Here is a 57,671-nt window from a genome sequence, read left to right on the forward strand (position 1 = left end):
AATTTCCAAAGGAACCAAGGAAAATTTGAGAAAAAGATTTGTGATCTACTTGAAGTGAAGAATTTAAAAAGACTTGTATTTAAATGGCAAGCAACATTTAGCGTTAAAATTATGGATGTTCAAGATGGAAAATGTGTGTTATTCTGGTAAGTCTATCGCCCTTTCTGATATTGTTTATGATTTTACGCGTTTTGAAGTCGACCATATCATTCCACTTCTTATTCCTTTGATGATAGCCAACAAAATAAAGTACTCGTTTACCATGCAGAAAATCAATTAAAAGGCCAATTAACCCCTTTCCAATATTTCCAAAGTGGCAAAGCGACACGCTCTTTTGTTGAGTTTAAAGCTGATTGTTTGAGTTTATTTAAATCTCGTCGAATTAGCAATAAAAAATTAGGCTACTTATTAGAACAACGAGATGTCCAACACGATGAGGAAGTCCAAAAAGACTTTATTAATCGGAATTTAGTTGATACCCAGTACGCTATGAGGAGTTTTTTCTAGCTCGCTTCGTACTTTTTATCAAATAACGCTATTCCAACAGGTGTCTTATCGATTCGTGGAAGTTTCACTGCTGCATTAAGAAAACGAACAAACATGCGTAAAGATCGTGATGCAGGTCATTTTCATCATGCTATCGATGCCTTGATCGTTGCCGTGTTGGTCGAATGCCGTTATTTAAGCAACTGAAAACAAACAACTTTTACTATTGAAGGTGTGGCCGTTGATACAGAAACTGGTGAACTAATCAATGCCTCTCAAGTTTTCGACAACAACTCACTTAAATTTGTTAGCTCATTAAGAAATTACCAGGACAAAATTAAGTATTCACATAAAGTTGATCGTAAACCCAATCGGACAATGTCTAATCAAACCATCTACTCTACTCGCGAAAAAAGATGATGAAACATACGTTGTCGGGAAAGTAAAAAATATTTATCAGTTGGATAAGAAAGGCTATGAAGCTCTCAAAAAAAGAATCGAAAAAGATTCTGATCTTTTTTAATGGCCCAACATGATGAGAAAACTTGGAAATTAATCAGAAAAAGTCATGGAAGAACATAGTCATGCGGACAATCCTTTCCAAGATTTTTTACAAAGAACACGGCTTTATTTTAAAAGACGGAAAAGTACCAGTTAAAAGCTTGAAGTATCTAGATAGAAAACTAGGTATCCATGTCAATATTTCAAATAAATATTAAAGATGCTAAAAATGATGTTGTTTTATTAAGTAGAAAAAGTATTCGTGTGGATATTTACATGAATGAAGATGGAAACTACAAATACCTTGGAGTACCTTATAATTGGTTTAGAAAGTAGATGGTATCTATACTCTTGATATGAATCTATATAATGGAGAAAATGGTCGTAATGCTCCCTATAAAAGAATAGATGATAGCTATGGATTTCAATTTAGTTTATATAAAAATGACAGGATTTCTTACGATAAATTAGAAACTGTGAAGACGAAACAACTAAAGAAAAGACTAAAAAAATCGTTCATTATGAAAAGTTATTTAAAGGTGATGCTATGCCACGCGGAAATAAAATAGAAATAGAAGATATTATTTTTAAAGTAATAAACAACAGTTTATTGCAGTTGGTACCTTGCACTATTTAAAAAAAATATAATACCGATATTCTTGGTAACAAATATCCAATTGATATAGAAATATTTAGTCCTTATTTAAAAGAATAACATTAAGAAAAAAATTCTAATAAAGGGTTTACAAAATATATAAACCTTGTTATAATAAGGGTGTCTTCGACGGAAGACTTCCTTATACCAAAGGGTCGCGAGGACCTACCAAAATAAGGCTTTATGCCGAAATCGCCCCATTTATGGGGCTTTTTTTGTACATAACTCTGGAAAAAGGAGTGATAATAATGAGCTGGCGTGTTGTCTATATTGAAAAATCTGATTACTTAAGATTGTATCTTGATAATTTAAAAGTTATTCGAGAAGATACGGAAATTTTGATACCGCTTACTGATATTCATACAATCATTGTCGATAACCAGCAAACCGTTGTAACTGCCCGCTTGCTAAATAAATTAGCAGATTACCATATTCTCTTAATTTTCTGTGATGAAAAACACTTACCCAATATTTATGCTCTTTCTCCTCATAGTCATCATCAGTCTTCTAGAGTTCTGGAAAGGCAAGTTAAATGGTCTACTGAAATGAAAGGCTTGATGTGGCAAAAAATTATTCAAATAAAAATAGCGAATCAAGCTTCCGTATTAGCTCATTTAAGAAAAGATTCTACTTCAATTGAAGCAATGCATCGTTATTCTGATGATGTTAACTTTTCTGATCAAACGAATCGTGAAGGTCATGCTGCTAAACTTTATTTTAAAACGTTGTTTGGAAGTTCCTTTACTAGGGATCGAGACAGCTTTGACGGAATTAACTCTGGTTTAAATTATGGTTATATTGTCCTTCGTTCAACCGTTGCTAGAACAATTGTGGCTTCGGGTTTACAACCTTCTTTTGGTATTGGGCATTACAACCAATACAATGCTTTTAATTTAGCTGATGACCTTATTGAACCCTTTCGTCCTGTCATTGATTTATGGATCAGCATTATGTGCCAAGAAGATACTTATTTAGACTTAAAAACTAAACAAAAAATTGTTCACTTAATTAGCAATAACAAACTATTGATTGGCAATCAAAAACAAACTATTCTGAACGCGATTGAAATACTTGTTCAATCTTTTATTAAAGGAATGAATGAGAATAATACCGAACTATTGGTTTACCCTGCCAATGGCATCTCCTTATAGAATTATGCGTTTAGTTTTATTTTTTGATTTGCCAATGAATACAAAAAGTGAGCGACGAACTTATTCAAGATTCAGAAAGTATTTAATTAATAACGGTTTTACAATGGTTCAATTTTCAGTCTACGCAAAAATTTTCCCAAATCGATCAAGTTTAGATAATTATATGATGGGGTTAAGAAATAACCTCCCAAAACATGGTTCTATTCGGGCTATGGCTGTGACTGAAAAACAATACAGCAATATGTTTTTGCTTGTTGGTGATAAAACCCTTACTGAAAAAGCTATTACCGAAGATCCGATGGTGATTTTATGAAGGAATGGCACATTAAAGACTCTGTACGAGTAACTTCATTCTTAGTTGATAAAGTGACTATTTTAAAAGGTGAGCAAAAAGAATGGTGTCAATTAGTTGAATATTTTAGCGATTACTTCAGCTATAAAGGTATACAAATAAACCTTTTTGAAAACCAAACATTGATTCCAAGAAGAGACTTTCTATTCCAAATTCTTTCTCCAAATGATCCAACAAAATTTATTAGTTTAGAGAAAGCTTTAATTCGACAAGAAAAAGAATTTTTGACTAATCTTGAGTTTTCTCCATTTTATAAACAATTAGTTGAAAGCTGGGAAGAATTGATTGAAGAAGTTGATTTTTTAAATACTCAACAAAAAACAAACACAACTCACTACACTTTGTTGCCTTTCGATAAAAAATGGATTCAAACTAGCTTATCTTTTTCAAAAAAAAATTCTGCTCAACTATCTCATTATGAAAAATTAATTCTTCAAATTAATGTATTAGAAGAATCAATAAGTGATAAAAAATTAATTATCTATATACAATTTCCTGAAGTGGTGCTTTCAGATAAGGAATTAGAACATTTTATTTATTACCTTCAACAGTCTCCTAATGGGATTCTCTATTTTATTCAAACAGAAAATCCTTCTCTTTTTCCTACCAATATTGTTTACAAAGAAAAATAAGAAATAAAACTATTTGTTATGCTGTTAAAGATCAATTAATCTCAAAAATTCCTTCTAGTTGGTCTGAAGAAACATTTCAACATGCTTGTAATTGGTATATGATACTTGTGGATAAGTACGCGCAAGAAACCGTTCTTTTATCTTTAAAAACTGTGGATAACTTATCTATTTTTATCTATGTTTACTCACTTTTTATTCTTACCAATACTCCTGTAATAGTTGATCTAACTGCAGTTACAGCCAATATAAAAAAATATTTTGAAAATTTAATACAAGATAAGGTATAATTAAATTGGTATTTTGGTACTCTCGCATCTTTTGGTATTTTGGTACAGATAAGGACTCTTTGATAACTAGTGTTTCCACCATTGATTTTGGTACTCTCGCATCTTTTGGTATAAGGAAACCAGTAACTAATGCCACGACCACCATAATCCATTTTGGTACTCTCGCATCTTTTGGTATAAGGAAACTTATTTGTTTTACTATTCTACACTTACATCATTTTGGTACTCTCGCATCTTTTGGTATAAGGAAACAGTAGATGAAGTCAAAATGCTTCAAAAGGAATTTTGGTACTCTCGCATCTTTTGGTATAAGGAAACCTCACCTGTTTCGGATTGTAGCAACTTATTATTTTGGTACTCTCGCATCTTTTGGTATAAGGAAACAAGATTGATTTACAAAAAACAACTAGTCACATTTTGGTACTCTCGCATCTTTTGGTATAAGGAAACCGTTTTCAATATCAAATGGTAGTCGGTAACATTTTGGTACTCTCGCATCTTTTGGTATAAGGAAACTTGCTAGTGCAGGTAAACGTATACTAAGTGATTTTGGTACTCTCGCATCTTTTGGTATAAGGAAACTCATCGTGAGTCATCAATTCTTGTACTGCTATTTTGGTACTCTCGCATCTTTTGGTATAAGGAAACTCCTCTTGAAGTAATTCAATATGGTGACCCATTTTGGTACTCTCGCATCTTTTGGTATAAGGAAACTAGCTAAAGCGCCACTAAACGGTATGATTGATTTTGGTACTCTCGCATCTTTTGGTATAAGGAAACCATATTTATCTCTTAGCTTTTTAGCTGATAATTTTGGTACTCTCGCATCTTTTGGTATAAGGAAACACGTGTCTGCTTAATGCGTCACTTGTATCTATTTTGGTACTCTCGCATCTTTTGGTATAAGGAAACTTATGGTGGCGTTTCTAAACGGAATAACTTATTTTGGTACTCTCGCATCTTTTGGTATAAGGAAACGGTTCACCTTCTTCATTCCTGTCAAGTACCATTTTGGTACTCTCGCATCTTTTGGTATAAGGAAACCGAACATGGAGCTAGGCAGTTTCAAAAATTATTTTGGTACTCTCGCATCTTTTGGTATAAGGAAACTTTCTACTTATGCTATCTCAAAAGCAACTGATTTTGGTACTCTCGCATCTTTTGGTATAAGGAAACCAAACCCAAAGTACTTATACTACAATAATGATTTTGGTACTCTCGCATCTTTTGGTATAAGGAAACCTCTATATGTTTTAATATCATATTCCATGTATTTTGGTACTCTCGCATCTTTTGGTATAAGGAAACCGGTATGCCATTCCGTCAAAATATTTAATCTATTTTGGTACTCTCGCATCTTTTGGTATAAGGAAACCATTGGTTCCATAGGTAGGTTTTCTGGACCATTTTGGTACTCTCGCATCTTTTGGTATAAGGAAACAAGCTCATTCAATTATTTTGAGAAAAGACGATTTTGGTACTCTCGCATCTTTTGGTATAAGGAAACTAATTCTGGTATAAAAATAGATACTATGTCATTTTGGTACTCTCGCATCTTTTGGTATAAGGAAACGGTCAAAAGATAAAACAGTAACAGCATCCTATTTTGGTACTCTCGCATCTTTTGGTATAAGGAAACTAGCAAAAAGAAAACCTAAAGTCACTCCTTTATTTTGGTACTCTCGCATCTTTTGGTATAAGGAAACAATTATAGTCTCACTTGGTATACAAGAGGAATTTTGGTACTCTCGCATCTTTTGGTATAAGGAAACCAGTGTACGGTCAACTGTTAACCATGAACCATTTTGGTACTCTCGCATCTTTTGGTATAAGGAAACGATGGTTGATTGTCTGTCATTCCAGCCCCTATTTTGGTACTCTCGCATCTTTTGGTATAAGGAAACTTTCGAGAAGAAACTAACAAATATTGAACGATTTTGGTACTCTCGCATCTTTTGGTATAAGGAAACTTTGCTGCAGGTTTAATGTATGCAGGAGTATTTTGGTACTCTCGCATCTTTTGGTATAAGGAAACAAAAAAGGATAGCGTTATCCACAAATAAAGATTTTGGTACTCTCGCATCTTTTGGTATAAGGAAACATCTAATGCGTCATAAGTTCCTTCAACTGTATTTTGGTACTCTCGCATCTTTTGGTATAAGGAAACAAGTATTTAACTTGTTTTCTTCAGGCTACTATTTTGGTACTCTCGCATCTTTTGGTATAAGGAAACCGTGTGGTTGTGATAGAAAATATTTACTTATAATTTTGGTACTCTCGCATCTTTTGGTATAAGGAAACTGGTTGTCAAAATGCCTAGAGGCAGATACGATTTTGGTACTCTCGCATCTTTTGGTATAAGGAAACGATTCAACAGCTCGATTTGAAGTTCAATAGATTTTGGTACTCTCGCATCTTTTGGTATAAGGAAACCCATGCCTACCCCGTTAGCCTCGGCGATGGATTTTGGTACTCTCGCATCTTTTGGTATAAGGAAACTAAGGTTGCACAAGATACAGGACAGTCAGTATTTTGGTACTCTCGCATCTTTTGGTATAAGGAAACTGTCATTGTACTGTTTAAAATGCCAAACAATTTTGGTACTCTCGCATCTTTTGGTATAAGGAAACTAATATAATATAGCTTTTCTTGTTCAGTTATTTTGGTACTCTCGCATCTTTTGGTATAAGGAAACCACCTTACATTCTTGATTGAGTTTAATTAGTATTTTGGTACTCTCGCATCTTTTGGTATAAGGAAACTTCTGAAGTTATATAATCAATTACTACATCATTTTGGTACTCTCGCATCTTTTGGTATAAGGAAACATCAATCATTTCTGATAATTTAAAAACATCATTTTGGTACTCTCGCATCTTTTGGTATAAGGAAACTTTAACATCAAACTTTTTTTTGTTTGTTCTATTTTGGTACTCTCGCATCTTTTGGTATAAGGAAACAATCTTTTCAATCTGTTTAGCTTTCAATGGATTTTGGTACTCTCGCATCTTTTGGTATAAGGAAACTCGGATTGACCATTGATTTATTTTTAAAGTATTTTGGTACTCTCGCATCTTTTGGTATAAGGAAACAATGATAGCATGTTTACTAGAGTTAACCTTATTTTGGTACTCTCGCATCTTTTGGTATAAGGAAACAGTTATCTTCATTGGTGATTTGTTAACTCTATTTTGGTACTCTCGCATCTTTTGGTATAAGGAAACCGATTTTAATATAGACCCGACACTCTCATATATTTTGGTACTCTCGCATCTTTTGGTATAAGGAAACAGTAGTCCGACTACTTTTGTTAACGGATCTAAATTTTGGTACTCTCGCATCTTTTGGTATAAGGAAACCTAAAGCAGTAGCAACGAGACCTATTACTCGATTTTGGTACTCTCGCATCTTTTGGTATAAGGAAACATAATCATAACGGATAAGGAGTGTTGATATATTTTGGTACTCTCGCATCTTTTGGTATAAGGAAACCTTTTCTGTTATCGTCATTGATTTCATATCCATTTTGGTACTCTCGCATCTTTTGGTATAAGGAAACCAAAAATACTATCCAATCATTTTACTGTATTATTTTGGTACTCTCGCATCTTTTGGTATAAGGAAACATTTTTACAACAGGTTTAGCGTTTAAATGTATTTTGGTACTCTCGCATCTTTTGGTATAAGGAAACCTTAGGTATAGGCAAAACAGCATAAGTGTGATTTTGGTACTCTCGCATCTTTTGGTATAAGGAAACCTCTTTCTTTGTAAGTTTTATCAAGCCCGTATTTTGGTACTCTCGCATCTTTTGGTATAAGGAAACAGTATGAGAATACTCTTTTCTGCTGTTGATATTTTGGTACTCTCGCATCTTTTGGTATAAGGAAACATCTTTGCAACTTAACATCTTCAGCCAATGATTTTGGTACTCTCGCATCTTTTGGTATAAGGAAACAGCTGATGTTCTAGGCTTATCTATACAGGCATTTTGGTACTCTCGCATCTTTTGGTATAAGGAAACATATTCGAGAAGGCATTGTTTTACTATAAGATTTTGGTACTCTCGCATCTTTTGGTATAAGGAAACATATTCGAGAAGGCATTGTTTTACTATAAGATTTTGGTACTCTCGCATCTTTTGGTATAAGGAAACAGAAGAAGTTATATTCATGGCAATGGGTGGATTTTGGTACTCTCGCATCTTTTGGTATAAGGAAACTCATTCATGTCTTCATTTTTGTTGTATTGCATTTTGGTACTCTCGCATCTTTTGGTATAAGGAAACCTTAATGGAGGCTTTTGGTTATCCTAATACATTTTGGTACTCTCGCATCTTTTGGTATAAGGAAACGTTTCTAGGTGGTCTAAATCATCTAGTGTAATTTTGGTACTCTCGCATCTTTTGGTATAAGGAAACCAATTAAATTGAGTTGCCTTTGTATATGTTATTTTGGTACTCTCGCATCTTTTGGTATAAGGAAACTTGATAGTCTCAACTCCGAAGATCTTAGGTATTTTGGTACTCTCGCATCTTTTGGTATAAGGAAACTCATTGTCTCCTTGTCTAATACTGTAAAAGATTTTGGTACTCTCGCATCTTTTGGTATAAGGAAACACCTTTTAAATCAGTTTGAGACTTAGCATTATTTTGGTACTCTCGCATCTTTTGGTATAAGGAAACTATACTTATTTTTTTTCTTCTTCGTAGTTCGATTTTGGTACTCTCGCATCTTTTGGTATAAGGAAACACGATGATAAACATTTTTTTGTTTCCACCAATTTTGGTACTCTCGCATCTTTTGGTATAAGGAAACTAAAGGTAAATAAGGCGAAAGGTGATACGTATTTTGGTACTCTCGCATCTTTTGGTATAAGGAAACTCTGTTTAATAGCATTAACAAAAGTGGCGTATTTTGGTACTCTCGCATCTTTTGGTATAAGGAAACATCTTAAAACAATGCCTAAACCCACCCTTAATTTTGGTACTCTCGCATCTTTTGGTATAAGGAAACAATAAAGGAATGAAGATGGAACTTAGCGTAATTTTGGTACTCTCGCATCTTTTGGTATAAGGAAACACATCTTCAAATTGTGCTTTTGATAACGTGGATTTTGGTACTCTCGCATCTTTTGGTATAAGGAAACCGTTGTAACTCTTTGATTGTTTCGATTCCTATTTTGGTACTCTCGCATCTTTTGGTATAAGGAAACTTTTTGTTGCTTCCTAACTCTACTACTTCAATTTTGGTACTCTCGCATCTTTTGGTATAAGGAAACCACTTGTTGGTATGGCGGTCAAGTCTGCAGATTTTGGTACTCTCGCATCTTTTGGTATAAGGAAACTAAGTAATTGATTTAAATCCAATTCAATCCATTTTGGTACTCTCGCATCTTTTGGTATAAGGAAACTGGATTGAAAGATGCTTTCGGTTTCTTAATATTTTGGTACTCTCGCATCTTTTGGTATAAGGAAACTCATTCATCTGTTTAGTAACGTATTTGATTATTTTGGTACTCTCGCATCTTTTGGTATAAGGAAACACCACCCCGATGGGGAAAGCTTACCTTAGGATTTTGGTACTCTCGCATCTTTTGGTATAAGGAAACAGTTATGTTTGAATTAAAAAACGAAGCATTATTTTGGTACTCTCGCATCTTTTGGTATAAGGAAACTCGATTGCTATCATATTCCAGCTTTGTGCTATTTTGGTACTCTCGCATCTTTTGGTATAAGGAAACCATCTTCAAATTGTGCTTTTGATAACGTTGATTTTGGTACTCTCGCATCTTTTGGTATAAGGAAACCTCTAGGTAGCCCTGTAGGAAGGGCTCCTGATTTTGGTACTCTCGCATCTTTTGGTATAAGGAAACTTTTATACTTTGATCGTGCATATAATAGCAATTTTGGTACTCTCGCATCTTTTGGTATAAGGAAACTTGTTGCAGATGAAAACGTTGAACAAGGTTATTTTGGTACTCTCGCATCTTTTGGTATAAGGAAACTCTCCCATAACAACGATTGATCCCCAGTGTATTTTGGTACTCTCGCATCTTTTGGTATAAGGAAACTGGGACGAGATTAACTTTGAATTGGATTGGATTTTGGTACTCTCGCATCTTTTGGTATAAGGAAACGTCTTAATTGCATTTTTCTTTCTGGATTATATTTTGGTACTCTCGCATCTTTTGGTATAAGGAAACAGTGACCACCTAAAGCTATTTTATTGATTAATTTTGGTACTCTCGCATCTTTTGGTATAAGGAAACGTTTTTTCGGCTTGATCTAAAACGGATATAATTTTGGTACTCTCGCATCTTTTGGTATAAGGAAACATCATCTGTTCCGATTTTCTGCTATCTGACATTTTGGTACTCTCGCATCTTTTGGTATAAGGAAACTAAACTTATTAAGTTGAGGCGGTACGTCCAATTTTGGTACTCTCGCATCTTTTGGTATAAGGAAACTTCTTTTCTGAACAATCATGCGAACGTCTGGATTTTGGTACTCTCGCATCTTTTGGTATAAGGAAACTAACGGGTTTTCTATTACCACACCTTGATATTTTGGTACTCTCGCATCTTTTGGTATAAGGAAACTTCTTTTAAACCGTCAAACACAATCACTTATTTTGGTACTCTCGCATCTTTTGGTATAAGGAAACTTAGTGGTAGCGAACAAGTCTACAAAGATAATTTTGGTACTCTCGCATCTTTTGGTATAAGGAAACTCGGAATATCTCCAGACGGTACGTTAGGTAATTTTGGTACTCTCGCATCTTTTGGTATAAGGAAACATCAACTCTTGCTGGTAGTAGATGGTGGGGATTTTGGTACTCTCGCATCTTTTAGTATAAGGAAACTTCATCTTTTATAAATTCGTTAAGTCTAAATTTCAATAAAATTCTATTTTTCAGTCTACACTTTCCATCTCTTCTTTAACCCTATTCTCACGGTCTATCTCTAAAAAAATAGGCATATGATCACTATGCAAAATCCAATCTTTATAAATACCAATAGTCAGGTTGTCTACCCATTCTCTCTTACAAAAAAAATAATCAATATGATAAGGTCGATGACTATGACGATACATATAATATGTCGCATATTTTTCTGATCCAGCGACAGTATCTGTTAAGGAATGGTAAGTACTTACCAAACCAATAGATGCCAGTTCATCTACAACCCCTGAATGAGTTCGTCGTTTATATTTTTCATCCCAGATGGCGTTACTATTAAAGTCCCCACCTATTAATGTGTTTCTTATCTGTTTTTTATAGATTTGTAAGTAAACATAGATATCTTCTATATAATTATTGCACCCCCATATTCCTAATAAATCAAATGTATCCTGAATAATTCATAGCTTTTCTAAAAATACTAATCGATGTTGATTTTACAGCGTTTAAACTAATTTGCTTTATCACCCATTAGGTGATGAAAAAAGAACCCCTTTCTGCTATGGTTATATCATCACAACCAACCAATAGAAAGGGGTTCTCTCAATGATTACTTTACAAGAAAAAGCAATGAAATTCAATAACCATTTATATGTCTCTCATACAGGTGGTCGTTTATCGAGTGATTCAGGATTAATTTTAGTTGATGAATTAATGGATACTTTTCATTTTGAAGAATTGTCAAAAAAACTCATTTCATATAATGAAAATCGTCGCTATTGGAAACACACTAACCATAAAATTTTAAAACAACTAATTCTTCAACTAATTGCTGGCTATAAAGCTGATTCGTCTGCGACTATCTTACAATATGATCCAGTATTACAAACTCTATTACAAGAAGAGTGTTTGGCTTCTCAACCGACTATCTCTCGGTTTCTTGATCGCATTACAGACCAAACGATTAATGATTTACAAACCTTTAATCAAACATTAATTGACCAAGCGAGATTTGTTCGCAATGATATGAATATGATTATTGATTTGGATTCTACACACTCTGATACCTTCGGTATTCAGGAACAAACAGATTATAATGCCCACTATCGAACAAACGGTTATCATCCATTAGTCGCATTCGGTGGATTAACGGGCGATTTTTTAAAAGCTAAACTTCGTTCAGGAAATCAATACACGTCTAAAGGAGTTAAAGAGTTTCTTGAACCGTTATTAGATCATTACAATCAAGCAGTCCCTACGACAGATATTTTAGTGCGTGGAGATAGTGGATTTGCAACACCTGATATTTATGAGTTATGCGAAGAATATGGGTCAAACTTTGTCATTCGCCTAAAACATAATAATAATTTATACCGATTAGCAGAAGAGTTTGTGTATTACGACGATAATTATCCTTGGAATGAAAAAGAAGAATACTATTATTCCGTTTCCTATCAAGCAGCGTCTTGGTCTAAACCGCGTAGAGTATGCATTCAATCCATTCGAGAAATAGGTGAATTACTTTTCAAGCATACGTTTATTGTCACAAATTTTTCAGAAAATATTTCATCAAAACAAGTTTTTAAGACGTATAAAAAGCGTGGTGCTATGGAAAACTACATTAAAGAAGCAAAAAATGGTTTCTATTTTGATAAGACAGATAGCCCTAAATTTATTGAAAATCATGCACGTATGATGATAAGTGTCCTTGCATACAACCTAATCAATTTTTTGCGTACAACTTGTTTTGATAAAAATTATAAAGGACTTCAAATTAATACGATTCGTCTTCGCTTATTCAAAGTAGCTGGCAAACTAGTGAGTACTGCGAGAGAAATGTATCTAAAAATTTCTAGTTCGCATGTTTATCAAGCGGAGTTTTATGCCGTCTTTAATCGAATCCAAAGGATTCGGCATTATATTTAAAAACTCCTTAATTTTTTTAAAAAAAACCAATCAAAACCAAGGACCAACTATGCCCAAAATTCGTACTTTCTTAATGAGAAACCAATAAATAAATGAATTAAGTACCAAAAAGTAAAACTATTAAACGTTAATTTGAAAAAAATTTGAAAAAAGTGTGTTAATTGATTAAAAACAACAAAAAATTAAAGGTATGAATTATTCAGGTGTATTGTTTATCTTGCAACAGATAAAATACTCTAACCCAAAAGATGGCCAATTATTGTCTTCAAGTTTTATCTCCTTCTTTGCAAAAATACCTAATCCTCTATTCTTATTATGTCCAATCCATAAATGATTTTCTGCAAACTTAATGTAAGAATCATGATTGCTTCTTGCTGGATCTTCACATTCTTGAATAATATAAATATCAGCATCAAAAGAGTCTAAATATTGGAATTTCTTTCTAAATGCCCCATTGCAATTCCAAGTAATAATTTTCAAAATCTCTACTCCTTTTTGTATTAGTATATCATGATTTTTTCTTAAATTTAAAAAATACCACACTGCTCTTTTTATACAATGTGGTATTTATCTATTCTATTTCTCTTACTATATCAAGTTTAAATCGCTCTTTTGTAACATCTTTTATATCTTTACTATTTTTCATAACTAAATAATAATTAGATGATTGTTGATATGAAATAGTTGATAATATAAATTTCTCACGTACAATCCGATCTTGGCTCAATTCATTTCTACTATCTGCGATTATTACTTGTTCGTTAGATAATTTATTGCCTATTTCATCCTCAAAATAGACACTTAGCCGTTTTTCTTTGAGAGTTTCTGAAACAGGATCGAGTTGTAAAAACTCCAACCAAATAACGCTATTCGTCAGCGTTCTTGTTTGACTTAATAAATTAACCGTGACTTGCGGTATATCATTCCGTCCGCGTACCATTTTAATTTTTAATAAAGGAACCATTGTCTCTTGAGGCAAATGTCCTCCATGAACGTATTGATATCCTCCACCTGCCAACGAAAATCGATTGATCCCTCTTGGTATAAGAACGTGTCTATTAGTGCTAATTTGGTTTGCTAAAGAGAAGCTTAATCCTGTTTGTGTTGGATTTTCTTGTTCTGATAAGATAAAACGTTTATTGTAACTAGTTCCTTTAAGTTCAGTTATTAACTGCACTTTTTCAGTTGATTGAATGGTACTTCTACTATATAAAAAACCATGATCAGCTGTCACAAATAACTGTGCAGCACTTACTTCCGTTGTTAGACGTATGAATAGTCTTTTTAGTTGTTGTAAGGTCTCTTCAACAGCCGCAAAAACATCATTCTCAGTGATTCTTTGATCGCCTATTGCATCAATTCGATTATGGTAAAGATAAATCACTTTTTTTCCCGAAAATTCAGAGCGCAATTCATCTCGACTTAACTGATTGACTGCATCATAACTGATAGCCAGAGCTTTATCTGAACTATTTTTTTGAAGGACTTCATTTCTCTTTACTATGCTTTCGGTGGATAACCCATTTACTCTAACTTCACCCGTCGATTCGATAGCAAGTTGCTGATGTGGCAATAATGCAGCCATTCCTAGAGCCGTACTAGAGGGTAAAGCTGTCTGCATTGATGATAAGTCACCAGTAAACCGTTTATCTTCTAACAAACGCTGAAACAGTTCTTGACCAGCTTCAAAACGCAGTCCATCTGATATAATCACAATAACTTTTTTATCTTGTTCGACAAAAGAAGCTACCTCATCAGAATAAAAATGAGTTTGCTGAGTGATATCCTTTCTGCTTAACCTAGCTTCTTGCATCACTAACTGGTCCCACTTTGCTGCAAATTCTTTTAAAAACAACTGGTGATAATGCCTTTCAACAGTTAATGTTAAGTCTTCAAATGAATCATTTAAATGAATTAATTGATCAGAGTAAAAATAAAATTTACGATAAGCTTGATCTATTTTATAAAAGTTTGTTTGATACATTTGCCAAAATAAATGCTTATCATGAATCTTAGCAAGCAGACTAGTCATCTCATCTACAGCTTTAACTAGTTTCAGACTCCAGCGCAATGCATGATAAGCTGTACGGTAGTCCTTGTACCAAAACTTCCCCCTTCTTTGTGCAATCAACTGATCATAATAATCATAGTCTATCCCACCATTAGCTAACTGAGAAGCTAGTTGTTGAATAAGGTAATTATCAAACCATTGGAACGTTTGAACCTCAGTCACGTTAGCCAATGACTCTTGATTGAATAATTGATTAATCCCTAATTCTTTTTCTAATTGGTCAGCTACTTGAATATAACTTAGTTGCTGGTCTCTTAAATTCATCCATTGATTGATAAAAATAATCGCTTGATTTACTTTTGGCAATACAAATGGTTCAAATGCTTTAGGAAACTCTTCTGGCCATTCACTAGCTAAATGAGTGATAAACAATTGTTCCATTAAGGTCTCGATAGATAATTTTCCGGTCTTACTTGCTGACAAGTTGAAGCCAAATAGACGATTGATTAACCGCCAAAAACGATCCTTATTACCAAATTTTTCAATTGCACTCCAACGCATAGTCTGACCTTTAACAGACTCAGCAAATAATTCAATCAAACTGTTAGTCCAATCAGGCTGTTTCGCTTTGGTTAGTACAGCTAAGATACAGAATTCCATTGTTTCTTGATTTTGAGTTATCATTTGCTGAAAGAACTTTTTAAATTTAGTTGTTCGTTCTTTAGATTTGAAAAAGGTCTGGTACTGTTTAGCTAAATCGGTTAAGGCCTCGTTAGTTGAATCTATTCCGATAGCCGCATATAATTGACTATCTTGATCCAATTTTAATTCATAGCTATACAATAGAACTCCCAACATAGGATTTTCTTGGTCATTAGGACGTTTAATTGTATAATACAAGACAATATTTTTATCCGCCATCACTTTTTCAATGTGATAGTGAATTTGAAAATAATTGTGATCCGTTACTTTAAGTAATTCAAATAACGCAGTTTCCTTACTCCATTCAGTTAACTGTTCGTCATACTGTTCGTCTTCATCATACAAATACAGAATCTTTCTTTTCTCACCTGTTTGAAGAGGCGAGTGAAAGAACGTTTGAATTTTCTTAATAATATCTTGTGCCATTAGACTGCCTCTTCCCATCTTTATATTTTTTCAAGTAGATTCATTTTCACTAGTTTCCCAGCTTGATCTTTAACTACTTCAACATCTTGGAACTTTTCATAATTTACTTTTACTCCATCATCCAAATCTAATTCTATGCGTTGTTTAGCCATATGGTCTAGTACTTCTGCATACTGAACAATTTCTGTTTTATCTTTTAGATAGTTTTCAATTGCTTTTAATGAAGCAGCTTTTGACTGACTAGAAGCATTCTCATCATCTACTACATGTTGTTCTAAAGTGATTAAATTATCCAATGTCCTACTTTGTTGCAAGACATAATCTGTTCGGATACGTGCAATTGTATCGCGGTCATAGCGATGTAAATAGACTAGTCCTTTAAAAGCTCCACGTTTCCCACTGCTAAACATCCAGTAAATCGGTCTTTTTTTATACATTTTTAAGTGATCTTTATAAAAATCCTTTATGAAATAACGACGAATACAATCTACGGAAGATTCATTTACTTTTTTACCTAGTGCTTCGGCTATAAATAAAAGGTTTTCTTCTAACGGTTCTTTTCCATAAAGGATGCTAACTAATTCTTCTATCTTATTGATAATATCATCATCAAATAAAACTTCTTCTGTTACAGGAATAATATTATCTACATCAGGTTGATATGTTTTATAACTCGCTGCGTCCCACTCTCCACCAGCATAAGCTAATCCTTCTTCATCCAATGAATAACGACCAAAAATAATACCCACTAGATACGATAAGAAACTTTTTATATCTCTTGTTTTATCAGCTTTTCGAATTGTTACATCTTTATCTTCTACTTCTGGACTTAACTCATCTTCCAACCCATAAATATCAATAAAGATGCGATTTAACTTTTCTTCATTAGCTTTTAACTGATTAAGCTGCCCTATTGTAAATTCTTCCCAAGATTTAAATGAAGATTCCATCAAAGTACTTTTACAATATAAAAACGGATGTTTTTTGAAGTCCCAAGAAGTTTCAAAAGAATCCCAATCATCTTTTGAAATATTAATATTCTTAAACACTTTTTTATCAATCAAATTTTTACTCTCTTCTTTTATAAGAATAGGTAGTTTTTTTATGTGATCTACCTCAAAATTCATAGTTGGACTAATAAAACTCAAAATTTTTGAAGCTACAATACTATTACTAAATGCTAATATATATTTCAATTCATCTTTTGATATAAAAATACAACATCCGGCAATATCAAACATACAACCTGGAGACATATACCTAGTAGAAATTTTCCCACTACTTATTTTAGACCATGTTATTGCTTCTTTAAAATAAAGTTTAGGATCTCGTAATCTGTAATTATTATTTTTTCCTGAATATTTTATATCAAAACCATCATTTTCCATATTTATAATATGCTCTACATTTCCATACCATCTTCTGAATGCTCCTCCTTTATTATAAGGAAACCATTTTTTTCCATATAATAAAATATCCTCACTTTTCTCATGATTAAAGCCTATTTCATAAATAGACACTTCAAACCAATATCGGAGAAATTCATTAGTATTACCAGGAATCATACCTTGTCTCGTATTAGATAATTTTTCTAATGGGGTATATTTAAAGATATTAACTAATTTATCACTTGCCCAATACGCAATCGGAATACCGGGGATACTAGCAAATATGTCAGTAGACTGCTCAGTATATCTATGTTCTTTTACAGGAAACCATATAGGCTTATTGTCTTCTATGTCTTCATACTCTATATAATTAAATACTCCTCTGTAATCATTAATTTTGTTTCTAAATATTGTTGCTACGGTTCCGAAGGCAATTCCCATTACCATATTATCCATATGAGTCATGTTTACAATACTATAATTACTAATTACTGATTTTCTGAACTTTTCATAAGAAGATAAAAACATCCATGATTGCATAGTAACGTTAGCAATAAACCCATTGTCTAAAGAAAAAGCTTCCATACGTTTCATCATTACCGCAAACAAATCACTTTTTTCATCTGGATAGTATTTCTTCACATATTTTGAAAGTTTTGGATCCATTCCTTTAGACCCCATATAAGGTGGATTAGCTACGACTATTTCGTATTGATTAGCTAGTATCTTGTACTGATTTAATAAATCTTCTACTAGTGGCAATGTATACTCTACTAGTTCACTGGTAAAAATATCTATCTCACCGTAGTGTTTAAAGTAGTCCATTTGTTTTTTAATTTGACTGATATCAATCTCAGGAACTTGAATAATTGACCCATACAATTTTGCATCTTTAAATGTTTCTATTAAAGTTTCTGTTGCTTGAAGGAGTTGCTCATTATCTTTAGCAAATAAATAAACGTCTTCTTGAGTAATTTCATTACTTTCTTCGATGCTGTGAATATGAACAGCAAACTTTCTACTGAATAAGCGTTTATCATACGAGCGAGCTTTCATAATAACCGCGAAAGTCGCTAGTTGCGCTGCACGTCTATCAATATCTAATCCAAATAGGTTGTTTTCAAGAATCAACTTAGGAATTTCTCTTTCAGAATAACCACGCGATAAATAGATTTTATAAAAAAGCTCAAAGGCATAGACTAAAATATGTCCTGATCCACAAGCAGGATCTAAAAATTCGATCTCTTCAATAGTAAGATTAGGATTTTTTAAGTCTTCGAGTTGTTTTAGAACTTCTGCTGTTTGTTCAGCATCTTCTAGGTAATAAGATAAGGATTCTTGCAAGTTCTCATCTGGATGAGATTCTAACCATAGTCTTCCTAGTGAGTTATCCACCATATATTCGACAATCCAACGCGGTGTAAATAGTTGCGTTGCTGCTGGAATATCGTTTTTACCAATTTTTTTATTTTTCTTTAAATTAGCAAAAACGAGATCTTTTTGCTCAGAGATATAAAATTGATACAACCAGCCAACAATTTCAACATCTTTCCAGTCTTCTTCATCAATCATATTGACGATGTCACGAATCATGCTATTTTCTGCTAATAGATTATCTGGCAGCAATAAAGCTAAGTCATCTGAGATATAGTCAAACACATTAGGGATAATCTCGCCTAATTTATTGCATTGTTTGACTAATAAATATTGATACAAAGCCTCAGACTTATTTTCATCTTGTAATTTAAAAATTAATTCTCTATCTAGATTTAATTCATCACTTAATTCTAAGATAGCAGTTAGAGCATCTGGTTCTAGTTTACCAGCCGTTTGCGAAGAAAGAATCGACATCCGGATTGGTAGATAACCATTCACTTCCATAAACCGTAAAGCAACAATTCGGTTGAACCAAGTATACGCTGCTTCGTCCATCACTTGGTCGTATCCATCAAAAACTAAGCGATTTTTCAAATGATTGTATTGCTTTAACTGCTCTTTACCCATAACTGTTCCATTCACAACCAAACCATCTGTTAATTCTATGATAGGTGTAATCTTATCAGCCATAATGCCGTAGCTGTAGGCTTTTTGTTGCACACCCTTTTTTAATTTATTGCGTGCTTGAAAGGCGAATTTACGTAAAGCTGCTTTATCCATTTATATTGCCCCTTACGATAATTTGATAAAATCAACATATTTGTCTGCTAATGATTTCATCAAATTACCTTTCAATATAGTCAAGTACTGGTCAATATCTTCTTCGTTTCTAATTTCAATCACCTGACGAGGCAATATTTCTGTTTGGCGCATAATTAATGCTCGTTCTGCTTTGACCAAAGTCTTAGTTTCTGATTTTTTTCCAGCTGAGGAAACCTTATGCGTACTTTCAGCTTCTTCGACTATTAAACCAAGATTATTTTTTCTGTTTTGTTCCTCTACTTGTTTTTTTCTCGCTGCCTCTTGTTCATCATAGATGATACGTTTAGCAGACTCGATTGCTCTCAAGGTTACTACTTTAATTTCGTTGCTTTCGCCTTTATATGCTTGAAGCTTGCCAACAGTATTGGAATTATCAACCTTTTTTTCAAGATCATTCATTTTAAAATTAAAGGTCGTTTGAATGCGTTCAATACTAGCGTAATCAAGTAAACCAGCTATTTCTTTTGCAATATCTCGTCGATCTTGCTCGATACTATCAGAAATAGGTTGTGAGACAGTCTCTAATTGTTGAACAATCTCTCTGTTAAATTGATCAATTAATTCAGGCAATTCTTTCATTCTTCGATAGGGTCTAGATAATCTTAAAATATCTGCTACTGTGTTCATTAAATGATCCATTTCGTCATTATTCAAATAATTTTTATCTTGATCATACAAAGCTAATTTTTCTTTAGCATCCAGATAAATTTCTTTTTGATTCGACTTAAAAAAGGCTTTGATATCTTGTAATTCTTCATATTGCTCGATTAAACGCTCCTCGTTTTCTGCTAAATAAGTAAAAAACGCTGTCGAATCTTCAATCGAAACAAGAATATCCAGCTGTTTAATCGTAACATCAACTAATGTCTTATCCGGAAAGTTAGCATGGCGGTATTCTAGCTTCAATCGCTCCATTTCTTTTTGTTCCTTGCTAAAACGATTTGCGATAAAAACAAACATCTCTTCTTCTTTTTCACCAATACTATTCAGACCAAATAACGTCGACATAATTGTTTTAGCACTTTGAATCTTACGTTGGGAGATAACTTCTCGTACAGACAATACTAACTTCTCTTGCGTCTCTTTTTTTAATATATTTTTCAAAAAGTCTTGTTCTTGAGCATCAAATTTACGGCTATTTAAAGTTAAGTGAATTTTTTCTTCCTTCATTAATTGAATCAGACAAACTAAAATATCCAATTCTTTCCAACCATAAGGAACTGCTTGATAGCGCTGAATCACTTCTCTTAATGTAATCAGTAATTGACGTTGGTGCTGTTGATTCAAGTAACTAGCTATTTCAGTGGTGGCTAATACATTTTCATAGTCGTATTCATCATCGAGGTACTGTCTTTCTTTGTTTAGAATGATTTTTTCTAACTCTTCTCTCGTATGAGTAACAGCAATATAATTTATCTTAGAATAAAGTGACTCTACTAGAGAGCGTAACCCTTCTTCTATTCTTTTTACTGGTGTCCCGGTCGCTTCAATGAGATAACCATTAATATAAATTTTTGCATTTTCAATTGCTGATTGAAGTTTTAACTTGATTTGAGTTTGTAATTGTCCTCGTTCATTTGCCTTACGTAAATGAATTTCTTGGATAATAGGTGTTTTCGTTTTTGCCGACTGTCCTCTTAAGTAATGATTAATCTTAAGATAATAGCGCAATTCTCCAAAGTCCTCTTCTCGAGGCAATTGAACAATAATCTTAGTCTCTCTTTGAGATAAAGCCACCACTTCTGGTTCTTCCATATACTCCGAATAAGCGGTAACGATTTTAATCCCCATATCTAATTGTCCATTTCGAACAGCACGTTCGTCAATCCATTGTGAGAAATCAAATAGATACTGAAGAGTTCTCCTATCTTCAAAGGGCTGATAGGTATATTTTTTCATAGTGATTAATTCATCAAAAATAGATTTCCCAGCTTCTAAAATCAACTCAGAAGTAGGCAATTGAATCCGATTAATCTCTCGGTTAACATCCTGTTCCTCATTTGTTAAAAATAGATATTTATCGCCCATTCGCTGGATTAAATACTCTTTTTGTAGGCGTAAGAGAGATTCACTAATTTTCTTACTCAATGAAATCGTATCTTCATTTATACTACTCAACATTAAGGTTGTTAAATTTTTGATTGTCCCAGGCATCTCATCAATGTAACGAATTAAAAAAAGTAATTTCAATACATCTACATCAAAAGAGTCCACACTCTCATTTTGATAAGCCTTAATGATTGTTGAACGAACAGACGCTTCAAGTGCTTGATCAATGCTATCGTAAAATGTCTGGAAAGGAACTAAAGTACCAATCTCTTTATTTTTAATACCAATTGTCGCTTGTTGAATAGATTCCAATAAATTTCGTTCTCCATCTGATAAGTGCTTTCCAGCTGAACCGTGCTCACGAATACTTGTAAAAACTTTTTGCAATAAATTGAATTGATAAGGAATAAAAGGATAAACATCAGAAAAATCTACTCGATCTTTATAAAAACGCATAGTAGCCGTATTTTCAAATTCTAATTTATTTTTTAACGCGGCTTCTTGCTCATCATAAGTCAACACGAGTGTTTCTTTTGCAACAGAAGTTTTTTCAAGTAAACGAATTTTGATAACTTCATCTGCATTGGCACTACTTAGACTAACTCGAGTATTAAATCGACCTTGTATTTTCGAAAAATCTCTAACAGACATATCTTCTGTTAAACTATCAATATCTTGTTGAGAGGTTACTAATACCCAGACTTTCCCCTTCAATAACTTTCCTAAATCTTCGACTACCGTTTGTAGATTCAACATTAACTGAGTATTATCGGATATAAACTGACCAACTTCATCAACTGCAAAAATTAAATGATAGTTTTCTGCTTGTTGATCAACAAAATTTTTCAACCGGTTAGCAAAACTATCTACAGAGATACTATAATTATTTTCTCCATTTTCAATCCAACTTCGGGCACTTGCTTCTGACATTTCTGTTGCCTTTTCTAATGCGTGGATTGCTTCATCCATATTAAAGAAAATCTCATCTCTGCCATCTTCCCAACTTAGTGCTGTTTCTTCTTCAAAATAACGTTTAAAATCTTGGTATTGTCCACTTCTATCAAGTGTCTCCTCTAATTGTGCTAACCAAGGAATACTTGCTGAATAACCACGCATCTCGTTAAACACTTTATTAAAAACTTCTACAATAGCAAGTTTATTTTGTTTACTATCTGCTTCCGATTTTGAGTCGATGTTAAATAAAATGACTTCACTAGGCACATTAGATACGTCATGCATTAGTGCTAATAAGTCTGGATCCGTAATCTTGTCTTCAAAGAAATCTACGGGTCGCTTGCCATCAATCATTACAGTTGAATCTAGCAGATAAGACAATATTTTAAGAAAATGCGATTTACCCGAACCAAAGAAACCAGAAATCCACGTTCCTACTTTATCGGTTGATTGTTCCAATGAACGGTTATAAGCTTTGAAAAAAGTCACAAAGTTTTTGGTTAATTCCTCCGTGACGACATATTCTTCTAACTCTTGTCTGATATTATCTTGTTCTTTCTTACCTATCTTAATAACACCTTGAATTTCACGATTGATGTCTTTTTTAAATAACTGCTCTATTTTCATTTCCCTTCACTCCTAAGTAAGATTTTAATTGTGTTTATAAAAAATCTTATTTAGGGTGATGAATTAGAACATAAAAATAATAAATTACTTTTTTGGACAAGACAAATAGAGTCATAGAAATTTTCTATAACTTTTTTATTCATATATTTAATTTTTCCAAAATAATAACATTCGTTTTTAAAATTATTTAAACTGTTAAAGTAATTTTCAAGCTGTGCTGTGCTGTGCTGTGCTGTGCTGTGCTGTGCTGTGCTGTGCTGTGCTGGTGCTGTGCTGTGCTGTGCTGTGCTGTGCTGTGCTGTGCTGTGCTGTGCTGTGCTGTGCTGTGCTGTGCTGTGCTGTGCTGTGCTGTGCTGTGCTGTGCTGTGCTGTGCTGTGCTGTGCTGTGCTGTGCTGTGCTGTGCTGTGCTGTGCTGTGCTGTGCTGTGCTGTGCTTTCATAATATACCCTCCTTTCTCTCTTTAATTTTCTGTTATTTTAAAAGCCCGATAATAGTTATCATCTGTAAACTTATTGAATAGCTGTAACTTACCATTTTCATAAGTACCAGGATAAAATAAAACTAATGGTATATCTTCTACAACTGTTTGTAAATTATTCAATATAACGTGGGAGCGAATAATCGGATAAGCTTTGCCTACCCCTACGATAAACACAATAGCTTCTTTTTCTAAGTGCTCTTCTATATACCTGACAATCCAGTCATTATTAGTCGCAATCTTTAAGGCTTTCCTCATTTTATCGAATAAATCATTACTTCCTTTTTTTCCTTCCATAGTAAAGTTTTTATCTAAATAACCCCGTTGTTCAAAAAATAAAAGAATAATCTCATATAAATCAAAGATTTGAACTTTAAAATTCGAATTTTCTCTTTCTAAAAATTTCTTTAAGTTAGGTACATAATTTCTAACGATTAATTCGTCCTTTGGATCATAATCAAAAATATAAAAACCAACTTCGTTACCTAAACCTTTATTTGCAAGAAATTTAGAATCATTTATTTTATCTTTTAATTCATCCATTCTTATTGCGATATCTCTCATTCTAAGGATTCTCCTAACATGACTTCAACTACTTGCTTTTCTTTATACTCAATTAAATAGTTCTCCACTTGTAACTCTATTACTAGCGGCTGCAAATACGCATACCCTTCCAGTTCCACTAGCATACCTGCATCTTTCAAAACTTGATGGTAACTATCTCTTAATATCTTTTTAGTACTCGGTGTCCAATTTGCTACCGTAGAAGATTGTTCACTTTTTAATTCAAAAAAATAGTCAGTCTCCTGTTTAGATAAGGTTCTTTCCATAATCAAGAACTTATCAAATATAACTTCTTTCATCCATTCAAAAAATAATGTATCTTTTTTTAAAATAGCATACAAAAGCAGAGCTCTCGAAGTCAAAGAATCCGCGTTAATAAACCGCTCTATTAAGTACTCATCTAGATTATCTATGCGCTTCATGATTTCACGATAAAACCTCCCAGCTCTATCTAAACTTGTCAATTGAAAAATATTATCTTGTAGCACCTTATTTTTAATTTCAGTTTCAGACAATCCTGAGACCATTAGAGTAACTATTAATTTTGTTTCATTATACATAAACGGTCTTGTATTTAAAGTCGTTGAATAGTTTTGAGACAACTGATCACTTCCATCTTTTGAAAAATTAAATTAACTTTAGTATAGCATTTTAGCGGTTTCAATCATAGGTTAATGCGAGTAGACTTCTAGATATCCAAGTTATTTAGTAACAGAAAAAAAGTCATTTGAGTTCGTTCCCCAAATGACTTTTTTTTTTTAGTTATTTAATTTGAACAAGTAGATAAACATCTCCTGCATATTGGCCATCGTATTCATTTAGAGATTCTACAATTATTTTCACTTTAAATTGATCGTTTTCTTCAATGATTGTTGCCTCATCAACAGTTACTATTCCTTTTTTGAGATTTTCTTCAGACAATAAGGCATTAAAGATTGGTTCCATTAGGATAGTCATTTGTTCTTTACCATCTGCATCTCGAATCACAACCGTATGGCTGCCATTTTTTTGTTGTTGAACTACTGTGTGCATAACCCCATCCACCTCAAAAGAGATATCTTTACTATTAGAGGTATCACTATAAGAAGTATAAAAGTGAAGACGCATAAGTTGCTGATAATCTTCAAGAGAAATATTTAAGTCATCTTCATAATCTAAGTTAATATAACGACCCATATCTTCAATCGTTTGATTTTCATATTCTCTATTAAAACCAAAAGTTGCTTCAAAATCATTATTATTGGTTAAATCATCTGGCAACCATTCTATCTTTCTAGCATAATTCATTTCTGCCAAATAGTCAGAAGTTCCAGTGATTCGAATTTTATCTTCTTTAGAAATAGCAGCATTTGGAATAATTTTATCTTTTTCAAGCATCTTATTTTCTACAAGAATATCTTCTAATAAATTTGTTTGACTTATTCTACTCACTGTAAAAGCATCAATAGGAGGTAAAATAGAAAGAATAGAAAAAGCAATTAAAACGGCAATAGCATAGCCATTTTTATTAACCGGTAAAAAGCTAAAAATTACTCCTGAAATTGTAGCAAATACTCCAAAAAGAATGACGTAGTAACGACCTTGTGTCATTCCCATCTCTCCTATTTTTAACACAGAAGCAATCGTTTGAAATAAAACGATTGGTATGAGTAATTTAGGAAAAAATTTCCTAAATAAAACAGCAAACTTATTTTCAATCGTGCTAGACAAAATATAAACCACAATCACTACTACCGCATAAGATACAAGTAAAGGTTCTAATAAGTTGTCTGTCCAAAAACTACTGCTTATATTTATTACAATATAAGCTAACAGAATAGCTGTATAAACTGCCGTTAAAGGAATAAATACATAAGAAATTAAGACTTCTAACATCCTTGGAACGCTTGTTGCTTCATTTAGTTTTTCTTGAATTCCTATTTTCTCTTTCTTAGACACACTTTTGTCTTTTGTATCCTCGTATATAGGAGTAAACGATAAATAGTATAAAGGAGCAAATAAAGAGAATACAATATTTAATACATGCAGCGTTAATTTATCATCAATCGAAAACAGTAAACGATCAATTGCGAATAAAATAGAACTAACTCCAATAGCAATAACTATTGTGAATAATGACGTAATGAAAAAAGCTTTAAAAGCTGCTATAAAACTTTCATTAAAGGTTAATCGTTTTTTTATCGTTGGAATTAAGATATAAAGTAAGACTAATGCAAAAACAAAGACGCTCGTTTTAATTCCTGCTTCTAATTCATATAAATCAGCTGTTGGAAGAATAAAATAATATCCGATTGTTAGCAAACAAGCTGCTGCCGCGAGCATAAAGCGTTGACTTTGTTTATAAAAAAATCTTTCATGCAGTTGCTGTGCAACTCCACTGAGTATTGCACCTACAAATAAAGTAAACAAATAATTTGTATACAAATCTTTTTCTTGATTAATCATGTTACCGTTTAACAACGTCACTGCTAAAAGAAATAAAACGGTTAAAGGATAGCGACTACCCGCACGAATAATACCTTGAAATATTGTTTTAAAATTTTCTACTACTTTCATCTTCTCCACCCTCTTTCTTATTTATCACGATGTTACCTAGATTATAGTCTAATTAAAGTACAATGTATATTAGTACCTTTTCCCCAAAAAAAAAAGCATCATCCGAAGATGATACTTTTTTAAAGATGCGCGGCAGCGTCCTACTCTCACAAAGGGAAACCCTTCACTACCATCGGCGCTAAGAAGCTTAACTGCTGTGTTCGGCATGGGAACAGGTGTGACCTTCTTGCCATCGCCACCACACATCTTTTAGTTATAAGAGAACGTTGTTCTCTCAAAACTGGATAGTGTTTAACTATAAGACAATAAAACCGTTTCTTCATCGTTTAAAAATGGTTAAGTCCTCGACCGATTAGTATTGGTCCGCTCCATACATCGCTGTACTTCCACTTCCAACCTATCTACCTGATCATCTCTCAGGGGTCTTACTCACTTACGTGATGGGAAATCTCATCTTGAGGGGGGCTTCACGCTTAGATGCTTTCAGCGTTTATCCCGTCCACACATAGCTACCCAGCGATGCTCTTGGCAGAACAACTGGTACACCAGCGGTGTGTCCATCCCGGTCCTCTCGTACTAAGGACAGCTCCTCTCAAATTTCCTGCGCCCGCGACGGATAGGGACCGAACTGTCTCACGACGTTCTGAACCCAGCTCGCGTACCGCTTTAATGGGCGAACAGCCCAACCCTTGGGACCGACTACAGCCCCAGGATGCGATGAGCCGACATCGAGGTGCCAAACCTCCCCGTCGATGTGGACTCTTGGGGGAGATAAGCCTGTTATCCCCAGGGTAGCTTTTATCCGTTGAGCGATGGCCCTTCCATACGGAACCACCGGATCACTAAGCCCGACTTTCGTCCCTGCTCGACTTGTAGGTCTCGCAGTCAAGCTCCCTTCTGCCTTTACACTCTACGAATGATTTCCAACCATTCTGAGGGAACCTTTGGGCGCCTCCGTTACACTTTAGGAGGCGACCGCCCCAGTCAAACTGCCCGTCAGACACTGTCTCCCAGCCAGATCATGGCTGAGGGTTAGAGTGGTCATACAGCAAGGGTAGTATCCCACCATTGCCTCCACCAAGACTAGCGTCCTGGCTTCATAGGCTCCTACCTATCCTGTACAAGCTGTACAAACACTCAATATCAAACTGCAGTAAAGCTCCATGGGGTCTTTCCGTCCTGTCGCGGGTAACCTGCATCTTCACAGGTACTATAATTTCACCGAGTCTCTCGTTGAGACAGTGCCCAAATCATTACGCCTTTCGTGCGGGTCGGAACTTACCCGACAAGGAATTTCGCTACCTTAGGACCGTTATAGTTACGGCCGCCGTTTACTGGGGCTTCAATTCTGAGCTTCGCTCGAGAGCTAACCCATCCTCTTAACCTTCCAGCACCGGGCAGGCGTCAGCCCCTATACGTCATCTTTCGATTTAGCAGAGACCTGTGTTTTTGATAAACAGTTGCTTGGGCCTATTCACTGCGGCTGACCAATTGGTCAGCACCCCTTCTCCCGAAGTTACGGGGTCATTTTGCCGAGTTCCTTAACGAGAGTTCGCTCGCACACCTTAGGATTCTCTCCCCGACTACCTGTGTCGGTTTGCGGTACGGGCAGATTGTTTCTAACTAGAAGCTTTTCTTGACAGTGTGACATCGGGAACTTCGATACTTAATTTCTCTCCCCATCACAACTTGTCCTTAATAGAGGCAAGCATTTGACTCACCTCAAGACTTGTTGCTTGGACGCACATATCCAACAGTGCGTATTCCTTAGCCTACTGTGTCCCTCCATTGTTCAAACAAAACAAACTGGTACAGGAATCTCAACCTGTTGTCCATCGTCTACGCCTATCGGCCTCGACTTAGGTCCCGACTAACCCTGGGAGGACGAGCCTTCCCCAGGAAACCTTAGTCATTCGGTGGACGGGATTCTCACCCGTCTTTCGCTACTCATACCGGCATTCTCACTTCTAAGCGCTCCACCAGTCCTCACGGTCTAGCTTCGACGCCCTTAGAACGCTCTCCTACCATAGAACCTAAGTTCTATCCACAGCTTCGGTGTTATATTTAGCCCCGGTAAATTTTCGGCGCAGGGTCACTCGACTAGTGAGCTATTACGCACTCTTTAAATGATGGCTGCTTCTGAGCCAACATCCTAGTTGTCTAAGCAACCCCACATCCTTTTCCACTTAACATAAACTTTGGGACCTTAGCTGGTGGTCTGGGCTGTTTCCCTCTCGACTACGGATCTTATCACTCGTAGTCTGACTCCCGGATATAAATCAATGGCATTCGGAGTTTATCTGAATTCGGTAACCCGAGAAGGGCCCCTAGTCCAAACAGTTGCTCTACCTCCATGATTCTAATTCCGAGGCTAGCCCTAAAGCTATTTCGGAGAGAACCAGCTATCTCCAAGTTCGATTGGAATTTCTCCGCTACCCACACCTCATCCCCGCATTTTTCAACATACGTGGGTTCGGTCCTCCAGTGCGTATTACCGCACCTTCAACCTGGACATGGGTAGATCACTTGGTTTCGGGTCTACGACCACATACTCATTCGCCCTATTCAGACTCGCTTTCGCTACGGCTCCGTCTCATCAACTTAACCTCGCATGGGATCGTAACTCGCCGGTTCATTCTACAAAAGGCACGCTATCACCCATTAACGGGCTCTAACTACTTGTAAGCACACGGTTTCAGGTGCTGTTTCACTCCCCTTCCGGGGTTCTTTTCACCTTTCCCTCACGGTACTGGTTCACTATCGGTCACTAGGGAGTATTTAGCCTTGGGAGATGGTCCTCCCGGATTCCGACGGAATTTCTCGTGTTCCGCCGTACTCAGGATACTGATCAGAGTGAACAAAGTTTCAGTTACGGGGCTTTTACCCTCTTCGGCGGACCTTTCCAGGTCGCTTCTCCTACTTCGTTCATTTATGACTCTATGTGTTCAGTCCTACAACCCCAGAAAGCAAGCTTTCTGGTTTGGGCTATTCCCGTTTCGCTCGCCGCTACTCAGGGAATCGATTTTTCTTTCTCTTCCTGCAGGTACTTAGATGTTTCAGTTCTCTGCGTCTACCTCTATTGACCTATGTATTCAGTCAATAGTAACACCCGATAAAGAGTGTTGGGTTTCCCCATTCGGAAATCTCTGGATCAAAGCTTACTTACAGCTCCCCAAAGCATATCGGCGTTAGTCCCGTCCTTCTTCGGCTCCTAGTGCCAAGGCATCCACCGTGCGCCCTTATTAACTTAACCTATGGTCATGTTAACTATTCCATTCACCCTAAGGTGAAGAAATACATTAAAAAATAAAACGCGATGTTTTCTTGGTTTCTTGCTTTTCTTACATGTTAAACACTATCCAGTTTTCAAAGAACAACTACTTACTTTCTGAGAAGATTAGACCTCTCAAAACTAAACAAAGTAAAACAACTGTGACGGTTCCGTTATATCCTTAGAAAGGAGGTGATCCAGCCGCACCTTCCGATACGGCTACCTTGTTACGACTTCACCCCAATTATCTATCCCACCTTAGGCGGCTGGCTCCCAAAAGGGTTACCTCACCGACTTCGGGTGTTACAAACTCTCGTGGTGTGACGGGCGGTGTGTACAAGACCCGGGAACGTATTCACCGCGGCGTTCTGATCCGCGATTACTAGCGATTCCGGCTTCATGCAGGCGAGTTGCAGCCTGCAATCCGAACTGAGAATGGCTTTAAGAGATTAGCTTGACCTCGCGATCTTGCGACTCGTTGTACCATCCATTGTAGCACGTGTGTAGCCCAGGTCATAAGGGGCATGATGATTTGACGTCATCCCCACCTTCCTCCGGTTTATCACCGGCAGTCTCACTAGAGTGCCCAACTGAATGCTGGCAACTAATAATAGGGGTTGCGCTCGTTGCGGGACTTAACCCAACATCTCACGACACGAGCTGACGACAACCATGCACCACCTGTCACTTTGTCCCCGAAGGGAAAGCTCTATCTCTAGAGTGGTCAAAGGATGTCAAGACCTGGTAAGGTTCTTCGCGTTGCTTCGAATTAAACCACATGCTCCACCGCTTGTGCGGGTCCCCGTCAATTCCTTTGAGTTTCAGCCTTGCGGCCGTACTCCCCAGGCGGAGTGCTTAATGCGTTAGCTGCAGCACTGAGGGGCGGAAACCCCCCAACACTTAGCACTCATCGTTTACGGCGTGGACTACCAGGGTATCTAATCCTGTTTGCTCCCCACGCTTTCGAGCCTCAGCGTCAGTTACAGACCAGAGAGTCGCCTTCGCCACTGGTGTTCCTCCATATATCTACGCATTTCACCGCTACACATGGAATTCCACTCTCCTCTTCTGCACTCAAGTTCTCCAGTTTCCAATGACCTTCCCCAGTTGAGCTGGGGTCTTTCACATCAGACTTAAAGAACCGCCTGCGCTCGCTTTACGCCCAATAAATCCGGACAACGCTTGCCATCTACGTATTACCGCGGCTGCTGGCACGTAGTTAGCCATGGCTTTCTGGTTAGATACCGTCAGGGGATGAGCAGTTACTCTCATCCTTGTTCTTCTCTAACAACAGAGTTTTACGATCCGAAAACCTTCTTCACTCACGCGGCATTGCTCCGTCAGACTTTCGTCCATTGCGGAAGATTCCCTACTGCTGCCTCCCGTAGGAGTCTGGGCCGTGTCTCAGTCCCAGTGTGGCCGATCACCCTCTCAGGTCGGCTACGTATCATTGCCTTGGTGAGCCATTACCTCACCAACTAGCTAATACGCCGCGGGTCCATCCATAAGCGGTAGCCGAAGCCACCTTTCATCTGTCTGCCATGCGGCAATCAGAATTATGCGGTATTAGCATCCGTTTCCGAATGTTATCCCCCACTTATGGGCAGGTTACCCACGTGTTACTCACCCGTCCGCCACTCCTCTACTATCGAGTGCAAGCACTCAATAGTAGAAGCGTTCGACTTGCATGTATTAGGCATGCCGCCAGCGTTCGTCCTGAGCCAGGATCAAACTCTCATAAAAGTTGAAGCAACCCGTTAGAATTGTTTCGCTTTTTAACGATGCTTGAAGCTCATTGAAATGACTTGCTAGCGAATAATTATTCACTTTGTTTCTTTTGGTTCGACCCTTGGCCGAACCGCCGTTCACAGTTTGTTGTTCTACTTTGTTCAGTTTTCAAAGGTCTAATTTGTTTGCGTTGTCGTTTTGACAACCTCTAAATATTACCAGATGATGACTAACTTGTCAACAACTTTTCAATATTTAATTTTTTTATTTTTTTTTCGTTGCTACGTTGTATCGCTGCGACATCTACTAATATAACAGCTTGTTGAACTTACGTCAACTGTTTTCTGAAAAGAATTTATTTTTATTCGTTAACGTGTTTGTTTCTCACTAAGAATACTATCCTCTTTAAGTAAGTATACTCTTATTTATTAAAACCCTATTCACTAAAGGATTTAGGCTATTAATTTATTTTTTCCAGATCTAATTAAGCTGTATAAAAATAATTATTTCAGTATATTTATTCTTTATAAACTGTATAAATTTAATTTTTTTAAAAAAAGAATCCCCTATTTAAAAGGAGATTCTTATTGCTATTGCTTTATTCTTTAGTTTCTTTCAGTCTTTCTTCCAAAATCCCGTCTTTCATTACGTATACTTTATCACAGCGATCAATTAATCGCTCATCGTGTGTAACCATAATCGTTGCTTTATTTTGAGACTTTGTTTCACGTGCCAAAATATCGACTACTTCAAAAGCTTTTTCTGAATCTAAACTTGCTGTTGGTTCATCAGCTAAAATAACTGATGGATTATGATAAAGCGCTCTGGCAATAGCTGCTCTTTGACGTTCTCCACCAGATAAATCACTTGGATACTTTTTCTTTAATCCAACTATTCCTAATTCATCTAATAAAGCGTCGCTTTTTTCTGCATCCATTTTACTCTTATTAACTTTATTAACTAGTTTTAACTGATCTTCAACAGTCAAAAAGGGAACTAAGTTAGAAGCTTGAAGAATAAAACCAATTTCTTTAAAACGTAAAGCAGCTCGCTTTTTCTCTGTGACTTCGCTAAACTTATTTTCTCTAATTAGGACTTTCCCTTCAGAAGGCGTTTGAAGACCTCCTATTATAGTAAGAAGTGTACTTTTTCCTGAACCGCTTGGCCCAATAATAGCTACAAATTCACCCGCCTCAACACTGAAATTAGTCTTTTTTAAGGCATCGACCTTGGTATGTCCTTCACCAAACGTTCTTGTTACATCGATTAGCTCAATTAATTTCATCCTTTATTCCCTCCTTTATCCTATTGCATCTAATGGATCAATTTTAACAACGGTTCGAACAGAGAATAAAGCACCTAAGACAGCAACAATAATCAATAACGCTGTAATAGCTGCTAAGAAAATAATGTTCGTTGTGTAAGGCACTGCAGCTGGTAAGGCTAGGCCTGTTATAATAGTTAGTATTAATCCTATCCCCACACCTACTACAGCTAGGATAAAGGTTTGAGCGACAACTGATTTCGAAATATAAAGATTAGAAATCCCTTGCGCCTTCATAACACCAAATAAACTTGATTTTTGTAACGTCAAAACATATATGAAAATACCAATAACAACTGCAGCTATGACTATTAGGAAACCAATCATTAACCCAAAAGTTAAAACTTGGGCTGTATAGCCTGGTATCTTATTAATATACTCTTTAATGGGGTAGACAGTTAAATCATCTGTTTGTATATCTACTCCATCAACTGAATTATTTTCTCCTCGTACAATAACTGCGCTAATTCTCCCAGCATCACTAGTATCTGATTTCTCAAAGCGCACTTTTTGATAGCTAGGTATAGTTGTATACAAAACAGGTGCTACACTGAATCTAGCATCTTCTGTAAAACCGACAACGGTCACCTCTTTGTCATTGCCCGCTAATTCAAGTGTATCTCCTAGATTAATATTGTCTTCTTCTTTCAAACTAATATCTGCAACCACCTCATTATCTTTAGTGAAAGCCTTGCCTTCGATTACTTCAGGCATAATGAATTCTTCTGAATCAATTCCAAAAAAAGTTACGTTAACTTTATCTTCTTCCTTTGAAGCTCCCACTTTTCTAACAACACTAGATGCTTGCCCTAAAAAAGCTGTTTTAACGCCTTTTACTTTCTTAGCTTGCTCTATAGTCATCATTGACATATTGATATTAGTATTAGATTCATCAGTTAGAACGATACCATCTGCTCCCCACTTATCAATACTCGTTCGATTATCTTGTGCCAACCCATAAGCTAACCCAATCAAAAAGAATACTAAATAGGAAACTAAAACCATCACACCTATAATCAATGCGAAACGCGTTTTAGAATGCTTCATTTCTCTCCATGCTAAAAACATCCAATCACCCTTTAATCCTTATTTTTAATCTTATTCGAATACTATAAACGTATAGTTAACTCGATTCATACCCTCTTTTATACCATAAATAGATAGAAAAACAAACTAATTATGTCTACTAGTACTGGATATGAAAGAGCTAGATACGTGAATAAGTATAGAATAACTTTTGCTTTCAATAAATAGTTTTTATAAAATCTACTGAAAGATACTTGTATTTTGCCTGCCTACTCAATCACAGAAAATAGCATCTAATAAATGAGCATCTCCAAGCTCTCTATTTATGTAACTGTAGTGAATTATGCTATACTGACTATACAAATTCAAAAGGAGTGGATAAATACATGCAACATGAAATAAGTAACTTTAACTACTACAATCCTACCGAAATCATTTTTGGGAAAAATCGTATTCCTGAATTAAAAGACTTAATTTCTACTGACAAAAAAATTCTAATCACTTATGGTGGCGGTAGCGTGATTAAGTTCGGTACTCTTGATCGCATTAAATCAGCTTTATCAAAACATCAAGTTGGAGAATTTGGTGGAATTGAAGCTAATCCTACTTTTGAAACAGCGATGAAAGCTGTTGAACTCATTAAAAAAGAAAAATATGACTTTATATTAGCTGTCGGAGGCGGTTCTGTCATCGACGCTACTAAGTTTATTGCTGCAGCTGTTTTATTTGATGGCAATCCAATGGATATTTTTTCTGGTGGCATAGGCAAAGGAACACCTATCACTTCTGCTTTACCGTTTGCGACGGTATTAACTTTACCAGCAACGGGTTCTGAAATGAATGCCGGTTCAGTTATTACATTTAAAGAAAAACAAGCCAAGGTAAGTTTTGGCAGTCCTCATGTTTTCCCTACATTTTCAATCTTAGAACCTGAAATCACTTATAGCTTACCTACTCGCCAATTAGCTAACGGAATTATGGATGCTTATATTCATATTATGGAACAATACATGACGTATCCTGTTGGAGCAATGGTGCAAGATCGTTTCTCTGAAGGCTTATTGCAGACCCTAATTGAAATTGGACCTGACGTTATCGATGAAGAGAATCACGATTATAACTTACGAGCTAACTTTATGTGGACTGCAACGAATGCTTTAAATAAAGTTCTCTCTCCTGGAGTTCCTCAAGACTGGGCTGCTCATCAAATGGGGCATGAGATCACCGCTTTATACCATACCGATCATGCTAGAACGTTAAGCATTGTTCTTCCCGCTTTATTGAAAGTCCGTAAAGAAGAAAAAAGGGCAAAACTTTTACAATATGCTGAACGCGTCTGGCATATCACAACTGGGACTGAAGATGAAAAAATCGATGCTGCTATTGAAAAAACAACAGCCTTCTTCAAAAGTCTTGGTGCCCCAACATCTTTTAAAGATATTGGCTTAGGCGAAGAAGTTATCGAACCTTTAGTTGCCCAATTAGAAAAACACCAACAAACGGCTCTAGGTGAACACCGTACTCATGATTTAGCTATTAGTAGAGAAATATACCGTATGGCACTTAATTAAAAAATGAAAAAGAGAAGGAACAAGCAGGTTATGTCTGCTTGTTCCTTCTCTTTTTCATTCTCTCTTTATTTGATTAATTCATAAATAGCTTCTGCATAAATGCTCATTGCATTTGTTAAATCATCAACCACCATGAATTCATTAGCTTGGTGCATGGTATCAATACTATCAGGGAACATCGCGCCATAAGCAACACCACGTTCAAACAAACGACCATAAGTGCCTCCACCAATGGTTTGTTCTTTTGCTTCTAGTCCTGTTTGTCTTGCATAGACGTCTAACAATGTTTTAACCAATGGATCTTCAGGTGAAACATAATGTGGTGTTTGGGCTTTTCCACGTCCTAAAGTAACGCCATAGTGACCCAACTTTTTATCTAATTCAATCTCAATTCCTTCGATACTAACCCCTTTAGGGAAACGGAAGTTCAAGGCAATCATGCCTCCACTTTCAGGTGTGAAAGTAAAAATCCCAGGATTCATTGTTACATCACCCATCACATCATCCACATAGTTCAAGCCTAATTTCTCTGCTCTTGAATCTTCATGTAAGAATTCTGCCGTCATTTCAAGATACGATTTAGCGTCGCCACCAAATGAGTAGTCATTTAAAAACGTCGCTAGATACGTTGCCGCATTGACTCCGCCACGAGGCTCCATTGCATGGGCTGCTTTTCCGTTAAGTTCAATCGTCACTTTATCGCCTTCAACAGATACCGTCCCTGTGACAGATTTATTCTCAACGAAATCATAAAAGTCTTTTTCGATTTTTTCTGCTTCTTGACTATTAAATACTGCTGTTGCATCTTGAGGAACCATATTTTCACGCAAACCTGCATCAAAACTGATTAACTCATTTTTGCCACCTTTGTTGTTACCTTTAGTATTCACATGCATGGTTAAGATACCTTTTTCTCCATTAATGATTGGAAATTGAGCATCTGGCGAGAAACCAAATTCAGGTTTTTCTTCTACTTCAAAATAACGGTCCATACACATCCAACCGCTCTCTTCATCTGTTCCAATAATGAAACGAACACGTTTAGAAACAGGCAAACCTAAATCTTTAATAATTTTTAAAGCATAATACGCTGCTACTCCTGGTCCTTTATCATCACTTGAACCACGTGCATAGATACGGCCATCTTTTATAACAGGTTCGAAAGGATTCGTATCCCAGCCTGAGCCAACCGGCACAACGTCAACGTGTGCTAATACTCCAAGAGTTTCGTCACCTGAACCATACTCGATATGTCCAGCTAGGTTGTCGATATTTTTAGTAATAAAGCCATCGCGTTCTCCTAGTGAAAGAAAAGCTTCTAAAGCTTCTTTAGGACCAGGTCCAACGGGTGCTTCACTTGTTGCTTTGCTGTCATTGCGAACACTATCAATTTTTAACAATGAAACTAAATCTGTCAAAAACTCATCTTTACGAGCGGATACTTCTTTTTTCCAGTCTATAACCATGTACTCAACACTCCCATCTTTTTATTAACACCTTTATCATATCATTTTTCATCGTACTTACCAATGTTCCACCAGTTTTTTATTATTTCGTTCATCTTTCAAAAGTGATTTTCTGACGCGTTGCCTTTATACTTAATGAAACGATTTATAAGGAGGATAAAGATGAAGAAATTAGATAAAGCGACTGTTCAGTCTATTGTACCTAAACGTAAAAATACGAGCTACAAAGGAGACTATGGAAAAGTATTACTAATTGGCGGCAACGAATCAATGGGCGGAGCCATTATTCTAACCGCTTTAGCTGCTGTTTATAGTGGCGCTGGATTGGTCACGGTTGCTACAGCTAAGAGGAACCATATTTCTTTACACGCACAACTTCCAGAAGCTATGGTGATCGACTGGGACGACTACCGACAACTCGAAAATCAACTAAAAGAAGCTACCGTCATTGCTATCGGACCTGGAATGGGAACTTCGGATCATTCTCTTCATTTGCTTTGTTTTATTTTAGCTGAAATCACTAAAGAACAACGGGTTCTCATCGACGGTTCTGCTATTACTCTAATGGCTAAACATGACCTAGCTGTTCCGAATGATCAGACGATTTTCACTCCTCATCTAGGAGAATGGGAGCGACTAAGCGGATTGGAACCTGCAAAACAAAACCCTATTCTAAATCAAGTCAAACAAAAGCAATTACACGCAACCATCGTTTTGAAACAGCATCGAACAGAAATTTATTTTGAAGAAGACAGTTGGCAAAATCAAGGTGGCAATCCTGCAATGGCGACTGGTGGTATGGGCGATACTTTAGCTGGTATAGTGGCTAGTTTAATTGCTCAGCTACCAGATTTGAAATCAGGCGTATTAGCTGGCGTTTTTTTGCATAGCTATATTGGTGATCAGCTAGCCCAAAAGCAATACGTTGTCTTACCCTCCCAACTAATTAAACAGCTACCTGTTACCTTAAAAGACTTTTCTATTATCTAGTACAAAATAAAGAAGGCTAGATAATTATCCGCCTTCTTTATTTTGTGAATTCTTTTAATTGAGCTAGTTCATCAGCCGTTAAAGCTCGATAATGACCAATCTTTAAAGAGTTGTCTAACTCTAGCGGTCCCATCGACAGCCGTTTTAAATACTGAACTTTTCGATCGACCGCTTCAAACATCCGTTTGACTTGATGAAATTTACCTTCATGAATGATGACTTGAATATTAGCTGTTTGCGCAACTAAATCTGTTGAGAGTACTGTCAGTTTAGCAGGACGGCACCTAAATCCATCTTCTAATGTAATGCTTTTTTCAAAAGCTTCAATTTCTTTTTCACCAATCAACCCTTCAATTATAGCTTCGTAACATTTATCGACTTCTTTTCTAGGCGAAAGCAATTCATGAGCTAGTGCGCCATCGTTCGTTAGCAATAGCAATCCCTCAGTATCTTTATCTAAGCGCCCAACTGGAAAAGGATTAGACAATCGATCTTGTGGTTTTAATAATTCAATAACGGTTTTATGCAGATTATCTTCTGTTGCACTAATAACACCTTGTGGTTTATGCAGCATAAAATAGTAAAACTCTTGGTAATCAACTCTCTCTCCTGCAACATGAATCTTGTCTGTTTCGGGTTGAATATGAATCTTTCCGTCTTTTACTATCAACTCATTTACAGTAATTTTTTTACTTTTCAGTAATTCTTTAACCGATTTACGTGTCCCGTAACCAGTATGTGCTAAAAATTTATCTAAGCGCATCTCTTTTATTTCACTCCTTCCTATTAAAAGAACTAGCTGACTATGTTTTCCATATGCCCGCTAGTCTTCGTTACTCATTTTTATTTTATCTTTAATTTTGTTCTCAACCTTTGAACTCTGCTACCCAATAAGCGATCGGCTAAACGTGTTTTTAACGACGCGTAAAAATAAAAGATGCCACCTAGAGAAGAGGATATTGTCATATTGATTAACGCACCAAATCGATCTGTCGGTGCAAAGAAGATAGCTATCCCTTTTTGAGCAATAAAAACAATCAATGCCATCCCTGTTGTGATTAACACCATGAGTAATAGACGTCTCAATAAAAAGTTAATATTTAATTTAGTCATCTTATACATAGCCCATAACATTAAAAGGACCGTTACACCAAATCCTATTATATTGGATACTAACATACCGTATGTGCCAAGAATCGATAAAGCCGGGTATTGAACAGCTAATTTCACAACTAATCCAATGCCCATCGCGCTTAAAGCTGGCTTTGTTTGATCGGCTGCTTGAAGCGTCGAACCTAATAGAACAAATAACCCAAGAAAAATACTCATGAAAGAAGATAACTGTAGAATTCCCGTACCAAATGCGCTATACCCATAAAATACGGTATACAATGATTTTGAAATAACTGCCATTCCTATTGCTGCTGGCAACATAATAAAGAAAAAAAGTTGAATACTATCACTTAACTGTCTTCTCACATCTTTCATTTTCTTTTTTGCTAGTAAGTCAGCAATCAGTGGAACAGAGGTAATAGCCATTGAGCCCGCTAACGAAATAACGATCATAATCAATTTATTTGCGTTGCCCGCTGCAATGGCATAACTATTTTCTATTTGTTTCGCTGTCAACTCTGATACAGTCTTCATAATAGGTGCAAAGGTAAATTGATCAATGATTTGGAACAAAGTAATACCTGATCCAATAATAATAAATGGAATAGCAGTCTTAATAATTGATTTAAAGATCTCATTTGTTGATATCTTAATATTATTTTTACTATGAGCTAAATTATAATCTAATTCTGGCTTCTTTTTTCGAATGATAGTTAATAAATAGACGATACTGAATAAGGCACCAACAAACGCACCAAATGTTGAGGCGGTTACAGCATCAACAATTTCGCCATTAAATACGATTCGAATCAGATAAACAGCCGCCAACATAAAGATGACCCGAGCTAATTGTTCAATAAATTGCGAAATAGCTGAAGGTGCCATCGTGTGATGACCTTGAATAAATCCTCTAGTTACACTCATACAAGGAATAATCAGTAATGCCCAACTTAATGAACGAATAACCTGTGTTCCGTCACTTAACGATGCTGTTGGACTGTTTGCAGCAATAAATGGAGCAATGACATACATCAATGCTGCTGCTGCAACTCCTGTGACAGCCATTACTTGCAACCCTTTTTTGTAAATATCTTGACTGATTTTATACTCCCCTAATGCATTATAATACGATACTTGCTTTGCAATTGCTGAAGGTACACCGGCCGTTGCAATATTTAAGAATAGTGCGTACGGAGTATACCCAATCGTGTACAGTGCGTTAGCAGAATTGGCTACTTCTTGATTTCCCATCCATGCCATCCAAGGAATAATATACAATGCGCCTAACAGACGGGATAAAATACTGCCTCCGGTCATCCAAGCAGATCCACTGACCATTTTCTCTCTTGAACTTTTTTCGCTGACTAGCCCTTTTTCTTCAACTTTATCCTTTGACATTTCTTATACCCTACTCTCATCCTTTTATGTACTAATGTCTATTCTACTTCTTTACGAATTTGGTTGCAATCTCTTTACTGAGACACTTGTGTAATTTTATGAAATCTTACGTTTAGTTTTAGGTATTCTCAAGATAGCAAAAGAACTAAAACGACAAGACTCTACTGTCTCACCATTTTAGTCCTCTATTTCTCGATTTTAGTTTGCTACAATATTAACCAATCTTCCAGGAACAACAATCACTTTTCGAATCGTTTTACCTGCTAATGATTCTTTCATTTTTTCATTATTCAAAGCTAAATCTTCTAATTCTTGTTTTGTTATTTCTTTTGGCGCTTTAGCTTTAGCTTTTAATTTACCATTTAATTGAAAAACGACTTCAATTTCGTCTTGTGTTAGGAATGATTCTTCGTAACTTGGCCATACTACATAAGAAATACCTTCGTCCTTAGTATTGAGCATAGACCATAGCTCTTCGCCTAAGTGAGGTGCGATTGGCGCTAGCAACTGAACAAACCCTTTTACGTAATCGACTGGTAAAGCTTTCGCTTTGTAAGCTTCGTTTACAAAAATCATCAATTGTGAAATAGCCGTGTTAAAACGCAGCTGTTCAAAATCTTCTGTTACTTTTTTTACTGTTTGATGGTAAACAAGATCTAACGAACCATCATTGATAGTCGTAATGCGATCGCGTAATTTGCCTTCTTCATCAACCAATAAGCGCCAAACGCGATCTAAGAACTTACGGCTACCCTCTAATCCATTTTCATCCCAAGCAATTGATGCATCTAATGGACCCATAAACATTTCATACATCCGTAACGTATCTGCACCAAATTTTTCGACAACTTCATCAGGATTGACAACATTGCCTTTTGATTTAGACATCTTCTCATTATTTTCTCCAAGAATCATTCCTTGATTAAATAATTTTTGGAAAGGTTCTTTTGTCGGTACAACTCCAATATCATATAAAAATTTATACCAGAAACGGGCATACAATAGATGCAATACAGCATGTTCTGCTCCACCAATATAAATATCGACAGGCAACCATTCCTTCAGTTTTTCAGGATCAGCTAGCATATCAGGATTTCCAGGATCGATAAAACGTAAGAAATACCATGAACTGCCTGCCCATTGTGGCATCGTATTTGTATCGCGACGACCTTTCATACCAGTAATAGGATTGACTACATTTACCCATTCTTTAATATTTGCTAATGGTGACTCGCCTGTTCCACTAGGTTTTATGTGTTCTGTTTTTGGTAACAATAATGGCAACTCTTCATCAGGCAGAGTAGTAGATGTTCCATCTTCCCAATGAATAACTGGAATAGGTTCTCCCCAATAGCGTTGACGAGCAAACAACCAATCACGCAAACGGTATGTTGTTTCTGGGTGACCTACTTTATTTTCTTCCAACCAGTTATTCATTTTAGTGATACTTGTTTCTTTATCTAATCCATTTAAGAAATCGGAGTTAATGTGTAACCCATCTTCTAAAAAGGCTTCTTCTGCAATATCTCCGCCTTCAAGAACTGGGGTAATCGTTAAATCAAATGTTTTCGCAAAATCATAGTCACGTTGATCGTGCGCAGGCACAGCCATAATAGCTCCCGTACCATAAGAAGCCAGAACATAATCCGCAATCCAAATAGGCATTTTCTCGCTATTTACTGGATTAATTGCATAAGCTCCCGTAAAGACACCGGTTTTATCCTTATTTAAATCTGTTCTTTCTAAATCACTTTTAAGGCTAACTTTTTTAAGGTAAGCTTCAACGGTCTCTTTTTGTTCTGAAGTAGTAATATTACCTACCAACTCTTTTTCTGGTGCTAAAACACAATAAGTAGCTCCAAATAGTGTATCTGGACGTGTTGTGAAGACCGTAAATTCTTGATCTGAATCTTGAACAGAAAATTTAACAGTAGCTCCAACAGACTTGCCTATCCAATTGCGCTGCATCTCTTTAATACTTTCAGGCCAATCGACTAATTCTAAATCATCTAATAAACGTTCTGCGTATGCCGTAATTTTTAACATCCATTGTTTCATTGGTTTACGAAAAACCGGATACCCGCCACGTTCGCTTTTGCCATCAATCACTTCTTCATTTGCTAAAACAGTTCCTAATTCTGGACACCAGTTAACCGCTACTTCTGCTTCATAAGCTAAGCCCTTTTCATATAATTTAGTAAAAATCCATTGAGTCCATTTATAGTAATCAGGATCCGTTGTATTAATCTCGCGTTCCCAATCATAACTAAAGCCTAATGAATTGATTTGACGTCTGAACGTTTCAATATTTTTCGCCGTAAATTCAGCAGGATCATTTCCCGTATCTAAAGCATATTGTTCTGCTGGTAGTCCAAAAGCATCCCAGCCCATGGGATGTAAAACATTGTATCCTTGTGCACGTTTCACCCGTGAAAGAATATCTGTTGCTGTATATCCTTCAGGGTGACCAACGTGTAATCCTTGACCAGACGGATAAGGAAACATATCTAACGCATAAAACTTTTCTTTTTCTGTATCTTCTGTTGTTTTGAACGTATTTTGTTCTTTCCAGTGGTGTTGCCACTTTTTCTCAATTTTCTTATGACTAAAACTCATAACTTTTATCCCTCTTTCTCTTTTTGTCTATAAAATTAAAAATCGCCCTATGAGTCCAGATATTTACTCTGTTACTCATAGGACGATTGGATCAGTCGATAATCGTGGTACCACCTAAATTTTCTACACATTATCGTATAGACTCTTCTTACCTTTAACGCAGGCGTTACGACTTTACTTACTGTTCATTTCAGTAAAGCTACATCCAAGGTGAGTTCGATAATGTTCTTTATGCATTTCCACCATCCATGCACTCTCTATAAAAGAAGGATTTCTACTATTCCTTTTCTTTATATTTAACTATTTACCTTATTCTATCAAATAAAGACCCCGTGAGCAAGAAGAAAAAAACAGGATTTTTAATTACACGTAGACATTATCTTATTAAATAATTAAGCAATAAATTAAATTTGTGAAAACAAGTAACTAAGCTCTATTTCGTCCTGATAAACCATACAACTAGACTTTAAAGCTAGAACTCCAAAGTCTTTTTAAATAGATTGTTTTCTTAATTTAATTATTTCATCAGAGACGAATTGTACTTCAGTTCCAACAATAGCTTTAATGTTATAGACTGAAACTTTATTAATTTCAGCAACGCCTACAGATTTAATTTTTTTCGTCAACAAGTGACATATCTTAAACTTCCAGTTTTAAACGTGTTGTCCAGTTGTCGATAGACACAACGTTAGCGTCTCCGCCTAATATACCAATTTATATTTAAAAAAAGAAATAAAAAAGGGCAAACTTTAGATTTCTCTAAGTTTAACCCTTTTACTAGCAAATCATTTGTTTTTATTTAATTAAAATGGACTGACCAACAAAAATAATATCTGTTTTCAAATAATTCCACTCTTTTAATTTTGTTACTGGAATATTTATTTTTTTTGAAATAGCCCATAATGTGTCACCAGGTAAAACACGATATATTTTTGTTGCATTTTCTTTTATAGGCACATTTTGTGTTACAGATTGAAATATTAACTTTTGGCCTATATAGATAACATCGGATTTCAACTTATTCCATGATTTTAAGTTTGCTACCGATACCTTATTACTCGCTGCAATACCCCATAATGAGTCACCATTTTTAACTTGGTAACTTGACGTTACTGTTGTATTTGAGTCTGTTTGACCAGAGTCAGGTTTGTTTACTCCTGGTGTTGGTGTCGTAACTGTCTCTTTAATGAGTAGCTTTTGGCCTATAGAGATAACATCAGATTTCAAATTGTTCCATGATTTTAAATTTGCTACCGATACCTTATTGCTCGCCGCAATACCCCATAATGAGTCACCATTTTTAACTTGGTAACTTGACGTTACTGTTGTATTTGAGTCTGTTTGACCAGAGTCAGGTTTGTTTACTCCTGGTGTTGGTGTCGTAACTGTCTCTTTAATGAGTAGCTTTTGATCTATATAGATAACATCAGATTTCAAATTATTCCATGATTTTAAATTTACTACCGATACCTTATTGCTCGCCGCAATACCCCATAATGAGTCACCATTTTTAACTTGGTAACTTGACGTTACTGTTGTATTTGAGTCTGTTTGACCAGAGTCAGGTTTGTTTACTCCTGGTGTTGGTGTCGTAACTGTCTCTTTAATGAGTAGCTTTTGACCTATAGAGATAACATCAGATTTCAAATTATTCCATGATTTTAAATTTGCTACCGATACCTTATTACTCACTGCAATACCCCATAATGAGTCACCATTTTTAACTTGGTAACTTGACGTTACTGTTGTATTTGAGTCTGTTTGACCAGAGTCAGAAGGGTTGCCTTCTGGTGTTGGTGTCGTAACTGTCTCTTTAATGAGTAGCTTTTGATCTATATAGATAACATCAGATTTCAAATTATTCCATGATTTTAAATTTACTACCGATACCTTATTGCTCGCCGCAATACCCCATAATGAGTCACCATTTTTAACTTGGTAACTTGACGTTACTGTTGTGTTTGAATCTGTTTGACCAGAGTTAGAAGGGTTGCCTTCTGGTGTTGGTGTCGTAACTGTCTCTTTAATGAGTAGCCTTTGACCTATATAGATAACATCAGATTTCAAATTATTCCATGATTTTAAATTTGCTACTGATACCTTATTACTCACTGCAATACCCCATAATGAGTCACCATTTTTAACTTGGTAACTTGACGTTACTGTTGTATTTGAGTCTGTTTGACCAGAGTCAGAAGGGTTGCCTTCTGGTGTTGGTGTCGTAACTGTCTCTTTAATGAGTAGCTTTTGATCTATATAGATAACATCAGATTTCAAATTATTCCATGATTTTAAATTTGCTACCGATACCTTATTACTCACTGCAATACCCCATAATGAGTCACCATTTTTAACTTGGTAATTTGACGTTACTGTTGTATTTGAGTCTGTTTGACCAGAGTCAGAAGGGTTGCCTTCTGGTGTTGGTGTCGGCATAGTAGTTGGTTTATCAGATGTATTTCCACCTGTGTATCCTTTATCAAATCTAGTTAAATTATTATCCTTAATAATTCTATTTAATTTTGAAGCATAGCTTGGATCTGTTGCATATCTTCCTTGCAGCCAGGCTGTAGCATCACTATAGCTACTTGTATTACCTATCCATGCACCAGAATAAAAATTAGAATCCCAATTGGTTCCTTTTTTTAATAGATTTGCATTATCTTGTAATGATTCAGAATGAGAGGGATACTTTTTAAAGTTTTGTGGAAGACGAATCCAGCCACCTTTGACACTATATTCGTCAGTATACATTGTGACTGTTTGGCCTTGGTAGCTTCCCTTAATACCAAATAAATTATGATTCGGTGCTGTTGCTAGCTTGCTACTACCGTACCCACTTTCCAGTGCTGCTTGAGCAACCATTACTGAAGCATAAAGATTGTTTTTAGGTGCTACTTCTGCTGCGTAAGCTCCAATAAAGTTTACAAATTCTTTATTGGACATTTTTTCAATACCTTTGTTGGAATTTATTACTTCGTTCGATTTTTTCACAATTTCAGCACCTGATTTATTTACAGCTAAAGCATCGCCTGGATGAATTAAATTTGAAGAAAGATTATTCCACCCCTTTAGTTCAGCTAAAGAAATCCTATGTGCTTTTGAAATTTCATTTAATGTATCTCCTGATTTAACAATATATATTTTAGCTAAATCTGCTTTCCCTGCTTTTTTAGTTGCTACTCTCTTCGCTGCAGCTTGATCAGCTCTAGATTTTTCTGCAGCTACTCTCTCCGCTGCGGCTTGATCAGCTCTAGATTTTTCTGCAGCTACTCTCTCCGCTGCGGCTTGATCAGCTCTAGATTTTTCTGCAGCTACTCTCTCCGCTGCGGCTTGATCAGCTCTAGATTTTTCTGCAGCTACTCTCTCCGCTGCGGCTTGATCAGCTCTAGATTTTTCTGCAGCTACTCTCTCCGCTGCAGCTTGATCAGCTCTAGATTTTTCTGCAGCTACTCTCTCCGCTGCAGCTTGATCAGCTGTATATTTCTCTGCAGCTACTCTCTCCGCTACAGCTTGATCGACTGTAAATTTCTCTGCAGCTAATCTCTCTGCTGCAGCTTGATCGACTGTAAATTTCTCTGCAGCTAATCTCTCTGCTGCAGCTTGATCGACTACTGCAGTACCTCTATTCAAATTGTTTTCTATACCTGATTTATATGTACTAGTAATTTCTTCTCCATCATTTACAGATAAGCCATTTGTTCTTTCAACCGCAAACATCTTATTACTTAATTCTTCAATTTCATCAATCGTTAGCTCTTCAAAGTTAATTTTTTTAAATTTTTCTTCACCTAAAAAAAGTTTTAGATCTTTGATTTTTTGATCTCTTTCATTTTTTGCATCTTCTGAGAGATCTTGTGTAATTTCTATTTTAATTTCTTCGTATATTTTTATTGTTTTCTCTGAAACTTCATTAAAATTATCCAGTTTTTCCTTGTTAGAATTTTCTGAAGCGTCAGTGGTAGCTACTACTGAAAAAGAAGGAAACGTTAATAAACCAATTAACAAGGTCGTACTGAAAACTGCCGTTCCTCTTTTATACATCATATGTGACTGAGTGAATTGAGTGATAGTTCTCTTATTAGTAATAGCATCTATTCTTTCTTTTCTAGTTTTATCCAATACTATACCTCCTATTTTAGATAAATTCCACAATAAAATAACTGTAGTGTTTATTGAAATACTCTTAACTTTTACTATTTACTTTATTATAGCGCTCTATACACGCATTTCATAGGTGGACTTTGATTGTGACAACCATTTTAATATACGACACACAATTGTAATGATAACATACCTTTAAATTAACTCTCTTTTTAACCCGCTATCCAGCTTTCTGTACGTGTAAAATAGTTCTCGAGAGGATATTATCTTTTTACTAGCAAAAATAAAGAAGGCGTTCTATCATAAATGTATGCTTACGCGGCAAATACATAAATGGAAGAGGCCTTCTTATGGATAACATTATATCAAAATTATACGAAATAATAAAGGAATCAAGCGATTTAATTGCTACAGAAGAATCTATTCAGCTTTATATGTATGAAGTATTTACGGAATTATTAGGAGATATATTTATACACGTAAACCAAACGATTAAGGAACAAAAGCAACAAGAAGGATGGAAAGTAAAGCGAGAAGATTGGAAAACAGTCCAATTTATTTTTGGGCCTGTCCGTTACCGTCGTACTTTAATGGCAGATCAAGAGAATCAAAATCATTATCCATTAGATGAGTGGTTGGGGATTCGAAAATACCAACGTCATAGTCCGCTCGTAGAAGTCAAAGTAGCAGAGTTAGCCAGTAAGTGTACCTATCGGGACACCGCTGAAACACTGAAAGAATGGACAGCAGTAGCGATGAGCCATCAAACAGTAGGCAGCCTCCTTAAACGAGTGGGAGAAGCACAAGCGCGTGAAGACGAAGAAATGGTGATTGAGCTAGAAGAGTCAGCAGCGTTACCAGGAGGAAAAAAAGTCGATTATTTCTATGCCGAAGCAGATGGTGTATTTGTCCGTGGGACAACAAAGAAAAAAAGTTTAGAGGTTCATCATGCACTTGTTTATGAAGGCTGGCAGAAAAATGGAAAGAGAGTCTCCTTGAAGGAGCCTAAAGCCATTATGACGACTAAAAAGACGGCTGGTTTTTGGGCAGAAGTACAAGCTTTTACAGCGACTCATTACGCGTTACAACACGCTCAAATCATTACCAATAGCGATGGTGGACCAGGCTATACCGCAGATAAATTCCAAGAAACTTTTTCGCAGTCGAATTATCCCGTGTTGAATCAATTAGACGCTTATCACATCTTTCAAGGCCTGAACCGTGCTTTTGGTGTACAAAGTAATCTCTTTAAACAGAACATTCATCAAGCGCTTAAAAAACATGATTTAGAGGCCCTAACGATCTGGTTGGACACTTATGAAAGTACCTTAGAAGAAACACAAGCAGTAGAAAAACTGGCTAGTTTTCGAACTTATCTTTTAAGAAATTGGGATCGGATTTTTGATTGGCGAGAAAAAGTAGAACAAGTACCGAAGGATGCCAGAGGTTTAGGCGCAATGGAATCGAATCAACGCCATATTTCTTTTCGGATGAAAAAACGTGGAATGCATTGGAGCGAAGTCGGTTGTGAAGCCATGGTGAAAGTGAAACAAGGGATCTTAAATCAAACGTTACGTGAAGCATATCTTCACCAGCAAACTAGAAGTACAAGACAACAACGTAAGGTGAAACAAACCGTTCGTGTATCGTCTTTAATGCATCAAAAGACGCGTCAGTCAGTTGGGGCAAAGAAAGGAACGATTCCGTTGTATGCCCCTCATTCTTCAGCAATGGGGCAGTTAATTAAAAGTTTTCGATAATTCCTGTCTGTTTGGGGAAGGGTCCATTTTTTTGGAACGTTCTCCAAACAGATGGGCCAGCAAACGGCAAAGCCGTGCGGTAGCAGATAGGTGTACAAAAGTAGAACGCCAAACTAGCCTAGTAATAGGACGACCGAGAAAAACTTGACACAAACCAGCTTTCTTATTCAATTGTCTAGCTTGAAAATTTATGGTAAAATAAGCTATTATTCACAATTATTATTATCAAAATAATAAAATTACTTTTAGAAAGTGTGAAACGATGCAAAAAAAATCTACTAACTATCAACCTGCTTTTCTTATTAGTTTATTGTTTTTCCTACTTTTTGTACTGTTGCCTTTGGCGTTCAGTCAAATTCTAATTGGGTAACTTGGTTTGATCAGTTTATTACTCATTCAATTCTATCTAATGCCTCAGAAAAAAATACTGCTTTCTTTGTCTTCATTACTGAGTTTGGCGGAGTACCAATTATGGCAATTTTAGTTTTATTGTTTAGCTTTTTTCTTATTTGGAAGTCTAAAAAAACAAATTTAGCTATTTGGTATATTTTACAATCTATTTTAGGAGCTGGCGCTTTAAACGTACTGGTAAAACTTATTTTCCAGCGTGAACGGCCTGCTATCGAACATTTAATTATGCAAGGAGGATTTAGTTTTCCAAGTGGACATGCTATGGGTTCAATGATTTGTTATGGAGGGTTCGCTTTCTTAATCTTTCATCTTTACAAAAAAAGTACGTTATCTTTTATTGCTCTAATCGCTGCTGTTTTGCTTATCTTATTAATTGGCTTAAGTAGAATTTACGTTGGTGTACACTTTCCTTCTGATATTATAGGAGGCTATTTATTAGGTGCTTCATGGTTAGCACTACTGATTGCTCTATTTTCAAAATTCATAAAGTAGGAGTAATTTATTATAATGAATTCTACTAACTGATAAGGAGATTTAAATGATGATTGAAAATGCACTTCGCTACAGTCATACTCTTTTAAAAAATACGATTATCAATGGCGATACCGTTATTGATGCTACTGTTGGAAATGGCGGGGATACTATTTTGTTAGCTAAATTAGTTGGCGAAACTGGTCATGTTTTTGGTTTTGACATTCAAACTCAAGCTATTAAGACAACGAAAGAAAAATTAATGCTAACTAGTCTTTTAGAGCAAGTTTCTCTTTACAATGAAGGTCATGAAAATCTAAATCATTTTATACCAGAAAACACTGAAATTGCTGCTGCTGTTTTTAACTTAGGCTATTTGCCTAAAGGAGACAAGAAAATTATAACCAAAGGTGAAACAACTATCCAAGCAGTAGAACTAATTTTACCTCGTCTGAGAAAAGGTGGCTTACTGTTATTAACGGTCTACTCTGGCCATCCAGGTGGAGAACTAGAAAAGTCAGCAATTGTAGATTTTACTAAGGATTTAACCCAAGATTCATATACTGTTTTATACTACGGTTTTATTAACCAAAAGAATGCTCCACCTTTTTTAATTGCTATTGAAAAAAAATAAAAAAAGTTTGTACATTAAAAGATTTTTAAATCTTAATGTACAAGCTTTTTATTTTAGTAGATATTTATTCTTTTATCAAATTGATTGATAACCAGAGCTAGTGCTACAGTAATAAACCCATAGAAGAAAACATCATGAACACCTACATATAGAATATTTCTCAGGATAGGTAATAAATCAGGGTCTAGATTGATAGCTGTTAATGGATTAATTAATTCATTCATCATCTTGCTTTCTACACCTGCTGATTGTTGGATAATCAGTTGTTCTGCCATTCGTTTATTCAAGATAATCCCATAAATTGAAATCATAATCGTTTGTCCTAAAATTCGAAATAAGGTATTAACGGATGTAGCAACGCCAATTTGATTTTTAGGTACAATATTTTGGATTGTTACGGTTGTCGTCGTGATGGCAAGACTCATACCCAAACCAATTAATGCTGTCACCAATAAGAAAACATAAAAAGGTGTAGCTAGTGGTAACTGAGTAATAATTAATGCACTAATACTAATAATAACTAGACTACTTGTCAGAATTGTTTTAACGGGTTGTTTAAACATTAACTGTCCTGCAATGAATGAGCCTAACACCCACGTAAAAGACATAGGTGTGATAGCAAATCCTCCCAATGCTGCTTTCAAACCTTTCAAACCTTGCATCCACATTGGAATATAAACATCTACACCAATTAAAAAACCACTAACTAAGGCTGCTACTAAATTTTGGATGACAAAGGTTCGGTTACTAAATAAACTCAACGGTAAAATAGGATCGACTGCTCGTTTTTCTACATAAATAAAGGCAATAAAACTTAGAACAGCAAAAACAAACCAGATTAATAAAGAGAACTCAAATACACCTTTATCTCCAATAACTTGTATACCATAAAGCGCAAATAATAGTGTGCCTGTTAAAGTCAGACTACCTAAATAATCGATTGCTTTTCTTTCATAAGAAAAATCTTCATGTAAAAATAGAGCTACTAAAATAATAGTTATAATACCGATTGGGACATTGATATAGAAAATCCAGTGCCAGCTTAAAATATCTACTATAAACCCACCCAATAAAGGTCCGAAAATGCCAGCTATTCCCCATGCTGCTCCATTAAAGCCCATGATTTTTGCTCGTTTTTCCAAAGGATAAATATCAGCGATAATCGTAGATGTTACCGGCATGATAGCTCCCGCACCAATTCCTTGAATCGCTCTAAAGAGAATAAGTTGGCTCATTGATTGTGAGAGACCACATAAAGATGAACCAATAACGAAAATAAGTAATCCAATAATTAATATTGGTTTTCTTCCAATCATATCCGATAACTTACCATATATTGGCGTCATAATAGCGTTTGTTAATAAGTAAATAGAAAATACCCAGTTCATAATAGCGATTCCTTCAAGGCTTCCTATAATAGTAGGCATAGCCGTCGATACAATCGTACCTTCAACAGCAGTCATAAAGGTTGCTACAAAAATAGCTAGTGTTACAATTTTTACATTTGTTTGTTTTTTATTTCTTTCCATATCTTTCTCCAATTCGTTATCAATTTATGTAACCTATATCATTTAACATATAATAAATACAAAACGCATACGATACCTCTATCTTATAAAGGTATCGTATGCGATCATTTACTATTAAGCTAAGAATTTTTTCAAATCATCTATCTTGTCTGTTTTCTCCCAAGGTAAATCGATATCTGTTCTTCCAAAGTGACCGTATGCTGCTGTTTGCTTGTAAATCGGTCTTTGGAGATCTAGCATCTTGATAATTCCAGCAGGACGTAAATCAAAATTAACTCTTACAGCTGCAATCAATTGGCTCTCAGGTACTTTACTTGTTCCAAAAGTGTCAATAGCAATAGAGACTGGTTGAGCTACTCCAATAGCATAAGCTAATTGGACTTCACATTTACTAGCCAAGTTAGCTGCCACAATATTTTTGGCAATATAACGAGCAGCGTAGCTAGCAGAGCGGTCTACTTTCGTTGGATCTTTTCCAGAAAAAGCTCCACCACCATGACGAGCATACCCACCATACGTATCAACAATAATCTTACGACCGGTTAATCCAGAATCCCCTTGAGGTCCTCCAATAACAAATCGTCCTGTAGGATTGATAAAGTATTTAGTATCTGCATCTAATAATTCAGTTGGTATAACTGCTTCAATAACTAATTTTATGATATCCTCTTTTAATGTTTCAATCGTTGTATCTGGATGATGTTGTGTACTTACAACAACCGTATCCACCCGTAGTGGTTTACCGTTTTCATCATATTCAACCGTTACTTGAGATTTAGCATCTGGTCTTAAATAGTTAAGCGTCTTGTCCTTTCTCAATTCTGCCAATCGTTTAACTAAACGATGACTTAACGAAATAGGTAAAGGCATTAACTCAGGTGTCTCATCAATTGCAAAACCAAACATTAACCCTTGGTCTCCTGCACCAATTTGATCAAGAGCATCATCATTCATTTCTTTGTACTCAACAGAATCATTCACTCCTTGAGCTATATCAGCTGATTGTTCATCGATTGCAACAATAACTGCACAAGTATCTGCGTCAAAACCAAATTTAGCTCTGGTATACCCTATTCCTCTAATTGTTTCACGCACTACTTTTTGAATATCTACATAAGTAGAAGTAGATATCTCTCCCACAACTAGTACTAAGCCTGTCGTAACAGTTGTTTCACACGCAACTCGTGCATCTGGATCTTTAGCAATAATATCATCTAAAATAGCGTCACTAATTTGATCAGCCATCTTATCTGGATGTCCTTCTGATACAGACTCAGATGTAAACAATTTTCTTTCTGTCATTCTTTGTTCCCCCTTTGATAGTTTCGGTTACAAGGCTTCTCCGCTCTTCTTACAAAGCAGATCCTCTCGGGAATCCATTTGCAAACCTTATACATTTTAACATACTTCCTGGTGGTTAGCTAAATAAATATTTTAAATGATAGCCTATCTTTATACTGTGCTCTTGCTTTATTTTTGGTAAGATAGAGGTAGCACATTCAGCGAAAGGGGTCTTACAATGCACCAATCTTTACCAACAAAAATAAAAGCTTTTTTTTTCCACCCACTTTTCCTTATTTTCATTAGTCCCTTAGCTTATATTTTAATTGGAACTATTTATGCAGCACAGCTTTCAACTGTAAATTCATTACTAGTTATCGGACTTTATCTTTTTATTCTAATGAATCAATTTTTAGAAAAAATCATTGCAACTGAATTTCAAAAAGAGAACAAAAAAATAAAAGCTTCTTTATTAATTATTGAAGCTATCAATCTACTAATCATTAGTTCTCTAACTTTATCTTCTCACCTTTTAATTGGATTACTACTAGTGTTCTACAGTATCCTTATCCAAGGACAGATTTATTTTAAAGAAAATGATTTGAAGTGGCTACTGATTAGCATGAAAGCTATTTTTAAAGGTGGTATTCTAACCTATATTAGTTTCTTTATTCAATTATTTTTTATTCCTAATACTATCTTTTTATGGAGCGTTCCTTCAATTCTATTAGCTTTAATAATAGAATTAACTGATCACACGATTAAAGCAAAACAACCAGAATCACTAAAGAAAAATCGCCTCCTAGCTCTGAGCTTACTCATTTTTTTGTATATAAGTAGTATTTTTATTTTATCGCTATCTTTTAGTTACTTTTCTCTCTTATTGCTAATAAGTTTGCCCACCGCATGGAACTTACTTTCTCTTTATCGAGCATCAGCTCGTACAAAATCCTTTTCAATAAAGCTCAAGCAACTAAACCTATTTGCTATTATCTTTTTGTTTCTATTTGCTTTAGTTATTAGTACTAAAACTTTCCTACAATAATAACTCCTATTAAAAAAAAAGAAAAATCAAGCCCCTTCTACTTGGACTTGATTTTTCTTTTATTCTATTATGACCCGTACGGGATTCGAACCCGTGATACCGCCGTGAAAGGGCGGTGTCTTAACCACTTGACCAACGGGCCTTTTAACTAGATAATAATGGGCCTAAATGGACTCGAACCATCGACCTCACGCTTATCAGGCGTGCGCTCTAACCAGCTGAGCTATAGGCCCATAAAAAAAAAGCGGGTGACGAGAATCGAACTCGCATCAACAGCTTGGAAGGCTGTGGTTTTACCACTAAACTACACCCGCAAAAAATGGCCCGGGACAGAATCGAACTGCCGACACCTTGAGCTTCAATCAAGTGCTCTACCAACTGAGCTACCGGGCCATATATTTAATTAACGGTCTCGACGGGAATCGAACCCGCGATCTTCTGCGTGACAGGCAGACATGTTAACCCCTACACCACGAGACCATTTTTAATATAATATCATATTGGTATTATGATATTTATTGCGGGGACAGGACTTGAACCTGTGACCTTCGGATTATGAGCCCGACGAGCTGCCAACTGCTCCACCCCGCGATAATAATAAGTAAAAAATTTCTAACAAAGCTAAACTTTTCTCTCTTAAAAAATAGAGTGAAAGTAATTGCGGGGACAGGACTTGAACCTGTGACCTTCGGGTTATGAGCCCGACGAGCTGCCAACTGCTCCACCCCGCGATAATATTAAATTTGTAACTAAGGAGGATAAGAGATTCGAACTCTTGCGTGCTTTTACACACCTGACGGTTTTCAAGACCGTTCCCTTCAGCCAGACTTGGGTAATCCTCCATCTGAAAAGCAATAATTTAAATTTATTAAGTTAAATCACATGACCCGTACGGGATTCGAACCCGTGATACCGCCGTGAAAGGGCGGTGTCTTAACCACTTGACCAACGGGCCTTTATAAAAAACGAAACGGAGAAGGAGGGATTTGAACCCTCGCGCCGCGTTAACGACCTACACCCTTAGCAGGGGCGCCTCTTCAGCCACTTGAGTACTTCCCCAAAATTAAAAAATAAAATTAAATGGGCCTAAATGGACTCGAACCATCGACCTCACGCTTATCAGGCGTGCGCTCTAACCAGCTGAGCTATAGGCCCATAAAAAAAGCGAGTGACGAGAATCGAACTCGCATCAACAGCTTGGAAGGCTGTGGTTTTACCACTAAACTACACTCGCAAAACGGTCTCGACGGGAATCGAACCCGCGATCTTCTGCGTGACAGGCAGACATGTTAACCCCTACACCACGAGACCTTTTTGCATATACCAAATTTATTCTATGGTATTCATTGCGGGGACAGGACTTGAACCTGTGACCTTCGGGTTATGAGCCCGACGAGCTGCCAACTGCTCCACCCCGCGATAATATTAAATTTGTAACTAAGGAGGATAAGAGATTCGAACTCTTGCGTGCTTTTACACACCTGACGGTTTTCAAGACCGTTCCCTTCAGCCAGACTTGGGTAATCCTCCATTTATTAAAATAAATAGTCCCTTTAATATAAAAGGTAATCAATCAATACAAAATGATTAATGGACCTTGCAGGACTCGAACCTGCGACCGGACGGTTATGAGCCGTCTGCTCTAACCAACTGAGCTAAAGGTCCAAGATCTTTTTAAATTGTAATAGCGGCGAAGGGGATCGAACCCCCGACCTCCCGGGTATGAACCGGACGCTCTAGCCAGCTGAGCTACACCGCCAAAATAAGTCTTAAAAATTTAAATAAGTGGAGCCTAGCGGGATCGAACCGCTGACCTCCTGCGTGCAAGGCAGGCGCTCTCCCAGCTGAGCTAAGGCCCCAACATTTAAAATCGGGAAGACAGGATTCGAACCTGCGACCCCTTGGTCCCAAACCAAGTGCTCTACCAAGCTGAGCTACTTCCCGTACGTTGAGTCATTCTGGAATTTCCATTTTAATTTAAATGAAATGCACCCAAGAGGAGTCGAACCTCTAACCGCCTGATTCGTAGTCAGGTACTCTATCCAATTGAGCTATGGGTGCAATATATGGTGCCGAGGGCCGGAATCGAACCGGCACGATGATCACTCACCGCAGGATTTTAAGTCCTGTGCGTCTACCTGTTCCGCCACCCCGGCATTTTGAACAAGTTACGATTGTTACATCGCTTACTAGATGACCTAGTAAGCGGAAGACGGGGTTCGAACCCGCGACCTCCACCTTGGCAAGGTGGCGTTCTACCACTGAACTACTTCCGCTAATGGTGCCGGCTAAAGGAGTTGAACCCTCGACCCTCTGATTACAAATCAGATGCTCTACCAACTGAGCTAAGCCGGCTTGAAAATATGGTGCGGGTGAAGGGACTTGAACCCCCACGTCTTTCGACGCTAGATCCTAAATCTAGTGCGTCTGCCAATTCCGCCACACCCGCTAAAATATGGCATAACTAGTCATTTTAATGAATAGTTATGAGTCATGCAGGATTCGAACCTGCGACCCTCTGATTAAAAGTCAGATGCTCTACCAACTGAGCTAATGACTCATGGTGGAGGTTGACGGGATCGAACCGCCGACCCTCTGCTTGTAAGGCAGATGCTCTCCCAGCTGAGCTAAACTTCCATATGAGAAAAAAACTATTAGATGCGCGGCAGCGTCCTACTCTCACAAAGGGAAACCCTTCACTACCATCGGCGCTAAGAAGCTTAACTACTGTGTTCGGCATGGGAACAGGTGTGACCTTCTTGCCATCGCCACCACACATCTTTTAGTTATAAGAGAACGTTGTTCTCTCAAAACTGGATAGTGTTTAACTATAAGACAATAAAACCGTTTCTTCATCGTTTAAAAATGGTTAAGTCCTCGACCGATTAGTATTGGTCCGCTCCATACATCGCTGTACTTCCACTTCCAACCTATCTACCTGATCATCTCTCAGGGGTCTTACTCACTTACGTGATGGGAAATCTCATCTTGAGGGGGGCTTCACGCTTAGATGCTTTCAGCGTTTATCCCGTCCACACATAGCTACCCAGCGATGCTCTTGGCAGAACAACTGGTACACCAGCGGTGTGTC

General features: G+C 36.2%; 33 protein-coding genes, 26 tRNA genes, 5 rRNA genes, 1 pseudogene, 1 CRISPR repeat array, 1 riboswitch and 1 other annotated feature (1 of these 68 running past the window's edge). Of the genes and pseudogenes, 15 read left to right on the forward strand and 50 right to left on the reverse strand.

The genetic code is table 11. The annotated features are described in order from the left end of the window. Nucleotides 1-124 precede the first annotated feature (124 nt). The 8 genes and pseudogenes from B9Y54_RS12225 to B9Y54_RS00200 all read left to right on the forward strand — a co-directional run bounded on the left by B9Y54_RS12225 (nucleotide 125) and on the right by B9Y54_RS00200 (nucleotide 3,777). Nucleotides 125-280, forward strand: a complete 156-nt coding sequence (locus B9Y54_RS12225; protein ID WP_159446024.1) for a hypothetical protein — start codon at nucleotides 125-127, stop codon at nucleotides 278-280. Continuing rightward, nucleotides 256-507: pseudogene (locus B9Y54_RS13065) on the forward strand (hypothetical protein); the annotation flags it as partial. The gene B9Y54_RS12225 and the pseudogene B9Y54_RS13065, both read left to right, overlap by 25 nt. 30 nt (nucleotides 508-537) lie before the next feature. Further along, nucleotides 538-693, forward strand: a complete 156-nt coding sequence (locus B9Y54_RS13070) for a hypothetical protein (protein WP_420836109.1) — start codon at nucleotides 538-540, stop codon at nucleotides 691-693. 148 nt (nucleotides 694-841) lie between these two features. Beyond that, the gene (locus B9Y54_RS13230; protein ID WP_476727300.1) at nucleotides 842-1,009 is read left to right on the forward strand and encodes a hypothetical protein; all 168 of its coding nucleotides are present in this window, start codon (nucleotides 842-844) and stop codon (nucleotides 1,007-1,009) included. A 61-nt stretch (nucleotides 1,010-1,070) separates the two neighbouring features. Next, a complete protein-coding gene (locus B9Y54_RS13075) occupies nucleotides 1,071-1,205 on the forward strand; it encodes a hypothetical protein (protein ID WP_159446025.1) in 135 nt (44 codons plus the stop codon). A 685-nt stretch (nucleotides 1,206-1,890) separates the two neighbouring features. Beyond that, on the forward strand, nucleotides 1,891-2,793 hold the full coding sequence (cas1, locus tag B9Y54_RS00190; protein WP_159446026.1) for a type II CRISPR-associated endonuclease Cas1: 903 nt from the start codon (nucleotides 1,891-1,893) through the stop codon (nucleotides 2,791-2,793). Beyond that, a complete protein-coding gene (gene cas2 / locus B9Y54_RS00195) occupies nucleotides 2,777-3,106 on the forward strand; it encodes a CRISPR-associated endonuclease Cas2 (RefSeq protein ID WP_200805338.1) in 330 nt (109 codons plus the stop codon). The genes cas1 and cas2 overlap by 17 nt, the downstream gene beginning before the upstream one ends. Then, nucleotides 3,103-3,777 carry a hypothetical protein gene (locus tag B9Y54_RS00200; protein WP_085558460.1) on the forward strand — a complete coding sequence of 225 codons (675 nt, stop codon included), beginning with the start codon at nucleotides 3,103-3,105 and terminating at the stop codon, nucleotides 3,775-3,777. Before cas2 ends, B9Y54_RS00200 begins: the two co-directional genes overlap by 4 nt. Before the next feature lie 297 nt (nucleotides 3,778-4,074). Further along, nucleotides 4,075-10,925: direct repeats of the CRISPR family, unit length 36 nt; unit sequence ATTTTGGTACTCTCGCATCTTTTGGTATAAGGAAAC. Nucleotides 10,926-10,975: 50 nt separating this feature from the next. Here the strand turns inward: B9Y54_RS00200 and B9Y54_RS00205 are convergent. Then, a complete protein-coding gene (locus B9Y54_RS00205) occupies nucleotides 10,976-11,221 on the reverse strand; it encodes an exonuclease/endonuclease/phosphatase family protein (protein ID WP_085558461.1) in 246 nt (81 codons plus the stop codon). A gap of 346 nt (nucleotides 11,222-11,567) precedes the next feature. On the opposite strand from B9Y54_RS00205, the gene B9Y54_RS00210 reads away from it, so the two are divergent. Then, nucleotides 11,568-12,887, forward strand: a complete 1,320-nt coding sequence (locus B9Y54_RS00210) for an IS1380 family transposase (protein WP_085558462.1) — start codon at nucleotides 11,568-11,570, stop codon at nucleotides 12,885-12,887. A gap of 195 nt (nucleotides 12,888-13,082) precedes the next feature. Here B9Y54_RS00210 and B9Y54_RS00215 read toward each other — a convergent pair whose 3' ends face one another. The 13 genes from B9Y54_RS00215 to B9Y54_RS00275 form a co-directional block, all read right to left on the reverse strand. Beyond that, nucleotides 13,083-13,367: a hypothetical protein gene (locus tag B9Y54_RS00215; protein WP_085558463.1), complete on the reverse strand. Its 285-nt coding sequence runs from the start codon at nucleotides 13,365-13,367 to the stop codon at nucleotides 13,083-13,085. 91 nt (nucleotides 13,368-13,458) lie between these two features. Then, nucleotides 13,459-16,026, reverse strand: a complete 2,568-nt coding sequence (gene pglZ / locus B9Y54_RS00220; RefSeq protein WP_159446027.1) for a BREX-1 system phosphatase PglZ type A — start codon at nucleotides 16,024-16,026, stop codon at nucleotides 13,459-13,461. A gap of 20 nt (nucleotides 16,027-16,046) precedes the next feature. Beyond that, entirely contained in the window at nucleotides 16,047-19,571 is a 3,525-nt protein-coding gene (gene pglX / locus B9Y54_RS00225) for a BREX-1 system adenine-specific DNA-methyltransferase PglX (RefSeq protein WP_085558465.1), read from the reverse strand. Between the two features lie 12 nt (nucleotides 19,572-19,583). Beyond that, the gene (brxC, locus tag B9Y54_RS00230; protein ID WP_085558466.1) at nucleotides 19,584-23,243 is read right to left on the reverse strand and encodes a BREX system P-loop protein BrxC; all 3,660 of its coding nucleotides are present in this window, start codon (nucleotides 23,241-23,243) and stop codon (nucleotides 19,584-19,586) included. Between the two features lie 50 nt (nucleotides 23,244-23,293). Further along, nucleotides 23,294-23,683, reverse strand: coding sequence for a hypothetical protein (locus B9Y54_RS12590; RefSeq protein ID WP_234987758.1), 390 nt, complete (start codon nucleotides 23,681-23,683; stop codon nucleotides 23,294-23,296). Nucleotides 23,684-23,704: 21 nt separating this feature from the next. Next, complete coding sequence (locus B9Y54_RS00240; RefSeq protein WP_085558467.1) at nucleotides 23,705-24,286, reverse strand: DUF1788 domain-containing protein; 582 nt, start codon at nucleotides 24,284-24,286, stop codon at nucleotides 23,705-23,707. Beyond that, on the reverse strand, nucleotides 24,283-24,888 hold the full coding sequence (locus tag B9Y54_RS00245) for a DUF1819 family protein (protein WP_085558468.1): 606 nt from the start codon (nucleotides 24,886-24,888) through the stop codon (nucleotides 24,283-24,285). Before B9Y54_RS00245 ends, B9Y54_RS00240 begins: the two co-directional genes overlap by 4 nt. A gap of 160 nt (nucleotides 24,889-25,048) precedes the next feature. After that, nucleotides 25,049-26,842, reverse strand: a complete 1,794-nt coding sequence (locus B9Y54_RS00250) for a DUF4153 domain-containing protein (protein WP_085558469.1) — start codon at nucleotides 26,840-26,842, stop codon at nucleotides 25,049-25,051. Between the two features lie 127 nt (nucleotides 26,843-26,969). Then, nucleotides 26,970-27,085 (reverse strand): 5S ribosomal RNA (rrf, locus tag B9Y54_RS00255). An 89-nt stretch (nucleotides 27,086-27,174) separates the two neighbouring features. Beyond that, nucleotides 27,175-30,095: ribosomal RNA gene (locus tag B9Y54_RS00260) — 23S ribosomal RNA — on the reverse strand. 203 nt (nucleotides 30,096-30,298) lie between these two features. Continuing rightward, a 16S ribosomal RNA gene (locus B9Y54_RS00265) occupies nucleotides 30,299-31,856 on the reverse strand. Together the 16S, 23S and 5S rRNA genes form the textbook arrangement of a ribosomal RNA operon. 583 nt (nucleotides 31,857-32,439) lie before the next feature. Continuing rightward, nucleotides 32,440-33,126, reverse strand: coding sequence for an ABC transporter ATP-binding protein (locus B9Y54_RS00270; RefSeq protein WP_085558470.1), 687 nt, complete (start codon nucleotides 33,124-33,126; stop codon nucleotides 32,440-32,442). Nucleotides 33,127-33,141: 15 nt separating this feature from the next. Beyond that, nucleotides 33,142-34,233: an ABC transporter permease gene (locus tag B9Y54_RS00275; protein WP_085558471.1), complete on the reverse strand. Its 1,092-nt coding sequence runs from the start codon at nucleotides 34,231-34,233 to the stop codon at nucleotides 33,142-33,144. Nucleotides 34,234-34,577: 344 nt separating this feature from the next. On the opposite strand from B9Y54_RS00275, the gene B9Y54_RS00280 reads away from it, so the two are divergent. Then, nucleotides 34,578-35,762 carry an iron-containing alcohol dehydrogenase gene (locus B9Y54_RS00280; RefSeq protein ID WP_085558472.1) on the forward strand — a complete coding sequence of 395 codons (1,185 nt, stop codon included), beginning with the start codon at nucleotides 34,578-34,580 and terminating at the stop codon, nucleotides 35,760-35,762. A gap of 65 nt (nucleotides 35,763-35,827) precedes the next feature. On the opposite strand, the gene pepV is transcribed toward B9Y54_RS00280, so the two are convergent. Further along, nucleotides 35,828-37,228 (reverse strand): dipeptidase PepV, encoded by a 1,401-nt coding sequence (gene pepV / locus B9Y54_RS00285; protein ID WP_085558473.1) that lies wholly within the window; start codon nucleotides 37,226-37,228, stop codon nucleotides 35,828-35,830. A gap of 162 nt (nucleotides 37,229-37,390) precedes the next feature. Between pepV and B9Y54_RS00290 the strand changes: the two genes are divergently transcribed. Continuing rightward, nucleotides 37,391-38,218, forward strand: a complete 828-nt coding sequence (locus tag B9Y54_RS00290; protein WP_085558474.1) for an NAD(P)H-hydrate dehydratase — start codon at nucleotides 37,391-37,393, stop codon at nucleotides 38,216-38,218. 37 nt (nucleotides 38,219-38,255) lie between these two features. On the opposite strand, the gene B9Y54_RS00295 is transcribed toward B9Y54_RS00290, so the two are convergent. The 5 genes from B9Y54_RS00295 to B9Y54_RS00315 form a co-directional block, all read right to left on the reverse strand. After that, nucleotides 38,256-38,981: a pseudouridine synthase gene (locus B9Y54_RS00295; RefSeq protein WP_085558475.1), complete on the reverse strand. Its 726-nt coding sequence runs from the start codon at nucleotides 38,979-38,981 to the stop codon at nucleotides 38,256-38,258. Between the two features lie 80 nt (nucleotides 38,982-39,061). Then, entirely contained in the window at nucleotides 39,062-40,729 is a 1,668-nt protein-coding gene (locus tag B9Y54_RS00300; RefSeq protein ID WP_085558476.1) for a putative polysaccharide biosynthesis protein, read from the reverse strand. Nucleotides 40,730-40,927: 198 nt separating this feature from the next. After that, nucleotides 40,928-43,345, reverse strand: coding sequence for a leucine--tRNA ligase (gene leuS, locus B9Y54_RS00305; protein ID WP_085558477.1), 2,418 nt, complete (start codon nucleotides 43,343-43,345; stop codon nucleotides 40,928-40,930). Nucleotides 43,346-43,420: 75 nt separating this feature from the next. Beyond that, nucleotides 43,421-43,645, reverse strand: a binding site (T-box leader). A 191-nt stretch (nucleotides 43,646-43,836) separates the two neighbouring features. Beyond that, complete coding sequence (locus B9Y54_RS12595) at nucleotides 43,837-43,974, reverse strand: hypothetical protein (RefSeq protein WP_234987760.1); 138 nt, start codon at nucleotides 43,972-43,974, stop codon at nucleotides 43,837-43,839. A 166-nt stretch (nucleotides 43,975-44,140) separates the two neighbouring features. Further along, complete coding sequence (locus B9Y54_RS00315; RefSeq protein ID WP_085558478.1) at nucleotides 44,141-47,467, reverse strand: LysM peptidoglycan-binding domain-containing protein; 3,327 nt, start codon at nucleotides 47,465-47,467, stop codon at nucleotides 44,141-44,143. A 332-nt stretch (nucleotides 47,468-47,799) separates the two neighbouring features. On the opposite strand from B9Y54_RS00315, the gene B9Y54_RS00320 reads away from it, so the two are divergent. From B9Y54_RS00320 to mnmM, 3 genes are all read left to right on the forward strand, one after another. After that, nucleotides 47,800-49,209, forward strand: coding sequence for an ISLre2 family transposase (locus tag B9Y54_RS00320; RefSeq protein ID WP_085558479.1), 1,410 nt, complete (start codon nucleotides 47,800-47,802; stop codon nucleotides 49,207-49,209). A 471-nt stretch (nucleotides 49,210-49,680) separates the two neighbouring features. Beyond that, complete coding sequence (locus tag B9Y54_RS00325; protein ID WP_085558480.1) at nucleotides 49,681-50,112, forward strand: phosphatase PAP2 family protein; 432 nt, start codon at nucleotides 49,681-49,683, stop codon at nucleotides 50,110-50,112. 49 nt (nucleotides 50,113-50,161) lie between these two features. After that, nucleotides 50,162-50,725, forward strand: a complete 564-nt coding sequence (mnmM, locus tag B9Y54_RS00330; protein ID WP_085558481.1) for a tRNA 5-(aminomethyl)-2-thiouridylate-methyltransferase MnmM — start codon at nucleotides 50,162-50,164, stop codon at nucleotides 50,723-50,725. A gap of 53 nt (nucleotides 50,726-50,778) precedes the next feature. Here mnmM and B9Y54_RS00335 read toward each other — a convergent pair whose 3' ends face one another. After that, nucleotides 50,779-52,254, reverse strand: a complete 1,476-nt coding sequence (locus B9Y54_RS00335; RefSeq protein WP_085558482.1) for an MDR family MFS transporter — start codon at nucleotides 52,252-52,254, stop codon at nucleotides 50,779-50,781. A 114-nt stretch (nucleotides 52,255-52,368) separates the two neighbouring features. Beyond that, a complete protein-coding gene (gene metK / locus B9Y54_RS00340; RefSeq protein WP_085558483.1) occupies nucleotides 52,369-53,556 on the reverse strand; it encodes a methionine adenosyltransferase in 1,188 nt (395 codons plus the stop codon). Further along, nucleotides 53,554-53,645, reverse strand: a riboswitch (SMK box riboswitch). It overlaps the preceding gene by 3 nt. Nucleotides 53,646-53,773: 128 nt before the next feature. On the opposite strand from metK, the gene B9Y54_RS00345 reads away from it, so the two are divergent. Then, complete coding sequence (locus B9Y54_RS00345) at nucleotides 53,774-54,580, forward strand: hypothetical protein (protein ID WP_085558484.1); 807 nt, start codon at nucleotides 53,774-53,776, stop codon at nucleotides 54,578-54,580. Nucleotides 54,581-54,650: 70 nt separating this feature from the next. Here B9Y54_RS00345 and B9Y54_RS00350 read toward each other — a convergent pair. The 28 genes from B9Y54_RS00350 to B9Y54_RS00485 all read right to left on the reverse strand — a co-directional run. Further along, nucleotides 54,651-54,722 (reverse strand) — tRNA-Glu (locus B9Y54_RS00350). A 17-nt stretch (nucleotides 54,723-54,739) separates the two neighbouring features. After that, nucleotides 54,740-54,813, reverse strand: a tRNA-Ile gene (locus tag B9Y54_RS00355). 10 nt (nucleotides 54,814-54,823) lie between these two features. Next, nucleotides 54,824-54,894, reverse strand: a tRNA-Gly gene (locus B9Y54_RS00360). A gap of 6 nt (nucleotides 54,895-54,900) precedes the next feature. Then, nucleotides 54,901-54,973 (reverse strand) — tRNA-Phe (locus tag B9Y54_RS00365). Nucleotides 54,974-54,987: 14 nt separating this feature from the next. Further along, nucleotides 54,988-55,060, reverse strand: a tRNA-Asp gene (locus B9Y54_RS00370). Between the two features lie 38 nt (nucleotides 55,061-55,098). Continuing rightward, a tRNA-Met gene (locus B9Y54_RS00375) sits at nucleotides 55,099-55,171 on the reverse strand. Nucleotides 55,172-55,238: 67 nt separating this feature from the next. Next, nucleotides 55,239-55,311, reverse strand: a tRNA-Met gene (locus B9Y54_RS00380). Nucleotides 55,312-55,332: 21 nt separating this feature from the next. After that, nucleotides 55,333-55,422 (reverse strand) — tRNA-Ser (locus B9Y54_RS00385). 41 nt (nucleotides 55,423-55,463) lie between these two features. Then, nucleotides 55,464-55,535: transfer RNA gene (locus tag B9Y54_RS00390), tRNA-Glu, on the reverse strand. Between the two features lie 16 nt (nucleotides 55,536-55,551). Beyond that, nucleotides 55,552-55,639, reverse strand: a tRNA-Ser gene (locus B9Y54_RS00395). Nucleotides 55,640-55,661: 22 nt separating this feature from the next. Further along, nucleotides 55,662-55,735 (reverse strand) — tRNA-Ile (locus B9Y54_RS00400). A gap of 8 nt (nucleotides 55,736-55,743) precedes the next feature. Beyond that, nucleotides 55,744-55,814 (reverse strand) — tRNA-Gly (locus tag B9Y54_RS00405). Between the two features lie 4 nt (nucleotides 55,815-55,818). Further along, nucleotides 55,819-55,891, reverse strand: a tRNA-Asp gene (locus B9Y54_RS00410). Nucleotides 55,892-55,926: 35 nt separating this feature from the next. Continuing rightward, nucleotides 55,927-55,999 (reverse strand) — tRNA-Met (locus B9Y54_RS00415). A gap of 21 nt (nucleotides 56,000-56,020) precedes the next feature. Then, a tRNA-Ser gene (locus tag B9Y54_RS00420) sits at nucleotides 56,021-56,110 on the reverse strand. Between the two features lie 61 nt (nucleotides 56,111-56,171). Beyond that, nucleotides 56,172-56,245, reverse strand: a tRNA-Ile gene (locus B9Y54_RS00425). Nucleotides 56,246-56,265: 20 nt separating this feature from the next. Next, nucleotides 56,266-56,339 (reverse strand) — tRNA-Met (locus B9Y54_RS00430). A 27-nt stretch (nucleotides 56,340-56,366) separates the two neighbouring features. After that, nucleotides 56,367-56,439: transfer RNA gene (locus B9Y54_RS00435), tRNA-Ala, on the reverse strand. Between the two features lie 11 nt (nucleotides 56,440-56,450). Beyond that, a tRNA-Pro gene (locus B9Y54_RS00440) sits at nucleotides 56,451-56,524 on the reverse strand. Between the two features lie 43 nt (nucleotides 56,525-56,567). Next, nucleotides 56,568-56,641 (reverse strand) — tRNA-Arg (locus B9Y54_RS00445). A 6-nt stretch (nucleotides 56,642-56,647) separates the two neighbouring features. Further along, nucleotides 56,648-56,736, reverse strand: a tRNA-Leu gene (locus tag B9Y54_RS00450). Between the two features lie 48 nt (nucleotides 56,737-56,784). Next, a tRNA-Gly gene (locus B9Y54_RS00455) sits at nucleotides 56,785-56,856 on the reverse strand. A 3-nt stretch (nucleotides 56,857-56,859) separates the two neighbouring features. Further along, nucleotides 56,860-56,935: transfer RNA gene (locus B9Y54_RS00460), tRNA-Thr, on the reverse strand. A gap of 9 nt (nucleotides 56,936-56,944) precedes the next feature. Further along, a tRNA-Leu gene (locus B9Y54_RS00465) sits at nucleotides 56,945-57,029 on the reverse strand. A gap of 38 nt (nucleotides 57,030-57,067) precedes the next feature. Further along, nucleotides 57,068-57,140: transfer RNA gene (locus B9Y54_RS00470), tRNA-Lys, on the reverse strand. A gap of 1 nt (nucleotide 57,141) precedes the next feature. Continuing rightward, nucleotides 57,142-57,217 (reverse strand) — tRNA-Val (locus B9Y54_RS00475). 23 nt (nucleotides 57,218-57,240) lie between these two features. Beyond that, nucleotides 57,241-57,356, reverse strand: a 5S ribosomal RNA gene (rrf, locus tag B9Y54_RS00480). 89 nt (nucleotides 57,357-57,445) lie between these two features. After that, nucleotides 57,446-57,671: ribosomal RNA gene (locus B9Y54_RS00485) — 23S ribosomal RNA — on the reverse strand (it continues 2,695 nt past the right edge of the window).

The organism is Carnobacterium iners (genome assembly GCF_900177385.1).
Taxonomy (GTDB): domain Bacteria; phylum Bacillota; class Bacilli; order Lactobacillales; family Carnobacteriaceae; genus Carnobacterium_A; species Carnobacterium_A iners.

Bases quoted from the DNA above. Each gene is read 5' to 3' on its own strand.
- pglX (WP_085558465.1), bottom strand. From the start codon at position 19,571: ATGGATAAAGCAGCTTTACGTAAATTCGCCTTTCAAGCACGCAATAAA.
- B9Y54_RS00210 (WP_085558462.1), top strand. From the start codon at position 11,568: ATGATTACTTTACAAGAAAAAGCAATGAAATTCAATAACCATTTATAT.
- B9Y54_RS12590 (WP_234987758.1), bottom strand. From the start codon at position 23,683: ATGAAAGCACAGCACAGCACAGCACAGCACAGCACAGCACAGCACAGC.
- metK (WP_085558483.1), bottom strand. From the start codon at position 53,556: ATGACAGAAAGAAAATTGTTTACATCTGAGTCTGTATCAGAAGGACAT.
- B9Y54_RS00250 (WP_085558469.1), bottom strand. From the start codon at position 26,842: ATGAAAGTAGTAGAAAATTTTAAAACAATATTTCAAGGTATTATTCGT.
- B9Y54_RS00320 (WP_085558479.1), top strand. From the start codon at position 47,800: ATGGATAACATTATATCAAAATTATACGAAATAATAAAGGAATCAAGC.
- mnmM (WP_085558481.1), top strand. From the start codon at position 50,162: ATGATTGAAAATGCACTTCGCTACAGTCATACTCTTTTAAAAAATACG.
- B9Y54_RS13075 (WP_159446025.1), top strand. From the start codon at position 1,071: ATGCGGACAATCCTTTCCAAGATTTTTTACAAAGAACACGGCTTTATT.
- B9Y54_RS00240 (WP_085558467.1), bottom strand. From the start codon at position 24,286: ATGAGAGATATCGCAATAAGAATGGATGAATTAAAAGATAAAATAAAT.
- B9Y54_RS00300 (WP_085558476.1), bottom strand. From the start codon at position 40,729: ATGTCAAAGGATAAAGTTGAAGAAAAAGGGCTAGTCAGCGAAAAAAGT.
- cas1 (WP_159446026.1), top strand. From the start codon at position 1,891: ATGAGCTGGCGTGTTGTCTATATTGAAAAATCTGATTACTTAAGATTG.
- B9Y54_RS00275 (WP_085558471.1), bottom strand. From the start codon at position 34,233: ATGTTTTTAGCATGGAGAGAAATGAAGCATTCTAAAACGCGTTTCGCA.
- pglZ (WP_159446027.1), bottom strand. From the start codon at position 16,026: ATGGCACAAGATATTATTAAGAAAATTCAAACGTTCTTTCACTCGCCT.
- B9Y54_RS00270 (WP_085558470.1), bottom strand. From the start codon at position 33,126: ATGAAATTAATTGAGCTAATCGATGTAACAAGAACGTTTGGTGAAGGA.
- B9Y54_RS00345 (WP_085558484.1), top strand. From the start codon at position 53,774: ATGCACCAATCTTTACCAACAAAAATAAAAGCTTTTTTTTTCCACCCA.
- B9Y54_RS00280 (WP_085558472.1), top strand. From the start codon at position 34,578: ATGCAACATGAAATAAGTAACTTTAACTACTACAATCCTACCGAAATC.
- cas2 (WP_200805338.1), top strand. From the start codon at position 2,777: ATGGCATCTCCTTATAGAATTATGCGTTTAGTTTTATTTTTTGATTTG.
- B9Y54_RS00325 (WP_085558480.1), top strand. From the start codon at position 49,681: ATGGCAATTTTAGTTTTATTGTTTAGCTTTTTTCTTATTTGGAAGTCT.
- brxC (WP_085558466.1), bottom strand. From the start codon at position 23,243: ATGAAAATAGAGCAGTTATTTAAAAAAGACATCAATCGTGAAATTCAA.
- B9Y54_RS00335 (WP_085558482.1), bottom strand. From the start codon at position 52,254: ATGGAAAGAAATAAAAAACAAACAAATGTAAAAATTGTAACACTAGCT.
- B9Y54_RS00290 (WP_085558474.1), top strand. From the start codon at position 37,391: ATGAAGAAATTAGATAAAGCGACTGTTCAGTCTATTGTACCTAAACGT.
- B9Y54_RS00200 (WP_085558460.1), top strand. From the start codon at position 3,103: ATGAAGGAATGGCACATTAAAGACTCTGTACGAGTAACTTCATTCTTA.
- pepV (WP_085558473.1), bottom strand. From the start codon at position 37,228: ATGGTTATAGACTGGAAAAAAGAAGTATCCGCTCGTAAAGATGAGTTT.
- B9Y54_RS00295 (WP_085558475.1), bottom strand. From the start codon at position 38,981: ATGCGCTTAGATAAATTTTTAGCACATACTGGTTACGGGACACGTAAA.
- B9Y54_RS12225 (WP_159446024.1), top strand. From the start codon at position 125: ATGGAAAATGTGTGTTATTCTGGTAAGTCTATCGCCCTTTCTGATATT.
- leuS (WP_085558477.1), bottom strand. From the start codon at position 43,345: ATGAGTTTTAGTCATAAGAAAATTGAGAAAAAGTGGCAACACCACTGG.